This window comes from Trichocoleus sp. AS-A1, assembly GCF_039962015.1.
In the GTDB taxonomy this organism is placed as follows: domain Bacteria; phylum Cyanobacteriota; class Cyanobacteriia; order Cyanobacteriales; family FACHB-T130; genus FACHB-T130.
Genome location: NZ_JAMPKG010000027.1, coordinates 1 through 56,474 on the forward strand (window position 1 = coordinate 1; position 56,474 = coordinate 56,474).

The window sequence follows — 56,474 nt, forward strand, 5'->3', positions numbered from 1 at the left end:
GATCACTTTCTGACGAAAGTCGTAACTGTAAGGTTTAGGCACGGCAGAGCAAACGGTAACAAGTCACAATTACACCTTCATTCTACGTCCTAACCATCTTGGCGGTTGCTATAACAGCTCAACGGTGAAAAAACCTTGAGGGATGGCAATCAGCGCTGCAATTATCACCGAAATTGGCAGGTGCAAGAATACGCGCGGGTCGAGCGTTCCCGGAGCATAATGCAGGGGAAGTAGAAATACGGGAATGCACAACAGCCAACCGATTCCCGCCAGAAGCATTCCCCACCACGGCAGATTAATCGCTAGTTGTCTCGCTTTAATCAGATGCTCGGCTCTCAAGGGTTGGTGGTGCAGAATCTGCTGTAAAGGGTGCTGTAGCGACAGCACAATCTGCACCCACAGGAACAGCGCGACTGGGTAGACGACAACGTTGTAAACCAACAGAGTATTGACAAAGACTCTATTCTGCGCGGGAGTCAGCAGCGATTGAATCTGGGTCAGGTTGTACCAGATATTAAATGCACTGCCAATCAACTCGGCAGCGAGTGGCGCACAGGCAATCATCCCTAGACGATAAAGAATGAGCCAGTTTAATTGACTCCTATCAACCAATCCATAACGGGATGCCATGTCCGCCTCCTTGATGGGGAAAGCCAATCGTTGTTGGCATGGTTTTACAGCGATCACTTCCCGGCTTCTGGTTTTACCGATTCCTACGGCAGTGTGTCTTACTCATCATTGTGCGAAAAAGATAAGTATTTCAGTGATTTCTTACCACTATGCTTTACAAATTGAGCTGTTTCCGGGGCATTTTCAGATGAACTGACAAACTCAGCCAATTTTTTAGTCGGGGAGGAATTATTACCCAATGCCTCGCCTCTATGAGATGCCAAGATGAGCCAGATGCATTGCCATGTCCCAATGGCAATGCCGTGTCCCTACGCTCATTGGGATGAATCGCAATTTCACAAAAAAGCCTTCTATAAAGAAGGCAGAATCTCACTGATGAGTAAGCAGTTCTTGAGTGGTAGATAGATTTATGTATAGCGATTGTTCAAGGTGGGTTTCCAGTCGCTTTTTTGAGCGAACCTTATTTGAGGTAGCTCAAATGAGTGACATTCACTTACGCGATCGCTTAGTAAAAAAAATGCCCTCTCATCTCTTCCGCTGAAAGGGCATCGTCTAACTGATGGGTGTGAGAAGGGTTTTCACCATGCTTCTTAAAAACAAGCATAAGTCGGCAATGTGACAGGGGTATGACAAGTAAATAGCAATGCTGCGATCGCTGTTGCTCGTCTTGCCCTCGTTCCTCTAAAACAACCAAACCGTGTTATTTACAAACTCAACGATGGACAACCAGAACCGAGCAGGGGGCATGATGGAGGACGTAATTGCTGACGCTACCGAGAACTAACTCACCAATTGCAGAACGACCCCGACGCCCCATTACGATGAGATCGGCACCCCAAGTTTGGGCTAAGTCACAGATGTTTTCACCCCGACTGCCAAGGCTTTGGGTGAATTCGGTACTAATTCCTGCCTTCGTTGCTTCATCTGCACGCGATCGCAGTAGCGCCAAGTATTGACTTTCAAATGCATCCCACTGCTGTCGATAGTCGCTTGGGACATCATCGCGTCGCCAAGGATAGTAATCCAGACCCGGCATTCCTGGAATCCCCGGACTGCCCTCTTCATTCGCAGATAGGACGTGCAATAGCATCAGACTGGCATGGAACGCTTTCGCTAAGGATACGGCTTCATCAAAGACTTGCTTGCCGATTTCAGAGCTATCCATTGCCACGAGAATTTTGTAAAACATACACCAGTCCCAACCTGTTTTTGTTGCCAGAATGCAGCACTTCTTGACCAGCGAAGCCTGGATGTTTAGCTCTCCTTGCGGTTCGGGCTATGACTACCAGTTCCTCCATTATCAGAGGTGCAGATGATACTCTTCGACCAAATTAGTCGAGACTGGGCAGGAATGCCAAAGAGCAACTGGTCTAGCGCTTTGCTTGTTTGGTAGCCGAGGACTAGCTTTCCCAACCCGGGTATCGTTGCCAATCCCAGTCGCGATCGCTATCCATAAAAAAATGCCCTCTCATTCCTTCTGCTGAGAGGACATCGTTCTTTAACTGATGGATATGTCAGAAGCAATTACCCTATGCCTACATAAAGTTTACTCATGCAAATGTGACATCAGGGTGACAACTACATAGCAATGCTGCGATCGCCAATTACCTACCGTGAAGATTGTTTAATTTGATACCGTTTTTCCCCGGAAAAGCTTGTGAAATCAGCGTCCCGCAACGATCCTCTACCTTTCCTTTAGTTGATCCCAGCCCCACTGGTAGGGTTAAACACACTTTACTAGAATTAGCAACACTAGCAGTAGTGGAGTGAAGGGGCTACACTCAAACTAGCATTGCTCGTGGCAGCACTCTTCGCGCCGAGGTCTGAAAATGGTGAACACTAGCGCGGTCGCTCTCAAACCCTGCATCTCACCCAAACTGGTTGAGCAGTTTCCGGTTGGGTGTCGAGTCAGGCGCTTGGACTTTTGTACGGAAGGGGTAGTGGTGAAATACGAGGCGGGCGATCGCATAGGCTACACAACGGATGATGGGTGGTATGACTTTCCTCATCATTCCCAGCTCCAACGGATTGATGCGGATGAGGTGGATTGGTAAATAGCACAGACTTGTCAGGGGTAGGCGAACGCCTCGCTTTGAAGACACGCGATCGCGTCTACCCAAAAGAGTCGCTCATAGCGTTTTTGCCGCCACTTTAATGGCTGAGAAATTGCTGGATGTAGCTAGCCAAACTTTGTTGTAATTGCCAGTCAGTGCTAGGAATCGGAGTTAAATAAAATCGCTGTCCTGATAAAAGCGTCAGAGTAAGCCGGTAAAAGCGAATTCCTCCTAAGTTAGATTCTTCTACTTGAACGTCCGTAATCTTGTCAATTGAATAACCCGTTACTTGAGTTCCCAGCCAACCTTTTTGTTTGAGAATTACTCGATTGAGATGTTTATCAAACCGGCAAGTCTTCACCGGACTTCCAAACATCATCAAGTTAGCGCAAAAAATGCAGAACAATCCAAAAAAATCAATCGGCCAATTGGAAGAGATAAAAACGAGAAGCCCTAAAACAGCGGTAAAACTACTCAGTATCCAAATGCCAACTGGGCGTTCTCGCAGGGTGAGTAATGTAAAAGTTTGCTGAATTACCTTCATCGGTTTAGCTGTGGATGCGATCGCACCTCAAGAGCAGATTTGCTCTTGCTACTGTCATAGGTCACGCCTGACAAGAATAACCAAAACTGCTGCCACGAATCATAAAAAGCAAAAATCCCACTTCCCAACTCGACGCAAGTCGATGTCTTGACGCGCCATAAACCCATCATAAGACTGCCAACTTAAGTTGGGACAAACCTTCTCGACCAAGCTGTCTCTGGTTCCTGGGAGCGAATCAAGGAGCCACTCAGTAGTTTTTACCACCTCCTGCTAATGGGTGACCAACAAGCGGGATATTGAAATATCCAGTTGCATGAACTGAGCGTGCGAGGTGGAAGGGAGAACGCTTTGGTTAGTTTGGAATAGTCAAACACAGGAATTCCAAGAGACTTAAGCCATGCTTGCTAAAGAATCAACTCAAATATCAGTCAAACCAGCTCAACTCAATAAGCCCGTACTGCAAATAGGGAACTCTGGAGCCGCAGTAAAAGAATTACAACAACTATTAACTAAAAGGTTTGCTTATAACGGAGCTATCAACGGAAACTTTAATGAAGAAGTCGAATTTGCCGTTCTTGTTTTTCAAAATTGGATGTTTCTCAAAGAAGATGGCGTCGTGGGTCAAATGACCTGGCAAGCTCTCTACAGCGGCGCTCCCGTAAATATGCCAGTGCTGAAACGAGGCGCTAAAGGTGAGATAGTCATCACGCTTCAGAGTGTACTGTCTTTATCTGGTGATTTTGATGAAGAAGTGAATGGAATCTTCGGACCCCACACTGAAGCTGCTGTGAGATCCTTTCAACTGCGTAGTGGTCTATTAGCAGACGGAATTGTGGGCGAAAAAACCTGGTACGGGTTGAGTAAGGTGCGTCAACAAATCGGGGGGTGTTGAGCCGGTTGCGTGGATACACTTTTCAATACTTGCACGTTTCAAGCGATCGCTAGCCGTAGATTTTGACCTGGCGACGCCACCCGCTGAATTCTCCCAAACCGCTCTCCTGCTTGCGAATGTGATGCACCTCACACTCACCATCCGAGGTGCATCACGAGGGGTTCCAAAGTTCTGTCACCTAAATCTTTTTAAACAATCACTTTTGCTTGCGGGTTGAATCACGATTCGCCATAGTATTTTCACCGATATTTAGGGCATTAAGTTCCCGTGCCCTAATGATGATCCCACCGAGTCAACCCCAACCCTCAGTAACATCCAACATCCTTGATACTGACGTTAAAGAAGTTCCCAGCCAATATAAAGGCTGGTCAATTAGCACAAAAGTGATTGATGGAAAGCTATGGTTGCGTTGGCAACATCCCCAAGAATCCTTCCCCCGGTTTGGGTGTCCTGTAAACGAAGCTAGCCTTGCTTCAACCATTGGTCATGTGCGATTCCTCATCGATCTCGCCATCAAGTTGGAGTCAGGAGTGCCCGCGAGAAAGCCTTTGACATCAAATGACTCAAATTTCTCCGACCGGATAGAGCGATCGCTTTTTCGGGTTGATTATATGGATGGAGATTCACCACTTGCATTTGTAGGCTGAATTTCACTGACGATTTCATAGAAAGCAGTGGTCGGCGCTTCCTCAAACAAAGGATTCATCTGATTTAAGATGGCTTGGTATGCCTCGCTTTGATTGGCTTGCATATCTTCGATACTCTCCCAAAGAATAATAGCGATTCCTCGGTCAGTCCCCGGTTCTTGCAGTAAGTACGACCCCTTAAAGCCGTGCGTGTACGTTGAGACAGCTTTTTCATAGAGTTGCTCAGCCTCATCAAATTTGCCAGGTTTGAATTCTCCAATCGCAACATAGGCAAATTTGTGCTTTAAAAAATCTTGAAACTCTGTCATGGTTTCCTCCTAGAAGCTGGGGTTATCGCGGTTTTGTCGGGGCTAAGCCTACGGTACGCTAATGGGTTGAAGGGAGAACCGCTTGATTGATGCGATCTGCTGAAAGCAGCAGCGCTTCGCTATCGCGCCCTTCATCCTCGATCATTGATCGGGAATTTGCTTGATGTAGGCTTCGGTATAAAGGGTTAAACTACCCTCTTGTACATCCATCTCCTTAATGCGGATTGCCATCCCCTGGAGGTCAAAATAGGGCAAGTTTGCCAGTTCTCCTAACTTCTCCATCAAGGCGATCGTGAGTTCCAGTGAAATGCCTTGTCCAGGATTACAGCTAAACCCCTCCAACAAGATTGGCGTTGAAGAAGTACGCGGACGCACTACGGCGGCGAAACCGACTTGTCGAGCCTTATCCACGTCATGCAGTAGCATTTTTCCACTGAATTCCATCTTGCCCTCACCCGGCAGATGCATTTCCAGTTCTTGCGGTTCCAAGGTCACGATTTGACCATCCGCATTCAACTCCATGCTTTGAAACTTGCTGCGGATGTAGTCTGAGTTTAAAGCGCGGTTGATATCTTGTTCGGTGAGGACAACACGGGCAGTCGCGTCTAGCGGATGGTTCAGCTTAATCTGCCCGAAAATCGCGTCAAAGAGATTGATCGCAATATTATCGGCGTGCAATTCCATTTCCTGCACGCGAATATCTTTCTGAATCGCCAGACCCCGACCTTCAACCGAAACTGAATTAGCCTTTCCTTGAGCCATCTTCAGCAAATCGGTTCGGACATCTACATTGATGTTCTCTACGCTATCCATCTGGCTAGATAACCCCATTTCGACAGCCTGGGAGAGGGCCTGCTCCTCTAGGCGTGGCTCGTCTGTCATAGTGCTTAATCTCAAGAAGTGTGCTGATACTGGTTACTCTAGACGCTCATCACTCAGCAGCGTATCTGCATCTCGGAATAAACAAAATGTAATAAATCATCTAGTCCAATATTTTTTGGCTCTGACAAACCTAACCCCCAACCCGTTCCCATGCAGGGAACGGGAGCCAGAGCCATTTTCACAGTTCCTCTGGGGATTGGAGAGGGTTTGGGAAGAGGTAAAACGCTCCATCCATTCCCGATCTCAAAGTATTGCCTACCTGCTTATCAGTCTAAATGTGTCGTTTCTGGAGACAAGATAAGCCATGAATCTGGGCTGTAGTTCGTTGTTGAAGGATTTTGACAGATATGAAAAAGCGCCTGGGAGTCTTGCCGTGTTTCGACCCCAGACGCTTTTTCTTCTAAACTTGCTCCTCACACAACTAAAGAATATCGCTTGTTCAATCGAGCCAATACTCTAATACGTGACACTTGATCAACTGACACGCGCTAGATAAAAATCTTTACATTATGGTTGATGAGCGCCCAGACGGAGGAAAATCGCTCGGCGGCTACAATATTAAGCTGGTCTCTGGGAGCTGGTCTCTGGGCGATCGCTCTTTTGTAACGTGACACACCCAACACATTCCAGGTTTCCGAAGCGTCGGTCATCTTTACAATCCCCGATCGGGATTCATCTAGAACAACCGACGCCATCCCTGAGTATCAGACCCGATTTAGGAATTTTAGGTGTATTCAATTTGAAGGAAAACCGCGAGAACTCCGAGAATTGCCACCCCAACAATGGTTTCCCGTTGCTCATCCCAAAGACGGCGCAAGCCATAAAAAACATAGGTAAAGGCTGCACGGCGTTCTCGTCCGAGTTCAGCCATCAGCAATTGAACTTTAGCATCTACCTCTTCAATCGAGACTTCGCCCTTTTCATAGGCAGCTTCTAACTGATCTAATTTGCGCCAATATTCTTTGGTTGCTTCAAACAGGTTAGGCATCATAACTTAAAGGTGTATTCTTTTATTGTTAACTTATGTGAATTAAGCTAACGCGCCTGTCTGGGTGGTTGTGTCTATAAAGGGGTAGAACCCGATTGTCTATAAATAGGTAGAACCCTGGTTGCGTGAGTCTTCAAATCCCTAAATGGGAGAGTCCTTCGGCGGGAAGCGATCGCTTCTCTTATCGGCTGACCAGATGCAGCTTCTGGCGATCTGAGATCGCGGTAAACTCAGATGTTGCACCCGATTCCTTTTTTCTAACTTCCGGAGTTAATTACCTTGGGCATAGAACTACGCAGTTACGTATTTCTAGACAGCTTGCAGCCTCAGCACGCAGCTTACATGGGGACGGTAGCACTAGGGTTCTTGCCATTGCCAGGAGATACGTCGCTGTGGATTGAAATCTCACCGGGCATTGAAATTAACCGGATTACTGATGTCGCCCTCAAAGCTGCCTCTGTACGTCCAGGGGTGCAGGTGGTCGAACGACTATACGGGCTACTAGAAGTGCATTCCAGCCGCCAAGGGGAGACGCGGGCGGCGGGTAAAGCCATTTTGGAGGCGCTGGGAGTGCATCGAAATGAATGTCTCAAGCCGCACGTCGTTTCTAGCCAGATTATCCGCAACATTGATGCTCACCAAACGCAGCTAATCAATCGCACGCGGCGAGGACAGCTACTTCTGGCAGGGCAAACGCTTTATGTATTAGAAGTTCAACCTGCTGCTTATGCAGCACTGGCGGCGAATGCGGCGGAGAAAGCGGCGGCAATTAACATCTTGGAAGTGCAAGCTGTGGGAAGCTTCGGACGCCTCTATTTGGGCGGAGCAGAACAGGATATTCTGGCGGGTTCTGCGGCGGCGTTGGTGGCGCTAGAAGGCGTGCCTGGTCGTGAAAATCCTGCTAGTTGGCGTCAAGAATAGCGAAAGGATGGGGATGACGAGGGAGAGAAGGGGAATGCGATCGCTCTTTACAAATGGGCGATCGCTTGCTTTCAAAGAAAGCCACTTCAGATTAAAGTCAATGCGTTAGCACTGGTGGGTTAAGCAAAGGAAATCCAAATGGCAAATCTAGAGCATCTTGCACTACTTCAGAACGGTGCAGTGAAATGGATTGAGTGGAGAAGAAAAAACCGACAAATAGAACCTGATTTGAGCGAAGCCAACCTCAGAGGGGTCAACCTCAGAGGCGCAATCCTCACAGGCGCTAACCTGAGAAGGGCGGATCTGGGCAATAGTTTACTCATCGCCGCTAACCTCAGCCATGCTACCCTCAGCGATGCAAATCTCCACTCCGCTTCCCTAATGGAGGCAAACCTGAGTGAAGCGAACCTCAGCATTGCGAACCTCAGCAAAGCCAACCTCAGCGATGCCGATCTGGGCGATGCGAACCTGATCGGGGCTGACCTCAGAGGAGCTAACCTAAGAAGAGCGAATCTAACTAACGCGAACCTGATCGGCACCGATCTCAGAAGCGCTAATCTTCACAAAGCCGATCTCGGTGCAGCAAAGCTGGCTAGAACGAACCTCAGCGAAGCTAACTTGATGGCAGCGAACCTAATAGCCGTCGATCTCAGTAATGCTAATCTTTACGACGCTGAACTACTAGGAGCTTACCTTTACAAAGCTGACCTACACAAAGCAAACTTAATCGAGGCTCACTTCAACGGTGCTTATCTCTTTAGGTCTAACCTGAGCGAAGCGAACCTGACACAGGCTGATTTCAGGTGGACTAACCTCAGCAAATCGAACCTCTCCGGCGCTAATTTGAACAAAGCGAACTTGAGGGGTGCTAATCTCACCGGCGCTAACCTCACTGCGGCGAATCTTACCGGCGCTAACCTCACCAGCGTTAACCTGACGCGGACGATACTCCAAAAAGCAATCATGCCTGATGGCACAATTCACCCTTAGCTGGCAATTAAATTTTGGGTTGTAGAAATGCGATTCATGGCTTCTTCCCGCCAGACCCTTCAAAAATCCCAAATCTAAAATCCTAAATTAGTCTAACTCATGAAAAAACTGATTGTAATTATAGGGGTAAGTCGGGGTCTCGGTCTTGCCATGACTGAAAAATTTATTGAGCAAGGTCATACAGTTTGTGGGTGCGCCCGTTCCACAGAAGCAACACAGAAGCTTGAGCGAAAAATTGGAACGCCCCATCATTTTTCCAGCGTAGATGTTGCGGACGAACATCAAGTGAAAGCCTGGGCTGAGCAACTTTTAAATAAATACTCATCCCCTGATTTATTAATTAATAATGCCGCATTAATCAATCAACCCGCCCCGCTTTGGAAAGTTGATAGCACGGAATTTTCTCGACTCATTGATGTCAATATTAAAGGAGTCGTGAATGTAATCCGCTCCTTTGTTCCAGCTATGATTAAAAAGAACAATGGCATCATTGTCAACTTGAGTTCAACTTGGGGTCGCTCCACCTCGCCTGAATTTGCACCTTACTGTGCTTCCAAGTGGGCAATTGAAGGATTAACTCAGTCGTTGGCTCAAGAATTACCTTCGGGAATGGCGGCGATTCCCCTCAACCCAGGCATTATTCATACCGATATGTTAGAGACTTGTTTTGGAGAAGAAGCGGCTGCTTACACAGCAGTAAAAGATTGGGTTAAAAAAGCGGTTCCGTTTTTATTGCAAATAACACCAAAAGACAATGGTGTGTCGCTGACAGTTCCTTCATAACCTTTCTATGCGGTTAATCTATGAACGAGAATTAAAGACAGAAATAAGGAACCTCACCCCCAACCCCTCTCCGTGAACGGAGAGGGGCTTTGAGCATGGCTCTCATTTCTTCATAGTTCTTGTTAGGTCTGGGAGCGCTTTGATGAGCAAAACAAGTCACTTGTGTGTAGACCGTAGCTCTTTAAAGGAAAGAGGGTGGGGAGGAGGTTCTCTGTGAGGAAACAAATCAACTCAAGCCGTCTGTAATTCAAGGCTTGGATAGTCGATATATCCCTTCTCATCGCCACCATAAAAGGTGGAGCGATCAGGCTTATTTAGGGAAGCATTGAGTGCAAAACGTTCTGGCAAATCTGGATTGGCAATATACAGTCTGCCATAAGCCACCAAATCTGCATTACCAGAAGCCAAAACAGCATTCCCTAAGTCGCGGTCATATCCTCCTGCGGCGATTAAAGTCCCTTTGAAGATAGGACGGAAGTATTCGGTAAACAAGCCTCCTGTAGAGTTATCGAGGCTAGTATTGCCATCGGTTCTTGGCTCAACGATGTGGAGATAAGCGAGGTTGAAACGGTTGAGTGAATCAGCTACATAACTGAACAAAGCAGATGGATTGGAGTCAGACATACTGTTGAAAGTGCCGCTTGGGGAGAGGCGAATTCCTACCCGTTGTCCACCCCAAACACTGACGACCGCTTCAGTCACTTCCATCAAAAGTCGGGCACGGTTCTCAATTGAACCGCCATATTGGTCGGTTCGTTTGTTCGTCCCATCCTCAAGAAACTGGTCAAGGAGATAACCGTTGGCACTATGAATTTCCACCCCGTCAAATCCAGCAGCTAAGGCATTTTCTGCCCCTTTGCGGTATTGTTCGACGATTCCTGGAATTTCTTCAGTTTCTAGGGCACGAGGTGTGACGAAGGGTTTTGGCCCTTCATTCGTCATTGCTTCACCTTCGGGTGCGATCGCGCTGGGCGCTACTGGCAGTTCTCCTCCTGGTTGCAGTAATGGGTGAGAAATCCGCCCAACGTGCCACAACTGTAAGAAAATCCGCCCCCCACGAGCATGAACTGCATCTGTCACCAGTTGCCATCCTGCCACCTGTTCTGCTGAGTGAATGCCTGGGGTATTCGCATATCCCTGTCCTTGAGGCGATACTTGAGTGGCTTCTGCGATAATTAACCCCGCCGATGCCCGTTGTGCATAATAAGTCGCATTCATCGCTCTAGGAACATTTCCCGCTCCCGCACGCATCCGGGTTAAGGGAGCCATCACGATTCGATTGGGAAGTTCTAAAGAACCCAGCTGAACAGTTGAGAAAAGATTGATATTCTCGCTCATTGACTTAATCTCCATTGGAATGACATTACAGTTTTGATTGCACAACGCAGACATCAGGAACTCTAGCTAGCTAGTGTATGAGCAGTGCGGATAAGAGTTACCCGCACCGCCAACAAACTAGATAGTTAGTTAATCGCTACTGGCTTTGTGGTTAAGTTGTTCTGTGGAAGTAAAGCTTGAAGCTTGTCAGACAGCACTTCCAAAGGAGCTACGCCAGTGGTTCGATCCACCACCACACCATCTTTGAAGAACAGCAGCGTTGGCACGGCTTGGATGTTGTATTGTGTAGCGATGTGTCCATAGGCGTCAATATTCAGCTTGCCAACCTTAGCAATTCCTTCAAAATTGGCAGCTAATTCTGCAACTAATGGGTTGAGCATCCGGCAAGGACCACACCAAGCCGCCCAGAAATCTACCACAACTGGAACTGAACTTGCGAGGACTTCGGTTTCAAAGTTGTCTTCGGTCAAGGTGACATATTTCGCGTTGTCTGACATGGTTTCCAGCCTCCTTCAGGCTGTAGATCAAGGTGAGGAGAGTATCAGCAGCTGTTGCAGAAAGCGCATTGCATCATTTCATGCGATCGCATCCACTCAACTCGCTGCTAAAAGTTACCAATCTGGTTTCAATCCCCTAAAGGGTTTAGTAGTTAAACAACCATTTGACTAAATACTAGAACAATCTTTCCCCAATAGTCAAGTGGTTGTTTAACTATTTCAATACTGAGCGCCAAGACGTAAAATAGAAGTAAGACGGTGAGTTTTCGCCAACGGCATACATCCACGTCAGACACGCCTATACCGTCGTTCAACCTTCTTTTAGCGTTGACATCAGGAGTAATGCAGAGTCTTGTTGGGGCTTTCTCGTGGCTTCTTTTAGTAACCCCTACTTCCCATGATCGATAACAACCATAGCGTTCAACTGCCCTCTGCGTCTCAAGCTGCCGTTCAAGACATAGAACTTCGGGCTAAAATCTTTGCAGCTCTCTCCGATCCAACACGTTTGAGGATTGTGGAGATGTTAGCTTCTTGCGAGGAAATGAGTGGCAGCGAAATAGCCAATTATTTAGGGATTAGTTTAGCTCTCTTCTGTCACCACTCCAAGACACTGGCGGAAGCGGGGTTAATCCAGATCCGAAAAGAAGGTCAAACCAAGTACAACTCGCTGAAACGGGAGTTACTGTTTGATTGCTTCGCCAGTTTTACACCTAAACAGCTAGAAACAACCACAGTTGAAAATAATTTTAGATCCAACTAACCACTGTATGTTGATGATTTTGCAAGGAATATAGGTTTTCCTTGCGTACTTAAGCGTAGTCGTGAACTTTTCCGTCAGGCATTCTGGCTTCAGTTAAGACAGCTTCACTGAGGTTGGTTTCAATTAAACTTGCTTGCGTTAAATTTGCCCTGAGTAAAATAGCTTTACTTAGGTTTGTTCCTAGTAAAATTGCCCCAGTAAGGATGGCACCCATTAGCTTGGCTTTAGATAAGTTGGCGTATCTCAGGTTTGTTTGGTTCAGGTTTGCCTCACCTAACACGGCTTCTTCCAAATTTGCCCCTTTCAAATTTGCTCTGGTTAGATTTGCTCCCCGAAGATTTACCTTACTTAAATTCGCTGCCCCCAAGTTAGCTTCAGTGAGGTCTGCTTGACGTAAGTTTGCCCCTGTTAAGTCTGCTTCGCTGAAATTGACTCCGCGCAAATCTGACCCTCTCAAGTTCGCCAAACATAGATTCGCTTTGCTAAAATTTGCTTCATTTAAGCAGACAAAAGCTAATTTTGCCTTATATAAATCTGCTTTTCTAAAGTTCCTTTTTCCGGCTGTATATAGCTGTACAATGTTTTTGAAATTCATCGTGAATACCTCCTATTTTCTTATAACCAAGACTCGCCAAAGGCGGGATAATGCGTCAACCCACCGTCAAAAAACCGAGTTTGGCTTGTGATGTAAGTAGCTTCGTCAGATGCCAAAAATGCCACCGATGCTGCCATTTATTCCGGCGGACTTGCCCGAAACCTTGGGATATAAACTTTCTACCTCAGCCTTTGCTTCTAAGTCATGTAGATGCGCGTAACTGTGGCACCCAGCCCCATAGCATTGACCCCAATACCTTTAGTATTTCGGCGCGATCGCATAAAATTTTCTATGCCGCCTTTCTAACAGTAAAACCAACCTATTCTGGCTTAAGGATAATTTCGTGAACGCTGGAAATGGTGAGAATAACAGCACTCCTATTCTGTTTTAGAAAGTGTTTAATCGCTTAGGGGCGCTTATCGGTGCGCCCCTAAATAAGCGCCCCTAAGATTAATTTTTTGGAATTCGCCAACAGCATCTTAAAAGGGAGGCTAACTTCTCCCTTTTAAGATGCTGTTAGGGGAGCTGTTGCAGATTATTGGTGAAATAGTATCAGCAAGATTAGTTCGGCTGGATGGAACTTGCAACAGGATATCCCGGTTATTTCAAATTATCCGGGACAGTTTCAGGCACAACCCAGGAGTAAATAGTATGCTGGCGACCGGGGCTACTTTCTACCTGCACTACTTTCTCAGGTTTCCATTCACCCATGTCGTAGTTGTGCGAAACAATGCGAGTGCCTGGTTTAAGTTCCTTGAGTAGCTTCGGTCGCAGCCGCAAGTTCACCTCAGGAAGCAAGTAAAGTGTCACCACCGTGGCATCGCTGAGGTCAGTGGCAAATAGGTCTTGTTGTAAAAACCGCACGCGATCGCTTACACCGGCTTTTTGGGCATTTTCTCGACTTTCCTGAACCAGCTGCGGATTAATATCTACACCAGTGCCGCGAGTGCCGAATTGTTTTGCAGCGGTAATCACGATTCGTCCATCGCCACTACCGAGGTCGTAGAGTACATCGTTCCCTTTTACCTGCCCCTGTTTGAGCATTTCGGCGACGACGACTTCGGGGGTTGGTACAAAGGGCACATCCGCTGGCTGTTGTTGGGTTTGAACGTCGGTTGCGGGTGCTTCGACTTGAACACTCGGTGCGGTCGGTGCGGTGGGCGCTTGGGCTTGAAGATCGGGTTGAGTTTGTGCCTCAAACTGGCGTTGTTGGGTGCAGCCTGCGAACAAGAAGCTACCCGCACTCAAACTAGCAACCAGCAACAGCTTAATTTGTTGTAATTGCATTGCATCTTCTCCTTTTGAGTTGTTAACGTTTTGTTCAAATTTGCCGACGACGAGATAACAGCAATAGCGGTGCGCCAGCGATCGCGACAGCCACTCCGACAAGCGCCCCAACCCCTGTATAGGCAACGCTGGAGTAGAGTAAATAAGCACAGATTGCACAAAAAAGTAGGGGCGTTAGAGGATAGAGAGGGACGCGGAAGGGTCGCACTACTTGCGGTTCTCGAACTCGTAACACTAACAGCGAGATACCCGATAGCAGGAAGAAGAACCAGAACACCGGCGCAGTGTAGTCCACCATCGTTTTAAAGCCTTCGCGGGTGAGAGTTCCCAGAAACACGAGGGCTAACGCGATCGCACCCTGCACTAGCAAGGCATTGGCTGGCGTACTGGCGCGATGGTGCCAGCGTCCGAGGAAGCTGAACAAGGAAAAATCTTGTCCGAGGGCGTAATTGGTACGTGCGCCGGTGAAAATCGTGGCGTTGATCGCACCCAAGGTAGAAATGGCAATCAGGAAGCTGATAAACCAAGCACCGGGTTCGCCAACTGCACGACGCATCAAATCCGCTGCTACGGCTTCTGAGGCTGCCATATTCGCCAATCCTAAACCGTGGATGTACGCGAAGTTTATCGCTAAGTAAATTGCCGTGATGATGCCGATACTCACTAGCAGCGATCGCACCATGTTTCGGTTGACGTTGCGTAACTCGGCTGAGATATAAGCCGCTTCATTCCAGCCGCCATAGGACAACAGCACGAAAAGCATTGCCATCCCAAAGTTTGTTTGGGATGTTGCTGGTGCAGCAGGCACCTCCGGGAGACTGGGAACGGCAAAGGCTAAACCCCCAATTACCACCAACAGCAAGCCACCCACTTTGGCGACTGTTAGCCAATTCTGCGCCCACTTTCCTTGCTGAACGCCGATGATATTTAAACCTGTCAACAGGGCGATCGCAATCCCAGCGTAAAGTGAGGATGAATAATTCCCAAGGCGCAGTAATTGCGAGGCATAGTCTCCGAATACGAACGCCAACAGGGCAATCGAACCTGTTTGAATCACCGTCATTCGCGCCCAAGCAAAAAAGAAGGCGGTGTTTTTGCCGAAAGCACGCATCAAGTAATAGTAATTCCCCCCAGCGTGGGGATATGCTGTTGCCAATTCTGCGTAGCACAATGCGCCGACTAAGGACATCCCGCCACCCAGAATCCACAGGGAAAGTGCAACCGCTTCACTCCCAGAAGCAGCAGCGACTAGGGACGGTGTCTCGAAAATTCCGGCACCAATCACGATGCCAACAATTAGGGCGATCGCGTCTATGAAAGCCAGCGCTGGCTTGGGTGCTGCTGTTTTGCTTACCGCGAAGACTTGATTTGGGAGACTGTCGTTTACCCGTCTGCTCATTCTGGCACCTTCACCGTTGCGATCGTAATTTCTTTGAGTTGCGATGTGAAAAGATTAAAGCAAAGTCGGTTTAAAGTCCTGAGAAAGTGTAACCAACTCCGATTAATAATCCCACCTCTGTTTCATCAACAAAACCGACATTCACGCCAGCGGTTGCGGTGAATTGGGATGATAATGGAACATCGACCCCGCCCGTAATCAGTGCGCCAATAGTGCTATCGTCACCCGTTGAAATCGCCACTCCGCCTCCAATATAAGGGGCTACACGGTATCTGATTTGTTCCACTCCTTGAGAGGGGAAATCGTAAGTAAGTGGAACCAGAAAAACTGTATTATCGCCAAATAAAGCAGCGGGTCGCACAGATAAATTTCTGGTGAGTCCAATTTTGCTAATGACTGCAAAGGCACCTTCACTTAAAGTCGTATCGCCACCTAATCCAATGTTGCCTGCAACCCCGATATAACTTGGGCCAGAGCGAGTGGCTCTACCAGGTATTACATCCACTTGAGCGATTTCCGGCGCTGTGGTTTCAGTCGTCGCTGCTTCTGGGAGTTGAGGTGTTGAAGGTTCAACAGTCAAAGCCGACGCAGACGTTTTCACCCTTTTGTCTACAATCTGCTCTGGGTTTACCGCATCGGAGGTTGCGATCGCTGTTTTCTCAGGAATTTCCTGCTTTGTCTCGCTAGAAAGGTTAGATGGAGATTGATTCGCCCCGGCTGATGCAGTGGCAGTTGGCAATTTTATTTCTGAAAAATCTTGCTCTTGAATTGTTGATTCTGTCAGTACCTTTACAACAGAATCAGGTGAACCTGAATTCGCTACATTCACTTGTTCTTGTACAAAGAAAGTTGTAACTTGGTCAGATTGAATTGGAGTCTTATTTGATTCAAAATTATGATTAGGTACTCTGGCAAACGCATCTGTCTTAGGGGTGAAGTCGTCAGTTTCAGCTTGAGCTGATAAACCACTACAAACAACAGCCAGAGCGGCAAGGCAGAGTAGAGAAGAAGTACCTCTGAACAACATCGGATTTACACTAACTCCATGAAAAAAAGTGTTGAAAACAAACTAAAGAAAAATGATTTAGGAGTGATAACCTTCTGCTCCTGCTATCTTCAGTGTTGGCAACAAATGTGACTAGAAAGTGACAGTGGGAGCATCCCGTATTTGCAAATCCCCCACAGACTGGAAGTCTGGGGCTACACAAACAAAGCCTGCCTCCGCAGGCTGAATTGATTCCGCGCAGGCGGACTTGGTTGAATAGAAGCGAAGCAACTTATGTCCCCTCTTCTTCTTGAAGGGGGGTAAGGGGGGTTGGCGTAGCCGCGATTTCCAATCGCCAGGTTATTTTTGCTACTGGAGTGGCAGCTCAATTTGAAAAGTTGATCCTTGACCGACTACACTGGTGACTTCGATCCCACCTCCATGAGCTTTGACGATTTGCTCAGCGATCGCTAATCCCAAACCAAAACCCCCTGTAGTGCGAGAGCGATCGCGATTCACCCGATAAAACCGTTCAAAAATATGGGGCAAATCAGTCGCCGCAATCCCCATCCCAGTGTCTGAAACTTGAATAATAGCCAGATGCGATCGCGTAAACAATCGCAGTTGAACTTCACCGCCCTCCAGGGTATATTTGCAAGCATTACTCAGCAGGTTCATCACCGCCAGACGGAGCAACTCTGGATCGGCCTTCACCTCCAAGCTCTCAGTCGGCAGATTACTAACAAAATTTAGATTTTTGGTGGCTGCTTGCGTTGCATAATTCTCTGCTAGCTCCTGTAGCAAAAGAGTTAGATTAATCTTTCTCAAAGATTCAGGAGATAATGACCCATCATTCCGAGCCAAAAACAGCAGATTACTCACCAGCGAATTCATTGACTTAGCAACATTCACAATCTTGTCTAGCCGAAGCCGTTGCTGTGAATGATCGTCAGACAGCAACCCGACTTGTGCATTGCTAAGAATCGCCGCCAATGGTGTCCGCAATTCATGGGAAGCATCTGCGGTGAAGCGATGCAGTTGCTCGTAAGCATGACGAATCGGTTGCATCGCTAGCCCCCCCAAAAACCACCCAGTCAGGCTAATTACCCCCAAGGTGACTGGCACCAAGAGCGTCAGAACCAGCCGCAATTCAGACAAAGCCTCTTGAGTGGATGTCAGGGAAGTCGCAACCTGGAGATAACCAATTAATACACTCTTCTCGTAGACAGGCAGCGTTACCTGACGCAGCCAACGTGCAGAGCCATTGGCAGTTTTGATGGTTTGAAATCCATCTGTCACCGTCAGCTTCTCTGGGGGAAGCGTACCAAAAAATTGCACCAATTGCCCTTTGGCATCGTACCAACGCCCATACGCCAGCCCACTATCCAACGGCTGTGGGTTATTTCCCAAAAGTGGCACATTGTCCAGCTCTACCTGCCACTGACCATTGCGACGCTCATAATTCACGCTCGCTGCCATTACCTTGGTTTGTTGGTAGAGTAATCGATCCAATGCTAAGAGCGCGTCTGCAACTTCTACGTAGTAGACGACTCCTGCAAAAATCACCAAAATACTTCCCATTGATAGGGTGAACCAGCGAGCCAGATTGCGACGGCTACGACCAAACATGGAAAAAAGCAAAGTTAAAAAGCGCCCCAAATTCGGGTGTATCTTTGCTTCCCCGAATCTTGGAGCAAGACAGGCAAAAAGCAAAAGAAAGATTTATTCTGTCATTTTGATTCATTTCTCTTTTGAATTTCTTCTCTTTTTACTTTTGACTTCCCGAAGGATTGAGGCGATATCCCATGCCATAGACTGTTTCAATCCAATCTGCCGCACCGACTAACTGCAAACGCTGCCGCAGCCTCCGGACAAGGGTAGTTACGGCATTGCTCTCTGGTTCTGCACCCCACTCCCACAAGGCTTGTTCAATTTGATCGCGGGTTAAGACCTGATGAGGGTGGCGCAGGAAGTATTCTAATAGCTGAAACTCGCGGGCGGACAATTGGATAGTTGTCTGTTCCCGTTCAACAGTCAAGCTATTCAAGTGTAGTTGTAAATCTTCTATGCGGAGGATATCTCCCTGCCATAGAGGCGATCGCCTTCCCAATGCCCGCACCCGTGCCAAAAGTTCGATAATATCAGTCGGTTTAACCAGATAATCATCAGCACCGGCATCCAAACTCGTAACTTTATCCACAGTCGTGTCTTTGGCAGTCAGCATCAACACCGGCGAGGTTTTCCCTGCTTGTCGATACTGGCGACAAAGGCTCAACCCGCTGACTGTCGGCAACATCCAGTCTAAAATTAACAAGTCATAGTCTTTTTGAGAGATCAGCCATTGGGCAGTTTCCCCATCCTCAATGCCATCGACAATATGTCCGGCTTGCAACAAAGCTGCGTTTAGTGGCTCTAATTGTTCGGGGTCGTCTTCTACCAGTAAAATTCTCATAAGACGCTTTAGTGAAACCTCTTTTCCGGAGAATCGTCGATCGCGCTGCTCATAGTAGAGAAGCCTAAAGCGATCGCACGTCTTCCACCAGTCAGTTTTTTATCGAGTACCGAAGAAAATCAAGAGTCAAAAGTGAATCTTCTCTTTTTTTATCTTTTAAATTTTGACTTTTGATGTCGAATTTGATTGTTTTTTTCCCTTAAACTCAATTAGCTGTGAAGCTAAAATTCCTTACCTCTCCCTATGTCCTCTCCCCGTTGGTTACAAAGATTACATTTTTTAGGGCTAGAATTTTGGCTACCTCTACCCCTGCTAGGAATTATTTTTTGGGTTGGGGGTGGACTGGTAACAGACCAAGCATTAAGTCGCTCCTACGATACGGTTGATAAGCTTCAAGCTGATACACAGTTGGAAGTGCAACTTTCAGTCACCTTGCTAGTCATCAAAGCAGAAATTGACAAAGAGCAGGGATTTACCAAAGTACAGGTCAAAACGACAGATTCGACACTCAAAAAGTTAGAATTTGAGTTTCCAGTAACAGAATTCAGTCAGGTGGAAGCTGCGATCGCGCAAGAATTAGGACTGTCTGCTGAAAATGTTAGGACGCTAGTGCGTTACCAATTGAAAAACCGATCCTTCTAGACAGTTACTCTCACTCAATCCGAACTGTCTGAACCCTCTACTTCCGGTTTTCTTTCCCCGCTCAGAACAAACCTGCGCTTACAATCTGAGCGATGCTAGCAGATGGAAAAGTAAAGAATTAACAATACTCAGTGCTAATGAGCCAAGCAAAGCACTCCAAAAACCCCACCGTAACCGAAATCCTGTCACTAACCAAGCGGCTAAACCGAAAATAACTGCATTTAAGACAAACAGGAATAAACCAAATGACAAAAGAATGAATGGAAAGGTGAAGAACCCTAAGATGGGTTTTAACAGAGCATTCAAAATTCCAAAAACTGCTGCGGAAATTGCGGCTTTTCCAAAAGTGTCGATTTCTACGCCAATCGGCAGCCGGGAAATAATTAAAAAACTGATAGTAGTGACTAACCAGGTGATGAGGATTCCAACCATAACCAAAACTCCTTATCATCAATCGTTTTGTTACAGGGTCGGGTAAGTTTCCATCTTCAGGGTCATCAATAAATGTGACCAGAAAGTGACAGTAACCTTGGAATTCAGAATTAGCTGAATAACCAGCCTTGGAAACAAGCAAATCTCGCCGGGAAAAACCGAATTAATTGGGTTCTCCATTCCGGGAGTCCCGAACCCAATCCAAACCGTCGCGAAGAAAAACTCCTCCTTATCTTCCCCCGCTTGCGCTTGAAGTGAGAGAGTTTTAAGTAAATTTTTGTAATTGAGACGATTTGAATTTTTTGCCGGAGAAGATTCGTTTGGCGGTGGGAATTCAGGGGAGCGGTGGGTGAGCAGGGAGCTTGCGATCGCATCCTCAACTCCGGTAAACCTGGAAATCTCGCTTGTGGAGCCGCTTTTTTCTACGGAACATCCACAGTTTTTCCGCCGTTTACATTGCTGTTGCGATCTCAATTTAAAGTTTTCTGCGAGCGCACATCTCAACCCAAGTGGTTGAAAGCATGACACAAATTACCGCTCCAGCTTGCGATCGCGGTCATCTCCTGCGAATTTACCTGTCAAACTGATTGATGCTGAGTCATTGCGAGGAACGGTTCGGTAATATTCTAGATACCGCTGATTCGTCCAGTTAAATTGGCAATTACTGCAATTAATTCAGCAGGTTGAACGGGTTTGGCAATATGGGATTGAAAGCCTGCTAAAAGCGCAGCCGTGCGGTCTTGAGTTCTAGCATAGGCGGTCAGGGCGATCGCGGAAATTCTGCCTTTATTGTTTGACTCCAAAGCTCTGACGCGACGCAACAAAGCATAACCGTCTTCATCTGGCATCCCAATATCACTGATTAATATATCCATCGGTGGTGAAGATTGGGTCAGTGCTGAGATTGCTTCGTCTGCTGAAGCGGCGGCGATGACTTCTGCCCCACAAACTTCCAGCGTGTAGGCGAGCAAATCCCGCATATCCGGGTCATCATCCACGATCAGTATCTTCAATCCCTCTAGTTGAGAGGAGCAGTCAAATGGGACACTGTCTCCCACGGTTGGATGCACCCGTTCTGGTTCAATCGCTGTTGGCCCAACGGCAAGCAGGGGTAGTTTGACGGTAAATGTTGCACCTTGTCCTTCTCCAGGGCTTTGAGCATGCACCGTTCCGCCATGCAGTTCTACCAATTGGCGAACGATCGCTAAACCCAGCCCCAATCCGCCAAAGGAACGAGTGATGGAACCATCTGCCTGACGAAAGCGCTCAAAGACGTAGGGGAGGAATTCTGCACTGATGCCTTGACCCGTATCTGCCACCACAATCTCAATATGAGAATTAATCCGTTGCAGACCAATCTGAACCCGCCCCTGTTTCGGTGTGAACTTGATCGCATTGCTGAGCAAATTCCAGACAATCTGTTGTAATCGCTCGGAGTCTCCTAAAACAGGGCCTGCTGCTGGATCGAGCACCGACTGCAAGCGAATGTTCTTGGCATCAGCGGCAGGACGCACCGTATCGATTGCTGCCTGAATCGCGGGCAATAGGTCAACTGTTTGCACATTGAGGCGAATCTTGCCTGTAATGATGCGGGAAATATCCAGGAGATCGTCAACCAACTGTGCCTGGGATCTGGCATTGCGCTCTATCGTTTCCAGCGCCCGATGCATCTTGGCTGCGTCTACCTTGCTAGTTCTCAGGATATTAGACCAGCCAAGGATGGCATTGAGAGGGGTTCGCAGTTCGTGGGATACGGTAGATAGAAATTCATCCTTCAATCGATTCAGCTTCTCAGCTTCTACTCGTGCTTTCTGTTCCTGCACCAGAAGTTTAGCTCGCTCTTCTTCCGCTCGTTGACGCTGCCGAATCTCTTTGGCTAATTCATCGATCTTCTTGTTCAGCAGGGTGAATCGGCTACTGGCAGATTCCTTGTTTTTCAAGCGTAAGAGAATAAGTGCCGGGGATTCAGGCGATCGCGGTCGGATGACCGCTCCTTCACAGCGACACAAGCAAGTCTCTCCATTGTTGGCATTGAAGGTTAATGAGCCAATCACCATTTCTCGACTGCTGGAACAAGCACGCAGATACTGTTTAACCTTATCAGCAGGATCGACGACCATCTCAAAGAGCATTTTCTCTTGCAGGAGCTGACGGGGTAGCCCCAGCATCTTGGAAAATGGCGGATTGGCAGCCAGAAGCTGACCATTTCCGGCAATTAGGAGCATGGGTTCGGGTAAAGGTCTAGCGAATTCGAGAAACTGTTCGGGCGTCACCCCTCGTTATCTCCCTCACTCTCTCCTTTGAAGTATTCTCTGCCGTGACTTTCTTCTGCCTCTGGGGTGGGTTTCAAATAAACAACCACACGGCATCCAGGCGCACCCATTGCGATCGTCTCTTGCAGTTCTACTTTGGCGTACCCCAGATTGTCCGCTGCAATGGAGCCAAAAACATTGGAGGTCATCATACACATAGCGGGGCGATCGATGACTTTTTCGGCAAACGGGCACGCCCGGTTCCCTAAGACAATCTTTTCATCCGTTTGTTCAATAATATAAAAGTCACCTTGGATTCGCTTCTTCAAATCTACCAAAACATCAGCAACTTGCTCTCGCGTTAGATGGGATACCTCTAGAGCCGCTTTATAGTCCCGGTCGATTTGCCTCCCCATGTTTTGACCCACGACACTAATAAACCCGGAGGCTTCCTCTAAGCCCACGACATCCTGTAATGTACCTGCCAACTCTCGAATTAAGGTACGTAAAAATATATCCCGCTCTAAAGGAATTTCGAGTCCCTTCATGGATGTTTCAGACTTAAGAGAACTATTCATAGCAATATCTCGTGAATGGGGATCGGCAGCCCTTACTCAAGGCTATAATGCCACCCGGCGAAGTGGCACTTTAATACATCTAAAGATAGATGTCTATACTGATACTACATGGTCAGACGAGCGCTCTGTGGCGAGAGGGCGATCGCTCGTCAGCTAGTAATGGACTACTACCAATCTTCATCCTCATAACGGCTTGCGCTTCACAGGCGGCAAGTAAAATATAATTCAGCATAAGTATATACCGACCGTCCGGTGCAAGCGTTTTTTTAGGTATTCAAAGGACTGGAATTGCTCGGTTTCATCACTCAATCTAGTCTACGAGGTGACAGAAAAGGACTAAAAGGAGAATGGCGATGAAAAAAGTAGCAGTATTTGGCAATGCTGGAGGCGGTAAATCAACTCTAAGCAAGAGACTATCCGAAATCACGGGTTTGCCACTTCACGTCTTGGACAAGATTCAATATCAAGCGGGGGGCACGCCAGTTCCCCATGAAGTCTATAAGCACGCCCATCAGCAAATTTTAGTTACTGACCGATGGATTATTGACGGTTTTGGTTGCAAGGAAACCGTCTGGCTGCGACTTGATGAAGCGGATACTTTGGTTTTTGTGGATCTACCAATCTATGTGCATTTTTGGTGGGTAACTAAACGAATGATCGCAGGTTTTTTTAAACCCCCAGAAGGCTGGCCCGAAAAAAGTCCAATATTAAAGAGTTCGCTGAATAGCTACCGCGTGCTTTGGTTATGTTACAAATATTTGACCCCCAAATATCGTGGGTATATCGAGCAGGCGCAAAATACTAAAAGGGTTTATCACATCAGATATACCGAACAAATTTCGCAATTTTATGAATTGATTGAAAATGAAACCATCTTGGAAGATGGTACACCAGCTTAAGCCTTATTAGACTGAAAGCTTCTGCCTAATACTCTCGCATCAGATTGATAGATTGCTGCATTCCTGGTATCAGACCAAATCAGATGAATCGGTAGAAATATTCCGGGTCGGATGCTAGTTCAGGGAGATAGACAGAAACTTCCTCGCAACCTAGCTTCGCTCCGCTTGGTTGGCTTCTTGCACATCTCAATCCAAGTGGTTGAAAGCACCAAACAAATTACCGTTCCATCTTGCGATCGCAGTCATCACCTGCGAATTAACTTTTCAAACCAGTTGATGCTGAAGCTCTGCGAGGAACGGTTTGGGAATTGAGAGGCTATCACCTTTACTCCACAGAGCGCTCATTCCTTGGTTAGCAATGAGCTACTACCAATATTCGTCATCATAACGGCTAAGATGAACGGCGGTAAACAACTTCTACATTCCCCGCCAAGCTTTTTCGTTCTGCCCACTCTATCGTATTGTTAGCCCTCTTCGCTAATAACCAAACAGGAATAGCCCTCGAACATTTGTGTAGTTTTCTTCAAGATCGAAGAACGGCCTAAGCCTTCGATTAACAGTCTCAAACTCGCGTCGAACTGTTGCAGATTCCTTCTGACGAAGTTCTTGTGGTACGAGTAAGAATAGATAATGAGCATGTTCGCAGATATGGCATTTCCAAAAGTCGAGAATATCCATATTATTCATGGTTGTCTTGCCCCGTTCAACTTCTAGCAAAATGCCTGTGTTAAGTGTTTCACCTAAGGATAAGTAGTAGTCAGGCCGTAAACCTGCGGTTAAATAATTATTGAATAATCCTCGTGCCTCACTACGAAAGCCAAGCTTTTTAGTAGCGAACTCATTAAAGGTACTTTGTACCTTAGCACTACTTGCACCTGGTTGGTTGGCATTTTCTATTGCTTGTTGTACCTCATTCAAATTAAGATACATCAACAACTTTTCTGCAATTTCTACCACGTGCTGCTGTTCTTTGGCCGCCACGGTTTTTTGTACATGTTGCTTGAGTACGACTGACATGAACTACTCCAATGATGGACGCTGAACAAAACATATATAGAAGTTAGGTTTTTAACACACAAGGCAGGTAAGGTTAAAGGGCACTAGCAGAAATGGCTAACTATAGCCCCTGCAAACCAGGCTACAAAACGAAGAATATGGAACGACTTAAACCAAAGCTATGCCATAAAGTTCTATGAACACTTGTGAAATAACCAGTCTAGCCATTAACTTCACTGCTCTCTCCGCGTGAGGGGTTAGTAACCCCTCACTGTACCGATCCATCGGGCATGATTGCTCCCTGCAACTCTGCATCCGTCAGCACAGCGCCTGTCAAATCAGCATCTCTCAAATTTGCCTTGTGTAAAATTGCTCCTGTGAGATCGGCATAACTCAAGTCAGCTCCTCGCAAGTTGGCTGCGCTCAAATCGGTTGATTTCATTCCTTGTTGTGGCGTTCGATTTAAATGAGCGCGGCAAAGCTTTGCACCATTTAGATTTGCCCTATATAAAACAGCTCCACTTAAATTGGCGTAGCATAGGTCTGCATCGCTTAAAATCGCATGACTCAGATCCGTCGCTTGGTCGGACGTAGGACGCAAATTGGCGTCAAACAAATTGGCACGAAATAATCTGGCGCGGACTAAATTCGCACCTCCTAAGGTTGCTTTACTCAAGTTCGCTCGCTCCAGATTGGCGTAACTCAGCTCGGCACCACTCAAGTCTGCCTCTCGTAGAATGGCTCGCTCCAAATCAGCTTCGCTCAAATCAGTTCCGCACAAGAGCGCTTCGCTGAGGTCTGCCTCCCGGAAGCTGGCTCGGCTAAAGTCCGTTTTACCCAATCGCGCTTGCCGTAAATCTGCCTGATTGAAGTTCACACCATGAAAGTGAGCATTCTGCAAATCAACCTCTCGCAGGTTGACCCTTTGAAAGCTTCGTTTGCCTTCGGCATACCGATTCAGGATCTCTTCAATAGTCATCTCTGTTGCCTTTAAGTGTTGCAACTGTAGGGGGTTCTCTTGAAAAGAGGTTCGCTCAGCCATCACCGTTCAAGCTAGGTATTATTCCCCAGTCTCATTATAGAAACGCAGTTTGAGGAACTTGTCAGGAAATGCGATCGCTAAAAGAGATCCCGCCACAGGCAGGTACGCACCCGATTCGATCTCAACACGTTCCGGTTAACTCCGCCATCACCTCAGCGACAGACATAATTCGGTCTGCGCGTCCGGCGTATGCTCCGAAAAAGATTAAGCCGTTCTCTATATCTCTATCCGCTGCCTTGGCGAGTGCCTGAATGATGCAATAGGTTTTTCGGCTAACCCGACACAGGCAGCTTTCTAAACACTTAGCCATGCATTGTCGTTCTAAATCTGGGAATGCAGCGGCAGCGATGCCTCTTCTAATTGATGGATGGCAGCCAATGCTGATGGTGTAAGAAATGTCATCGGATAGTCACCAAAACGTCACATTCGCTGACTAGGCTGATAGTAAGAACTGCAAAGTTCTACTCCTCACACCATAAAATACAGCCCTCTCGTTCAACAGCAAGAGGGCTTTTTCTTTAATGACAGCAGTTCCAGATCGTCGTCAAGCAATTGTCATCACAATTACTTGAATAAATCTTTGGGTGAAAATTGCGATCGCAAGAATAACTGCGTAATGTAACAAGTGTTTCCTTGCCGCCAAACTCCGATACCCGTCTCGGCGTATTCGGCTTGCAAAATATTTGCACGATGTCCGGGACTATTCATCCATCCCTCAACAGCTAACGGTACGGGTTGGGGAGCATTCACACTTTTAAACAAATTCTCCCCAACCATCCAGTAGGAGATTCCCCCCGCACGAACCCGTTTAGTCAAAGTGCTGCCATCTGGACTATCGTGGCTGAAGAAGTTCTCACGAGCCATCTTCTGACTGTAATTGCGAGCAACCCGTGCTAATTTTTCGTTGTTTTGAAGTGGATTTAAGCCATTCTTTTGGCGGACTTCATTGATCCGCTGACGGACAGAAGCTTCCATCTGGGCACTGGTGGGGGATTGAGCGGCGCTGTTAGGCAATTTCGGCGCTTCGGGTACATCCTGTCCAGGCAATTGCCGCAATAACTCTGCGGCAGGTTCGCACCCTACCAATCCTAGAGCCATCGGTATCCAGAATATCCAAGCTATCCTTGGTCGTCGCTGACGCCTGATGGTTGCCTTTAAATTTTGCGCGGGTATGCTTCTGCTGGTTGCTGTTTTAGTTTGTTGAATTTGAATCAATCGAAAAATCCTTTTGTGATTCATCGCTGCTGGCATCAGCCATCATGTTGAGCTAGTATTCTCAGCTTAGCGAGAACCGAGATGGCTGTGCTGGACGACAATCGGCACATTCGACTTTGTTTGCGATCGCTGTCACTTTCTAGTCACATTTGTTACTAACACTAAAGAAAACAGAATCTATGCAAGAAACTCATACTTTTTGGTTTTTTGTCTGCAACAGATAGACTTCTTGCCTCTAGAGGAGCCAACAAAATGACAGCAACAGCGAAAGAGAAATCAGTGGGAAATCAGTGGCATCATCTACCTGTGGGAGAAGTTGCTCAGAATTTAGACAGCAACATAGAAACAGGTTTGACATCTGCTGAAGTAACAAAGCGACAGGAACGTTTTGGAGCGAACGAACTCAAGGGTAAAGCCGGAAAAAGTCCCTTAGTGCGATTTCTCCAGCAATTTAATCAACCGCTCCTGTATATTTTGTTAATTGCTGGTGCAGTCAAGGCATTTCTAGGGGAATGGGTGAATGCGTGGGTAATTTGGGGCGTGACGCTAATTAACGCCATTATCGGATTTGTCCAAGAATCAAAAGCCGAAAGCGCGATCGCTGCCTTAGCTTCTTCTGTCCAAACAGATGCAAATGTACTGCGCGAGGGTCAAAAAGTACAAGTTCCTTCGACTGAGTTAGTACCGGGCGATCTCGTACTCCTCACTTCTGGAGACAAAGTACCTGCCGATTTGCGACTGGTGAAGGTGCGTAACTTGCAAGTGAACGAATCTGCACTCACCGGCGAGTCGGTTGCAGTACAAAAAGAGGCGGAAACAGAAGCCCCGCTTTTGCACCTAGACGCACCCTTGGCGGAGCGAACCAATATGGCTTATGCTGGCAGCTTCGTGACATTTGGTACTGCCAGGGGCGTTGTCGTCGCAATTGGGGAAGCGACTGAAACCGGGCGAATCTCCCAGTTAATGGATCGGGGAAGCAGCCTGACAACCCCCTTAACTCGCAAATTTGACAAATTCAGTCGAAAGTTGCTGTACGTCATTCTAGGAGTCGCCGCGCTGACGTTTGCAGTGGGATGGGGGTACGGCAATTCCTGGGTAAAAATGTTTGAAGCTGCCGTAGCCTTAGCAGTGAGTGCGATTCCCGAAGGATTACCCGCCGTTGTGACGGTGACGTTGGCGATTGGCGTTTCCCGCATGGCTCGTCGTCATGCTATTGTCCGCAAGTTGCCAGCCGTTGAAACTCTGGGTGGTGCCACAGTCATTTGTTCTGACAAAACCGGCACCTTGACTGAAAACCAGATGACGGTACAAGCCATTTATGCCGGAGGTCAGCACTATACAGCCAGCGGTAGCGGCTACAATCCGGCAGGGGAAATCCTGTTAGAAGAAAAGCCGATTAACCTGAACAATTTCCCCGTTCTTCTAGAGTGTTTAAAAGCCGGATTGTTATGCAATGACTCCCATCTAGAAGTCAAGGACGAGCAATGGGTTGTGATTGGCGATCCGACAGAGGGAGCTTTAATTGCTGTTGCCAATAAAGTGGGATTAAAGCAGTCAAACTTAGAGCGAGAAATGCCTAGGTTGGATGTTATTCCGTTTGAGTCTGAATTTCAGTACATGGCAGCGTTGCATGAAGGTAAAAGCGATGGGGACGGGCGGGGAAACCCCGGTACGACGATTTACGTGAAGGGTTCGGTAGAGGCAATTCTCCAGCGCTGTCAGCAGATGCTAGATGCTGATGGGAGTTTGATCCCTGTGGATGGACAAACGGTGCATCGGGAAGTCGATGCAATGGCAGAACAGGGGCTACGGGTGTTGGCGTTGGCGAAGAAGCCCGTGTCAGCCGAGCAACAATCAGTAGATCATGGTGATATTGCAAAGAATCTGATTTTCATCGGATTGCAGGGGATGATCGATCCGCCGCGAAAAGAAGCGATCGCTGCCGTGCAAGCCTGTCAGGAAGCGGGGATTCAAGTCAAAATGATTACGGGCGATCATGCTGTCACCGCCGCAGCGATCGCTTCTCGCATGGAATTGAAAAGGCATGGGGAAGTTCTGGCCTTTACCGGGCAAGAACTTGCTCAAATGAATGAACAAGAACTGGCAACAGCGGTAGAAGATGGAGTCGTGTTTGCCCGTGTTGCACCGGAACAGAAACTCCGTCTTGTCGAAGCTTTACAACTTAAAGGCGAAGTTGTCGCGATGACGGGGGATGGGGTGAACGATGCGCCTGCACTCAAGCAAGCAGATATTGGGATTGCAATGGGAGGTGCGGGTACTGAGGTGGCAAAAGAAGCCGCCGATATGATTTTGACCGATGATAACTTTGCCTCGATAGAAGCGGCTGTTGAGGAAGGTCGTACCGTTTACCGAAATCTCCTGAAAGCGATCGCCTTCATTCTCCCCGTTAATGGTGGCGAATCGATGACGATTTTGATTAGCGTGTTACTCGCTAGAGAATTGCCCATCTTATCTTTACAAGTTCTCTGGCTCAATATGGTTAATTCTATTGCCATGACCGTCCCCTTAGCCTTTGAGCCTAAATCTCAGCAGGTGATGCAACAGCCTCCACGCAACCCGAATGAACCCTTGCTTTCTGGCAGTCTGTTAAAGCGGATCTTAGTAATTTCTGCTTTTAACTGGATTGTAATTTTTGGCGTATTTGAATGGATGAAACAAACAACCGGGAATATTGATTTAGCCCGCACAATGGCAATCCAGGCTTTAGTGGTCGGGAGAATCTTTTATCTTTTAAGCATTAGCCACTTTGGAAATGCTGTCATCGCCAAAATTCGTGGCATCGGACGCATTCGCAATTCCCCAGCCCTGGCAATTGGGATTGCCTGCACTTTGCTTTTGCAAGTAATCTTCAGTCAGTGGAGCCTAATGAATGGCTTATTCTCCACAACACCACTGAACTTAAATCAATGGCTCATTTGCCTGTTGGTGGGGTTGCCAATGATTGCAGTAGCCGCCTTCGTCAATCGCTTTGATCCACAACACTAATCCCATTTTAGATTTTGAGTTGTAGAAGGCTTGCGGTTATCGCATCTGTTGTCAGTAGCTATCCGATTCTGGCTGCAAGGCTGAAGACATGGCTTGTTGTTTAAGCGCGTAGACCCGTCCAAATTCTGTGCTTCTGGTTGCTGATTCCAAACAACCCAAACTTACTTACAGTTTCTATGCAGCTTAACGTCTTCTTGAAGATACATTTTGTCAGCACTCAGCGCTTTGGATTTCACTGGAAAATAGGGCTGTCAGGATGGAGTCTCCTCGCCCATGCGGGTACTGACTCTTTTGATGCGATCGCGCACCGTTATCCTCGGTTAAGTGGAGAGAAGGGGAGAGAACTGCCGATCCAAGTATGCGAGCGCCTCTTGCCCCTACATCATCCTCAATATTGCGTTTTGTAATACTTTTATGGCTCTTTTCCAGATCAAATCCTAAAATGCTATCATCGCAAATGAGAGTTGATTCGGTTGCAAGGTTTTGTTTTTATTGACTGGCTTTTTCGTCTTGGTCTTAACAGACTCCTCTCCGAAATCTAAATCTCCACGTTCCTATGATTTTGGAGTCGATCTATGTCTATTTATGTAGGTAATTTGTCTTACGACGTTACCGAAGCCGATTTAACCGGCGTTTTTGCAGAATATGGTTCTGTAAAGCGGGTTCAGCTACCCACTGACCGCGAAACAGGTCGTCCGCGCGGCTTTGGTTTTGTGGAAATGTCTACCGAGGCTGAAGAAACAGCTGCCATTGAAGCCCTGGATGGTGCTGAATGGATGGGTCGTGACATGAAAGTGAATAAAGCCAAGCCCCGCGAAGACAGAAGTTCGTCCGATGGTGGCGGTCGCAGAAACAACAGTTTCTCTCGTCGCTACTAAAACATAAAGAAGAAGCCCCCATTTCTGGGGGCTTTTTTATTGGTCGCTGGAGTGCGATCGCGCTCCCTTCGCGCCCCCTTCGCACTCCAGACAGGTGGAGAGTTTAAGGTCTGGGGGGATTACCACACTGCGGGCTAGGATTATTTAAACATAGCCAAATTCCTGGCATGAGGTCGGTGTTGTTGTTGTTCATAGTACTTGTGGTTGAAGGACTAGCTGCGGGGCTAGCTTCAGGACTGGCTTCAGGACTAGCTTCAGGACTGGCTTCAGGGCTAGCTTCGGGACTGGCTTCAGGACTGGCTTCGGGACTATCTTCGGGACTATCTTCGGGGCTGGCTGGCGCATCTTGAGCTAATAACTCTTGGCTACTCACAGTTAAATCAGCTTGCTCGGAGCCACTACCAGCATTGGAGTGATTATTAGGACTATTAATTAGTGCAGTAGCTGGAAAACTCAGCAAAATTCCAGCACTCACAACCAACATCATGCCAATTCGCGTTTTAATTTGAGTTTTAAGATCTTTATTCATCGGTATCTACTTGGTTTCTCCTAAAATCGGGATGCACTTGATTAAAACTCATTCCTCTGTAATCGTCTTCCTACTTCCGATAGAAGTAGAAGTAAAGTATACTCAATGCTTAAGTAGTGGGCACTCCTTAATAAGATTTGACGAGAGCTAAACCACCAAAATTAGTATTTGTTGTTTTTTTTGCTGCTAAAGTTAAGCTAAAATTATTATTTTTCAACGAGCAGTATTGGGGCAGTCCCTACGGTAAAAAAATTCTTTTTCGAGAGTTGGTATCGCGGTTTTCGCTAAGTGTGCGCTCCACATTGAACCTCAAACCCCACTCGGCTTTCGGAGAGAAGCCGGAGGGAGTTTAAACTATACTGCATCCAAACGAAAATTGCTATATAGTTTTCTATGCAAGTAGGGAATCAGAAAGTTACGTAGAAGCGAGAAAATATTTAAAAGTAGATTAACTGGATTTCGGTAGCGTTGATAACAAATTGCCAAAACAAATTGCCAAAGTGAGCTGTCATGATGAGCATAGCGACGAAGGCACTCTTGTGAAAGCGAGTAGAGATTAATCCATTGCCGCTAGCACCGCCTTGGGTGCTAATTTATCTTTAAACCAAACAATTCTTGCCGGTACATCGTTCAATTTAACACCGGCTTTCTCCAAATTTAGCCGCTCAGAAATCGCTAAAATTAAGTTCTCGCATTCAGCGCGACGCACCTGAGAAAACTTCTTTTGCAAGTATTCGGGACGCCAGTAGCCGACAATTTCGAGTAAGAACGTGCGACCATCGGGATGCACGAGGCGAAAGTCAGGAATCATGACACTGCCTGGAATGGGGATAAGGTCAACTTCTCTTTCTAATACCCATTCACTTTTCAGCGCGTCCCAGCGGTCGGCAAAAGACGCCTCTAACATACTGTCATAAGGCTTGCCAGGTGGATAGTGGGACACTAAACCACATTCAGAATTCAGCGTAAAGCGTCCGGTTTTCCAGTTGCCAGTGAAGGCATCGCGGTTTTGCAGCGTGGCGCTGAGACTCCATTTAGTGACGTGGAGTAAAGCTGGGAGGAGTTTAGCGATCGCTAACCCATAGCGCGTACTCGGCTTAAATAAACTGGTAGGGCCATCCACTGTTATCGTGAAGCCATGATCCGCATCGCCTTCAATATATGCCATCAATTGAAATAATTTGAGATAGCGGAATAACAGCTTATATTCGCCCGGAACGTTGCGGTGAGCATTCAGAGTAATTTGACTCGCCCGATAGAAGACACCCTGCACCTGGGATAAATTGTAGCGGTGCAACAAATTTTCGGGAGTCGGAGTGTCAAACTGGGTGAGGATGCGATTTTCGGCTAAATCTGCGTAAAGTCCCATGCGGATTTGACTTGCCAGCACTTCTCGATCGAGTTCCTGGCTGAGTTTGTCCGCTAATAAGCTTAGTGTCTGCGCCGAGGCTTGAGGGCTGGGAACAGATTGAGCCGCCAGCGCAAAGACTCGTTCCCGCAATTCTTGCGGTTCTAAGGGACTAACGATTTCAAACGTACACAAACTGCTTTTGAGAATGTGGGCAAGCCCCCGCTTCAGGCGATAATCTGGGCTATCTCCTTCTAATTCCAGCAACTGGCGATCGAGTTCTCCCTGCGTACAACCAAGCGCTTCCTGAAAACAGGTAATCAGATCGGATGCAATCTCTAGATGCTTATCATCTATATTTAAGCGCTTCGGGACTATTGTTTCGCCATTTTGACGATGGATTAAAAGGTCGGTAGGTAACATTTGGATTTAGATAATTGCTAATTGCTAATTGCTAATCGCTAATGGGTGGTTCATCCTCCTCTCCCCATTTTGCCGGTGACTCCGCTGCTCGCTTAGCGACATTAGAATTTACCCCATAAATCGGTTTCGACGGCAAAATCTCCAATTGTTTACCTTTCTTCTCCTCTCTTTCTTCGCGTTCTCTGCGCCTTGGCGGTTCGTTTTTCTTATCTCCCCGCCGCCGCTGGGACGTACCTTCCTCACTCGTATTTTCCGCCACCACCTCATAGAGAATGGCACGTTTATTTTTATCCTGACTTTTTCGCAAAACCCGTCCCATCCGCTGAATAAACTCACGCTGGGAACCCGTGCCCGATAAGATAATTGCCACACTAGCGGCGGGGACATCCACCCCTTCATTCAGGACGTGGGAAGCGATCAGAGTTTTGTATTCTCCCTCCCGAAACCGAGTTAATATCTCGTGGCGTTCCTTCACCGGCGTTTGATGGGTAATCGCTGGGATTAAGAAATCTTGGGAAATGCGATAAACGGTCGCGTTATCAGCCGTAAAAATCAGAATTCGTTCTGGGTGATGTTCGGCAATCAAATTGGCGAGAATTCGCAGTTTGCCGTCTGTACCCAAGGCGATATCTTTCGCTTCCCGATGGGCTAGCATCGCCCGACGTCCTGCTGGCGAACCGGCACTTCTCATCACAAACTGCTGCCAGCCTTGTATGCTGCCGAGAGAAATATTGGACTCTCGCAAAAAGTTGTTGCGGAGTTGAATTAACTCGTTGTAGCGATCGCGCTCTAGTTGCGATAACTTGACTTTAATCTGGACGATCTCATGCTCAGCGAGTGCCGAACCCGAAAGTTCCTCTGCCGTTTTGCGGTAAACTTCGGAACCAATGAGAAGATTTAGATCGGCGTGTTTGCCGTCAGAACGCTCTGGAGTGGCACTCAGTCCCAGTCGGTAGGGCGCGATCGCATATTCGGCAATCACCCGATTAAAATCAGTCGGTAAGTGGTGACACTCATCAAACACGAGCATGGCATAGCGATTGCCCAAGTTTTCGGCATGAATTGCCGCACTGTCGTAAGTGGCAACCAGAATTGCTGTTCTATCCCGCGAACCCCCTCCCAGCAACCCCACCTCTGCATCCGGAAAAGCCGCCGTCAAGTGAGCATACCACTGGTGCATCAAATCCAGTGTCGGCACCACAATCAACGTACTGCGCGGCGTCGCCTGCATCGCCAATTGAGCCAGATACGTCTTCCCAGCCGCTGTAGGCAGCACCACCACTCCCTGACGTCCCGCTTGCTTCCAAGCCATTAGCGCCTCGGTTTGATGCGGGTAGGGTTCCATTTCCATGCTGGCGACGAGTTCCAGCGCTTGAAAACCCTTCGCCTCATCGATAAAATTTGTTTCTTCCGCTTGTAGTGCTTCTACCAGTTGACGATAGTGCATCGCCGGAATGCGGAACTTTTCCACGCGATCGTCCCAAGTCGCATATTCCACCCAAGCTTTGCCCCTAGGAGGCGGATGCAATATTAAAGTGCCACGATCAAAAGATAAAGTAGGGCTACGAGCCATTATTTTTTTAAATTCTTAATCCCCCGATAATTTTAGGAGACTTAATGCACAATGCGATTGAACCCTTGCAGTAATTGGAGCTTTCCCTAATTAAGGGATGAATGCATCGGGGGTAGCAAAGAGATGCTCCTAACCTTACAACCCAACCTCACAAAATTGTTACAGTATGGTGCAATATTGTGCAACAGCGTAGTTGGAGCCGATTTTTGTGTTTAACACTGGCATCATCAGTATTTTGCAATATAGAGGCGCTAGACCTTGACATCTGGCTATGATACGGATCGAGGAGCCATTAGGGTAGATGTGCGAACCAGCGAACTGACAAGTCAGCGCAACGCGATCGCGCTGGCGCGGGAGATTCGTTTTTCATTTTTTACATTAAGAATCGGTGTTGGCATTAGTGCGAAGCGCTCCAAATGCCGAACCCGCCAGGAGAACAGAATATGTTAAAAAAAATCAACCCTCGATTACGGCGCTACGGTGTTGCTGTACTCGCCGTTGCTAGTGCTGGGGTACTGACGCTGTGGTTATTGCCGCACATTCAGCCGCACATTTCCCCACTTTTTTTTGCTGCCGTGATGTTGAGTTCCTGGTACGGCGGCTCGAAACCGGGACTGTTAGCTACTGTTTTGTCTACTTTAACGATTTCTTATTTTTTTATCCCGCCGTTCCATTCAGTTTTGTTTGGTGGAGGGGACATCCTGCGAGTGGCGGTGTTTGGGTTGGTGGCATTATTTATTAGTTGGCTCAGCGCGGAATTAAAAGCTGCCAAGCATCGATCCGAGAAGAACATATTAAAAGTACGAGCCAGCGAGGAGCGGTATCGTAGCATCGTCGAGACGGCTAACGAGGGCATCTGGTTATTGGATGCCCAACTGCGGATAGAGTATGTCAATCAACGGTTAGCCGAGATGTTCGGTTACGGTGTAGAAGAGATGCTCGGTCGTCCAATTTTTGACTTCATGGATGAAGAGGCTCGTATTCAGTTAGAGCAATCTTTGGAGCGAGGAAAACAGGGTATCAACGAGCAGTTTGACTTCCGTTACCGCCGCAAAGACGGTTCGACGCTTTGGGCAATTGTCTCCACAAATCTTATTTTTCATGAAGGCGGTGTCAGCGACGCGAAAGGTGAAGCGATGCCGAAAGCGATCGCGATGTTAACTGATGTCACCGAGCGCAAAGCCGCTGAGGAAGAATTAAAACGATATCAACTTCTTTCTCAACACAGTCGTGACATTGTTTTATATATTCAGCTTGATGGTCAAATTATTGAAGCAAACCAAGCTGCTGTTAAGGCTTATGGTTACTCTAAATCAGAGTTGATTTCCCTAAAGATTAACGATTTACGAGCGCCACAAACTCGGGATTTAATCGCTCAGCAAATTGAACAAGCAGACAAAGAAGGGATTTTGTTTGAAACCATTCACTACCGCAAAGACGGGAGTTCCTTTCCGGTAGAAGTGAGTGCCCAAAGCCTAGTAATTGGCAATAAAAAAATAGTTTTAAGTATTATTCGAGACATTACTGAGCGCAAGCAAGCTGAAGCCTTGTTGCGGAACAGCGAAGAACGCTACCGCGCTTTTATTGAGCGGAGTTCAGAGGGAATTTGGCGATTTGAACTTGAGCAGCCGATTCCCATAGAAGTGACAGAAGATGAGCAGATTCAGCGTTTTTACCAACATGGATACTTAGCTGAATGCAATCGGGTCATGGCTCAAATGTATGGTTTTAGTAGTGTAGAAGAAATTATTGGAGTAAGATTAGAAGATTTTTTAATTCCCTCGGAGCCACATAATATTGAATATTTGCGGGCGTTTATTCAGTCTGGCTACCGACTCAGCGATGCAGAATCCTATGAGGTGGATAAAGAAGGAAATCCCAAATATTTCTTAAATAACCTCGTAGGAATTGTGGAAAATGGTTTTTTAGTACGAGCGTGGGGAACTCAACAGGACATTAGCGAAAGCCTGCGGCACGCTACGCTACGCAAACAAGCGGAAGAAAAATCTCGGCAACTTGCAAACGAGCTTCAAGAACAAGCCAGTACGCTGGATGCAATTCTTTCGGCATCTGTCGATCACATTTACATCTTCGATCGTGAAGGCCGCTACCAATATGTAAGCGCTGGCGGTGCCCAAGTGGTGGGATTCCAGCCAAGCGAGCTGGTAGGCAAAACTTGGCGAGATATCGGCTTGCCAGAAGAAATTATGAGCCGATTTGATGCTCACAGACAAGAAGTCATCTCTACCGGAGAACCGATCAGAAATGAGAACGAGTTCTTAGGTGCTAGCGGCTTGCAACACTACGAATATATCGTCGCCCCCCTGCACAATCAGGATAAAAGCATCAAGGGGATCGTGGTCATTTCCCGCGACATCACCCAGCGCAAGCAAGCTGAAGAGGCTCTGCGAGAAAGTGAAGCACGGGCGAGACGCTTGATTGAGTCAAATATTATCGGGGTCATCATTGCGGACTTTTCTGGCAATATCCTGGAGGCAAACGATGTCTTTTGTAACATCGTCGGTTATACACAGGAGGAAGTGCTATCCGGAAAAGCGAACTGGGCGGAAATGACGCCGCCAGAATATCGGCATTTAGATGTGCAGGCGATGGAGGAGATGCAGCAGACAGGCACCCATACGCCTTTCGAGAAAGAATACATCCGCAAAGACGGCACCAGGGTTCCCGTCCTAGTGGGGACAGGCTATCTGGGCGGAGCGAACAAAATCGGCGTGGGTTTTGCGATTGACTTAAGCGAAAGCCTGCGGCACGCTACGCTACGCAAACGCGCTGAGCAGGAATTGCGAATATCAGAAGCTCGCTTCCGAGCTTTGGTAGATCAGTCTCCATTGAGTACGCAAATTATGGCTCTCGACGGTCGGATTCTTCAGGTCAACCAGGCTTGGGAGAAACTTTGGGGAATCACGCTTGACCAACTTTCGGAATACAACCTGTTGCAGGATGAGCAATTAGTCGCTAAAGGCATCATGCCATACATTCAAAAGGCATTTGCTGGCGAGGCGACAGCCATGCCACCCATCATCTACTATGTTTCGGAGCTAGGAGATTTCCACAAGCAAGAACGCTGGACGCAGGCTTTCATCTATCCCGTAAAAGATGAAACCGGAAATATTCGCGAAGTGGTTTTGGTACACGAAGATATTACAGAGCGCGTCCGAGCCGAGGAAGCACTTCGAGAAAGCGAAGAACGATTCCGGAAATTTTTTGAAGAGGCACCCATTGGCATCTCCGTGGTTGACATAAACGGTCGCTTGGTCAAAATGAATAAAACCTACTGTGAGATGTTGGGATACCCAGAGCAAGAACTCAGTCAATTGACCTTTACAGAGATTACCCACCCCGAAGATGTTGAAAAAGATTGGCGCTATACAGAGCAATTATTCACAGGTGAACTAACTCGCTATCAAGTAGAAAAACGTTATATCAAGAAAAATGGGGAAATTTTATGGATTAATCTTACAGCTACGGCAATTTACGATCGAGAAGGGAACCCCTGCTATGGATTGGGCATGGTTGAAGACATCAGCGAACGGAAGCGAGCTGAGGAAGCGCTGCAAGCAACGAACCAAACTCTTGACAGCCTGATTCAAGCTTGTCCCCTGGGGATTACAGTTCTCAGTATTGATGATGGAACGGTAAAACTGTGGAATCCAGCAGATGAGCGGATCTTCGGCTGGAGCGAACAAGAGGTAGTCGGCTGTTTTCTTCCTAGCATCCTAGAAGATAAACGAGACGAGTTTATAGCACAACTTGATGCTATCGAGCAAGGCGGAACATTAACGGCTATAGAAACACGTCGCCGAAAGAAGGACGGTTCACTGGTTGATATCAGTGTCTGGGCGTGTCCGGTGCGTGACGCTCAGGGAAATCTTAGCTGTATGTCCATTGTTGCCGATATTAGCGATCGCAAGCAGTTAGAGCAAGAACGCAACCAACTTTTGCTCAACGAACAACAACGGGCGACCCAACTTCGAGGCTTGGCGGATGCTGCTTTAGCCATCAACTCTACACTCTCGATTGATGAGCGGTTGCAAGCGATCGCTGACCAAGCGCGTACCATCATCGGTGCCCACCAGTCACACGCCAAACTAAGTTTTAATCAAGACTGGGCGCAGTCTCTCAACGCCATCTCTGTGTCAGACAAATATGCAGCCAGGCGCGAATCCCCTGAAGAACTTGATGTGACGACGAGCATCTACTCGCTTGTCTGGCAGAGGAACCGCCCGATGCGGATGACGCAAGCTGAGCTGGAGGCACATCCGGCTTGGAAAGAATTTGACAAAACTGTTGATAATCTACCAATGCGAGGCTGGCTAGCTGCACCCCTGACGGGACACAACGGGAAAAATATCGGTTTGATTCAACTGTCGGATAAATACGAGGGTGAGTTCACCGAACAAGATGAAGCCATCTTCGTCCAACTGGCACAGATGGCTTCCGTCGCGGTTGAGAATGCACGCCTTTACCGGGAAGCCCAAGAAGCAAACCGCACCAAAGATGAGTTTTTAGCGACCCTTTCCCACGAACTGCGAACGCCGCTCAACGCCATGCTGGGATGGACTCAACTCCTGCGTACCCGGAAGTTTGACGCCGCCACTGCCGCCCGCGCCCTGGAAACCATCGACCGCAATACCAGGTCACTGTCTCAATTGATTGAGGATGTTCTAGATGTCTCGCGGATTATTACCGGCAAGTTGCGCCTAAATGTGCGTCCCATCGAACTTGTACCCGTGATTGAGGCGGCTATCGATACGGTGCTACCCGCAGCAGAAGCGAAAAACATTCAAATTGACTCTAGATGCGATCGCTCAGTCGGACTCATTTTGGGCGATTCCGCTCGTTTGCAGCAAGTCGTCTGGAATCTGCTTTCTAACGCCGTCAAGTTCACCCCCAAGGGAGGGCGGATCGAGGTACAACTTTCTGTAGGCAGGGGGAATGGGAACGAACAATTCCCGATTCCCAACTATGCCGAAATCAGAGTAACTGACACGGGACAAGGGATTAGTGCCGACTTTCTCCCTTATGTATTTGAACGCTTCCGTCAAGCCGATGGTACAACGACGCGATCGCATGGCGGACTCGGACTTGGACTTGCGATCGTGCGCCACCTCGTAGAATTGCAAGGGGGAACCGTCCGCGCCCAAAGCCCCGGACTTGGCTTAGGCGCAACCTTTATTGTGAATTTACCGCTCCGGAGGGAGGAAGCAGAAAACCGGAAAGATGAATTAGATTCTCACCTTCCTCCTTCCTCCGCCGACTTCGCTTCCTGTGCCGTAACGCTGGATGGCTTGCGAGTGCTAATTGTGGATGATGAACCCGACGCCCGCGAAGTGCTAACTGCCATCTTGGAGCAATACCACGCCCAAGTCACCGCTGTGACGAGTGCCCGCGAAGCACTGGAAGCCCTCCACCGCTTGCAGCCGGATATCTTGGTGAGCGATATTGGGATGCCGGAAGAAGATGGCTACGACCTGATTCGTCAAGTCAGGGCGCTGGATATACAAGGTAGAACAATTCCGGCTGTAGCGCTGACTGCCTACGCCAGAGCTGAAGACCGTATCAAGGCGCTCCAAGCAGGTTTCCAGGTACACATTTCTAAGCCAGTCAACCCCGTGGAGATAGCGACAGCGATCGCTAACCTCACCGGACGCACCCATTCTTAAATGGTGGTCAGGAAAAGGGATTGGTTTAAGAAAAAAAACAATCATCGCCAGTAGTAAGTGATATGTTAGGGGGCAATCGCGATCGCTCTGTTGCGCCACAATAATGCCTATTTCTCTAAGGTCTAAGCGTTTTTCCCTGGCACTGGTGACAGTTCTTGTCTCTGTCTCCGTGTCTTGGTGCGACAAAGCACCCGCAGCATTTGTACAGCCCCTCCGAAGCAAACGGGGGATGGTTGTCTCCGCCCACCGACTGGCAAGTGATGCCGGGTTGAGTATGTTACGCAAGGGAGGCAATGCAGTCGATGCAGCCGTGGCAACTGCTTTTGCCATTTCCGTTGTCGAGCCTTTTTCGGCTGGGATCGGCGGCGGGGGTTTTGCCCTGGTACGCTTGGAGAAAACTGGCGAAATCAAAGCGCTTGACTTCCGCGAACGCGCCCCCCTGAAGGCAACGCGGGATATGTACCTGGATGCAGCGGGGAAAGTGCGTCCCAATGCCAGTGTCAATGGATATTTGTCAGTAGCAGTGCCCGGAACGGTGGCGGGACTGTACGAACTCCATCGCCAGTATGGCAAACTTCCCTGGAAAGAAACGATCGCACCGGCGATTCGTTTTGCCAACGAAGGCTCTACGATCAACCCTACCTCGCGTTTTGCCCAAGTTGCGGGAAACCGCAAGGATGCCATTCTCAATAATCCCGCAGCCCGACAAATTTTTGCGCCGAACGGCACTTTGTTTGCACCGGGAGAGAAGCTGGTACAAAAAGATTTAGCCAAAACCTTACAAGCGATCGCCCTCAATCCTCAAGACTTCTATACTGGCGAGATTGCCCGCGCGATCGCGAGCGATATGGCAAAAAATGGGGGTTTGATTTCCCTTGAAGATTTAAAATCTTACAAAACGACTTGGCGTGCCCCCGTCTGCGGCAATTTCCGCGCTGCTCGGATTTGCTCGATGCCGCCGCCTTCGTCGGGAGGCGTTCACCTGCTGCAAATCTTAAATATTATTGGGGAAACTGACTTAAAATCCAAAGGATGGCACCACCCAGACTCCCTGCATCTAATGGTGGAAGCAATGCGGATCGCTTATGCAGATCGAGCCGTACATTTGGGCGATCCGGCTTTTGTGAAAGTCCCGGTTAATGCCTTGATTAATCCGGCATACGCCGCCAAAAGACGCCAGGAAATTAGTCTAGAACGGGCGCGATCTTCTACTGAGGTAAAGGCAGGGAATCAGGAGACGCTACAGGGCTTTGGCAAGCCCAAAGAATCGCAAGATACGTCTCATTTAACAGTAGTCGATGAGGATCGCAATACCGTCAGCCTCACGTTCACGATTAACTACGGGTTTGGATCGGGTGTGGTGGTGCCGGGAACGGGGATTCTGCTAAACGACGAGATGGACGATTTTGCCGCTGCACCGGGAGTCCCCAACGTTTTTGGCTTAGTGGGCGGTGAAGCGAATGCGATCGCTCCCGGCAAAATTCCCCTCTCCAGTATGACCCCAACGATCGTCACCGAAAATGGCAAGCTGCGGATGGCTGTCGGTGCGCCTGGGGGTAGCACGATCATTACTACCGTGATGCAAGTTGTCCTCAACGTCCTGGAATACGGCAGGGATGCTGGTGCCGCCGTTTCCGCCCCCCGTATCCATCATCAATGGCTTCCGGACAAGCTCAACGTGGAACCTTACGGCTTAGACGCCGCCACGCTTGCAGAACTGAGCCGTCGAGGGCACAAAATCGAAGAGCGATCGCCTTGGGGAAATGCGAACGCGATCGTCGTCACCCCTGAAGGCTTATTAGAAGGGGCTGCCGATCCTCGCGGGGAAGGTGCCCCAAGCGGTTATTAGAGAGGACTGAGGACTGAGGGCTGAGGGCTGAGGGCTGAGGGCTGAGGGCTGAGGACTGAGGACTGAGAGAAAAAGAGTGAGGGCTGAGGAGTCAGGGAAGAGGGCTGAGGGAAGAGGATTGATTTCAACCACCCTCAGCCAGATGTAAGAAGCTTTCCTTAAAGAGCGGCAGTGTCAATTGTTATTGCCCAAAAATTGCACTAAAGGTTGAAAAGTTGGGACGAGTTCGGGACGACTCACGACTAAAGTGGGGAAAGAAATACTGCCATAATTCACTCCTTTTTGCAAAGGAAACACAGGTTTTGAATTCAGCGGTATCCAAACCCCACCCGCCGCCTGCAAAATTGCCCAAACTGCTGCAATATCCCAAACTTTGGGGGTAGATTCAACCCCGCCCAAGCTGGTACCGGAAGCAACTGCCAGGAAATTGTAGGTGGTGACGCCTAGCATCCGGATTTTGCAGGGGAAAGGTTTCTGCAAAATAGAGGTACTTCTGGCACACACGCAGAAGAAGTGACTATTACTCGGAGCATCTGGACTAGTGTGAATCGGGCGATTATTTAAAAAAGCACCATTTTCACCGCCTTCACCGTGCCAAAAGCCGTGAAAAGATTGTCTGGTGGGGGGAAAATACACGTACCCGAATACCGGAGTGCCTTGATAAAGCAACCCCATTGAAATTCCCCAGATTGGAATTCCCCGCGTGAAATTGGTGGTGCCATCAACCGGATCGATCACCCAGCACCATTCGGAACCGAAAAAGGTATGTTCTGCCTCTTCACTCAAAACATCGTGGCTGGGGAATGTGCGCGCGATCGCTTCTCGAATTTCTCGATCCGCCCACTTATCTGCCTGCGTTACCAAACTCCCATCTGCTTTATGTTCTGCCTGGATCTGTCCAAAATCTTGCAGCAGTTGCTCACCGAGTCTAACAGTCGTCTCTTGTGCAAAGCTGAGAACCTTCTCCCAAAAATCTGTCATCTGCGTTCGTGGTTCGGGGTTGATGGCTAATGGCAATACAATTCACCATTAGCGATGATCTATTCGCAATTCGTTAGTCTAATTCACCTTCCAGGACAGTTGCGATCGCTTTCTTGGCATCTGTGCGAAATTCTGCCACATTTACTCGACTGAGGAACCAAACCGCTAGCACCATCCCCACGGATTGCAGCGCAAAGACCAATCCATAAGAAAGTACCGGGTTTGCAAATAGCTTTTTCCCCACATCCAAAACAGCACCCCCCGTTACGGTTGCTAGTGCCCGTGCCATTGCCTGCGCCAATCCCCAAGCACCGATAAACGTACCTGCCGTTTCCGCTGCTGTCAGATCCAGCATTAAGCTAATCGCGCCAGTGGTTGTGACACCAGAGGCAAGACCAAACAAGAATAACGCACCCTGCAATAACTTTTGATTTTGGCTAAATCCTGACAGGATAATCAACACAAAACAAGCGGCTACTAACAAACAGCCTAGCTTAGCGGTTTTTTGCTTACCTAGGCGCGGCACAATCAAAAAACCAGTGCTGCTAATTCCAATCAGGGTGCCCAGTCCCCAGTAAGCATTCAGCTTGGTTGTTTCCGAAACTGGCATTCGGAAAACCTCGCCCCCATAAGGTTCTAAGACTGCTTCCTGCATAAACAAACTAATCGTCATCACCAGCAAAAACGTAAAAAAGATTCCCGTTTGCCGGTTAGCGGTTAACACTCGCAATGCCTTACCCAAGGTAATGCTATCTTCTCGCTCTACTAAAGTGGAACGAGAGGTATAGCGGGAATATTTTTTCTCGACGCCCACCGTCGCCAGCAATGCCAGACCCACCACGGTCGCCGGTACAATCATAAACAAGCGGTCGATCGAGGCTTGCAATGCTGATAGGGGTGCGTCTGTGCCGACTTGCTTGAGCAAACTGCTGCCGAGAATTGCCCCGATAACAATTCCCACCATCAACATAGACCAGACAATCCCGACGAGTTTAGAACGATTATCTTCATCGGAAACATCCACCAACATCGCGGCAAAGGGAGTCGAACTCATACTCAGCGCCACGCCATAAAACACGAAGACAAGTGCCAGCAAACCAGTCCAGCCGTAGGTTTGGGTTGTCCACGACCAACCCCCGGCAGCTTGCACCACATTGCCCAGCCGCCACATTACTTGTACGGCGAGGAAGGATGCGATCGCAAACAGTGTTGCACCTATCCACACATAACCCGTGCGGTGATACCCCAATATCGGCTTTGCATCCGACATTTGCCCAAACCACACTCGCACTGGGGCAACAAACTGGTGCATCGCCAAGGCACCCGCTGCAATTGTGGCAGGAATTGCTAACTCCCCAATCATGACTCTGTTGAGGATGCCCAGCGCCAAAACGGACATCATCCCCAATCCCATCTGAAATAAGCCGAGTCGGAACATGGTGAATAAATTCACCTTGGGAGGAAATGACTCGCGGGGTTTCGAGTCTTCTGGTTGCAAATTTGATATATCACCTGTTGCCATCTTTTTTTAAAAGCAAATGAAAGCATCTTTTGCTGTTTTCATTTCACCATACTCATCTGCGACTGTCTGCGACGTTAAACTGAAAAATATAAAGTTTTGTAAAGAGTAGAAATTTTGAGCCTACAAACGATTACTTTAGGACGCGATGGTCCCACAGTCACCCAACTCGGTATCGGCACTTGGGCTTGGGGGGACAAGCTGTTTTGGAATTATGGCAGCGATTACGGGGAAGCCCAACTACGAGAAGCCTTTGAAGCCACGCTAAATTCCGGCATTACCTTTTTTGACACTGCTGAGATTTACGGGTTCGGAGAGTCAGAGTCACTTTTGGGAAAATTCATGCAAGAAACTGGGTGTCCTGCCCAAATTGCTACCAAATACGGCCCTGCCCCTTGGCGATTCACGGCTCAATCTGTCTCAGATGCTTTAACAGAAAGTTTAAAACGTCTGCGGGTCGAGCAAGTCGCCCTTTATCAAGTGCATTGGCCTTTTACCTTCTTAATGAGTCAAGAGACGCTGATGAATGCTCTAGCCGATGAGGTGAAGCGAGGCAGAATTGCGACAGTCGGCGTCAGCAATTATTCAGCCGAACAAATGAAAGAAGCCCACCAACTGCTGGCAGCCAGGGGTGTGCCTTTAGCGGTGAACCAAGTACGCTATTCTCTGCTAACGCGACAAATCGAAACCAACGGCATTCTAGACACAGCGCGGCAACTGGGGGTGACAATCCTGGCTTACAGCCCTCTTGCACAAGGGTTACTCACTGGTAAGTACACCGTTGAGAAGTACCAGGAACCGACGGGTGCCCGCCGATTTGACTCTCGCTTCAGCCGCAGTGGCTTGGAGAAAATCTCCCCGGTGACATCCTTGCTGAGTCAGTTAGGGGAAAAGTATCAAAAAACCCCCGCTCAGGTTGCCCTCAATTGGTTAATCGCTCAGAACGATGTGATTGCGATTCCAGGCGCAAAGACAGCCGAACAGGCGCGGCAGAATGCCGGGGCGCTCGGTTGGGAATTGAGCAGCGAGGAAGTTGCCCAATTGGAACAGGTGAGTCGTCCTTGGCGAAATTAAACCGATTTTAAATTTGGTTCGCAATCGAGGCGGTGCCTCGATTGTGTCCATTATTGAAGGAACGACGCGAGCCGTATTCGACCCGTAGGCGCAGCCTGCGTCCGCCAGAGCGACAAAGGTAGCAGTACCGACCTAACTTCTACAGAACACAGCATTTTTTTAGCCAATTAGAAAAGCGACACATAAAATTTAACTTAGTTACCACTTCAGGCTAAAATTACTGGATGGTGTGAGTACACAGAAATATCTGTTTAGCTGATGTCCACTCGTTCATCTACACTGACCCGTCCGCAAGACTCTGTTGGCAATTCCGAGCCGCTGAGCAATCTTTTGACAGCCCCAACTGGTGACAAGCATCTGAAGCCTGTGACCAAAGCTGTCTATCAAGCCGACCAGCAAGTTAAGTTCCTGCATTTGCAGGCGGAAGTTGAAATTCTCTTGCAACAGCTGCAAACAATCAAACAGCAGCGGTTAGCATCGGATCGCGAGATGGCGGCGACACCCAGCACCGCTAACCCGTAAGGTTCGTAGGAAGAGGCTTTTATCCCTAGAAATGCTGTTTGTAACTCTATCGGCAACTCTTCGGTGCTAGCTTCGTTTGCCCGAAGTTATAAATCATTCGCCGATCAAAAATACTGCCTGCCACAAATCTGTATCGGGCAGTATTTTTGTGCGCGTATAAACGCACTGCACTCAACGAAAACCACGAGAACTTGAATCTCTGCATGACATCGACCATCCCAGCAACGCTCCCGAACTCGGATGCAACCACTGACAGCCTGCACCTAAGAGACATTTTGAGAAGTCTACCGCGTGAGGTTTTTACCAAGAATCGCCGCAAAGCTTGGCTCACAGCGCTGATTAACGTTTTAATGGTTGGCTTGGGCTACTGGGGTTTAGCGATCGCTCCCTGGTTTCTTTTACCTCCCCTCTGGATTTTTATTGGCACTGCGTTGACTGGTTTTTTTGTCATTGCCCATGACTGCGGACATCGCTCCTTTGCCAATCGGCGCTGGGTGAACAATTTGGTAGGACAGTTATTCATGCTGCCGCTAATTTACCCTTTCCACAGTTGGCGGATTCTGCACAATTACCATCATGCCCACACCAATAAACTCAATGAAGACAATGCTTGGGAACCCTTTCAACCAGAGTTTTATAACAGTTTAGAAAGCTTGGGACAGTGGGGCTATCGCTTACTGCGGGGTCGATTTTGGTGGGTGGCTTCGATTGTCCACTGGGGTGCTATGCATTTTAGTTGGTGGCAATTTAAAGGTAAAGACCGCCAGAAAGTGAAATTATCGGCGCTAGTCGTGTTGGGATTTGCCAGTGTAGCCTTCCCCTTATTAATTACCACACTCGGCATCTGGGGGTTTGTCAAATTTTGGCTTCTACCCTGGCTGGTGTACCACTTCTGGATGAGTACCTTTACCTTGGTTCACCACACAGCGCCGGAAATTCCCTTCACTCCTGCTGAGCAATGGAATGAAGCTCAAGCGCAACTGTTTGGAACCGTCCATTGCGATTATCCGCGCTGGGTAGAATTTCTCTGCCACGACATCAACGTTCACATTCCCCACCATATTTCTACCGCAATTCCCTCCTATAACTTGCGACTAGCTCATCGCAGTATCCAAGAAAAGTGGGGAGACTCAATTCGTGAATGTCGCTTCTCTTGGTCTTTGATGAAGCAGATTACAGATGAATGTCACCTGTACAATCCCGAAGACTCTTACTATCAGTCTTTTAAGGACTATCACGCTCAATAATCAGTAGGGGCGGGTTTTAAATCCGCTCTTACTGATATGAGAATTTATTGACCCATACAATAGACCTCCTGCATGAATCATGAAGGGTGTGCCAGTTCATAGTTGAGTAGCCCAGCAATTAGGTTTAAGCGCAGGCCAAACCGTTTTCTGCGGTTGCGATACCGACCTGAGAAAATGCGGAATATCTTGAAGCGACGAATCACATGCTCCACTTTGACTCGTAGCCGAGCTAAAGCCCGATTATGCTGCTTTTCCTCTTCAACTAAAGGTTGCTGGCGTCGCTTCTTGGCGGGGGTACAAGCGCCAGCATGACGTCTGGCAAATCCTTGGTATCCTCGGTCAGCTAAACACAACTGGGATGAGACAAACGGCAAGCGACTGCGCTTGAGCAGCTTGAAGTCATGGGTTCTACCCGTATCGACAGCCGTACAAATGATTTGTTCGCTTTCAAACTCCACTACCAACTGTGCTTTTAGCGTATGGCAATGCTGCTTACCGCTGTAGTAGCGTTTCTGTTTTTTTGGGGACGTTCAATCTCTACCTCGCCGACATCGACCACCATTACCTTCCACTCCCATCCGGGCTGATACAACTGACGCTGACTCGGAAGGCGAAACTTGCCGCTCTTAACCAGCAGGTCTTCCACTTTTCTCACAATTCGTCCGACTGTGGTTTCGTGCAATCCCCAACTCACGCCGATGTGAAACTGACTACGATACTCTCGCCAGTATGCCAAGGCCACTAATACGTGGTCTTCGACACTTAGTTTCGCTTGCCCACCCCGTCGTCCTTGCCGATCTAAGTGCGGACGTACCACCTCGACCATCTCGCGGAAAGTCCCCCGGCTCACTCCACACCAGCGCTTGAACTCAGTCTTTGATAGATGCTCTAACTCCCGATATTGCATTGCTGCAACTGAATATTTGTTCCTATCCAAAATCTAGCGTGCTTTGCTTCCCTACGATCATCAACTGTCACACGCTTTCCTATTCATGCAGGAGGTCTAATACAGGCTTAATCTATTTAGAACTATCAAAAGTAAATATTAAAATTATTTGATGTTTAATTTTGGATTATTCAGACTAGCACCAGTGTGACCAGTAAAAATCCAAAACAGCGCCCGTCCAAAGTCGCGGAGGATGTGGAGCCAGGATTCGGGGGGTTGATTGGAGGGAATGGAGACAGGGGTGAAAGCAATACCTCGACTACCCAGAACGAGGGTAGCGATCGCAATAGCGCGACGCATATGAAAGTCAGAAGTAATCAAATAGAGATGCTGAATATTTAAACTTTTAAAGTCAGCCACCAGAGAGGTAAAGTTAGTTACCGTATCAACCGCACGCCGGTCGAGATGTACTCGTTCATCTGGAATGCCAGCGTCTCGAAAAAACTCACGAGCTTTGTCAGGGCGCGTACCGGAAGAAACCCAGATTTCCAGGGAAGAATGAGTTTGGGCAAATTGGGCAGTGAACTTTTCTCTGGCTGGACCACCGCCGAGGGTGAAGATAGCCTGAGGTATCGGTGTTTGAGAGAAAGCGATCGCTATTCGCACGGGAATAATCCCAATCGGCAGGACGATCAGCGCTGAGATTGCTAAACACAAAAAACGGTACTTTTTACGTTTGTGCTGAAATAGCGGTATACTTTCAGCTAAGAGCCGATCGCTTCTTTTGTTCTTCATAAATTTTGGCATCGACTAAGAAGCGATACCAAAAGCCTTGTAAAAAATGGAAGATTAAACCTTCTACGCCATCTAGAAAACCTAAGCCGATAATGTATCGCATGAAGAAGTAGACAAAGGCGCGGAGGAAAAGAGGCGATCGCGTGTAGAGGTTTTTTTTGATCCAGCGTCGCCCAATAGCTTGAGAATATTGACTGCTTTTTAACAAATCGTCTTCTTTTTCTGCTACTAAGCTCACCATATCTTTCACTTCCCGATCTGCATAGCGGTTGTGCTTGTCTATCCAGAAGCTCAAGCCTTTTTTGTTTTCGTCAATGATATCGTCCTTAAATTTAGCAATTTTCCCCTGTTTAAGAACAATATGTTCATCCATCCATCGCTGTTCGCAAACGCCAAAATCTGTGCGCCAAATTCGCAGTAACCAAGTCGGATAATAACCGCCATGACGTATCCAACGCCCCATGAAAAACACGCGGCGTTTCACTTGATAGCCAGTTATTTTCTCCTCTGTATAAGGTAAGATTTGTTTTAATTCTTCAACTAACTCTGGCGTTAATCGCTCATCAGCATCGAGGCGCATAATCCAGGGAGTTTTGATAGGTAAATTCTCTATAGCCCAGTTGATTTGAGCTGCATGATTCTCAAAAGGATGCTCGAAGACTTGACAACCTGATTCTCTAGCGATTTCCACTGTGCGATCGCTACTTCCAGCATCAACTACAAAAACTTCTGCACCTAGATTTTGCAGACTAGCCAAACACTTAGGGAGGTTTGCCTCTTCATCCTTTGTTAAGATAATTACAGAAAGCAGCATCAAGTTTCTTGCCGCATCGGAGAACAGGAACACAACATTGATTTCCAAACGTAGGGAAATCTACCAGCAAACTTGAAATGAATATCTGTATACCCTTCTGACTTCAATAATTCAGTCAAAGTTTTTACGGAAAAAAATTTAATATGACCCCCATCCCAAAGAACATGAAAGTGCTTATCCATTCTGCCTGAAAGAGAAAGCACAATATTTTTTATATAGCCGTGATAAGGTGTAGTCAAAATTAAAGTTCCATTGGGTTTAAGACATTTGTTAGCTGCTTTTACTAACTCTCTAGGGTATAGAAGATGCTCAATTACTTCCACCGATATAACTATATCAAAAGAATTTTCTAATTCAGCATAAGGTAAATCGTAAATACTAGCTTGGATAAAATGACAATCTGAAAAGTTATGTTGAGCTATGGAAAAGCCCTGCTCGGATTCCTCGACCCCCACAACTTCATACCCTTTCTGGGCGATCGCATGACTGAGGCTTCCATTTCCTGCACCTAAATCCAGAATCCGAAGCTTTTTTTTATCATCAGTATTCTTATTATTTTGAATTATTGATAGCAGTGGAGGCATCAAAAAGCCATGGGCATTAGTTAAATTACTATCTTGATAAGGATATTGATAGCGTTGTAAAATTGTTGCCATAAATTTATTAGAACTACTCATTGAAGGAAAGAGATTGGCTGCTTACTTAAGAATAGAGGTGTAAATTTCAATCATCTTGGTCGCTACAGGACTCCACGTGTACTGCTCAAGAACCAGTTTTCGGGCACGTTGACCCATTTGTTGAGCTTCTTGTGGATGGTGCAGGCAGTGTTCAATAGCAGACGCGATCGCTTCCACATCCAGTTCTGCTACATAACCAAGTTGATACTGTTCTACTACAGAAGCGAGAGCAACGCCAGAGGTGGCGAGAACTGGCTTCCCCGCTGCCATTGCTTCTAAAACCGCAATGCCAAAATTTTCCGAGTAGGAAGTCAGCGCAAATAAATCCGCGCCTTGCAGCAACAAGTCTTTTATTTCACCGGAGACGAAGCCAGCGCGATAAGTGCGATCGCAAATGCCAGCCGTGGCTAAGAGATCATCAATAGTATGCTCGTACTCAGGAGAACCGCTTCCTGCCAATACGAAGGTAAAGCGTTGATCTGCCAGTTGCCCCAAGGCGGGAATAAGATAGTCTAAACCCTTCTTGGCGTGGAGACGAGACAAGAACAAGATGACTGGTTCATCCTCCGGAACCTGAAGCAATTGCCGCAGTCGATAGTGAGCTTCTGGAATGGGATCTGCTGTGAACAAGCCATTGTGCAGAACAAAACTGGGTGCCTTCAGACTCAGTTTAGAGGTTTCTTGCTCCTCCTGCTGGGAAGTAAAATGAAGGGTTTTGCTGTCATTAAGGTTAGCCCACTGTATCAAGGTAAGGAAAATTTGTTTTTTGAAGGCACCCTGTTGCAAAGGCCATTCACAAAGTTGACCCTGAGGTTGAAAAATGTAGGGAATGCCTTTAATGCGAGCTATCACCATTGCCACCGTAGATGGATATGAAAAAGTGCCACGGATGTGCAAAATATCGTATGAAGAAATATGCCGCCAAAGCCAAGCAGTTAGTTGACTGGAAAACGCAAATTCCCTTACAGCATTAATAGGTGGAGAAAACCTAGGGAAAAACCAAACCGGAACTTGTTCGTACTCAACGGACTCCCCTAATGGGACATCTAATAACGCACAGCCGTTGTCATTTGTCGTAACAATCTCAGTCTCTACTCCATGCTCTCGCAATGCCTTAACCAGTTCCAAAACTACCAGACTAGCTCCACCTCGCACTGGAGCGATTGAGGGAATGATATGGAGAACTTTCACTTTTCTCAACTCCAGGCAAAAGCTTTTAAAGTGGAATATTATACTACATACAATTTAGTACGTGGAAGCTAATTATGCACTAGCGCAGATTCAACAGCTTGCATCAAACTTTCTGCAAAATAGATTGGAGAAAAGTTTTGAATATGTTCAAACGATGCTGCTCCCATTACTTTTAAATCTACTGTTTTTGAACTTATTTTTCTCATTAGCTCAGTCAGTTGCTCCGGCTTTTCAGGGGCAAACCCAAAACCGTTCTTACCCTCAATAACTAAATCCTCAAAACAACCGCAGCGCTTGGAAACTAAGACCGGCAACCCTGCTGCCATTGCTTCGTTTACGACAAGTCCCCAAGTATCCTTAATACTGGCATGAACAAAGCAGCTGGCATGGGCTAAGTAAGGAAGCAATTCATTCTGCTGAAGAAAGCCTGGTAAATGGACAACGTTTTGTAAAGCTAATTCAGCAATATACTGTTCAATTTGGCAGCGAAGTTGACCGTCCCCACACAGGACTAAATCCCAGGCACGAGAATCGGCTTTCTGGTAATAGGCTGCATAAGATGAGATCAATCCAAAAATATTTTTCTCAGGTATAAAACGATTGACGGCCAGAAAATAAGGTTTTTCAACAGGTCTCGGAAGACATTTAATCTTTTGAGGAGAAAATATTTCATTAGCTACTACGTCATACCCCAAGAAAATAGTATTGGGAGCCATGCCTAATTTAACTAAGTAACTCTTGTGTGTTTGTCCAGCTACTAATGCCGCTTTATACCCTTTAAGTATCCAGCTTTTAAGTGTTTCCCGCCACCAACTACGAGGTGCATCATCTTCCTTAGAGTCAGATAGCAAGATAGCGATTTTTCCATGCCAGAGGCACCACAGTAAAGCTAAAAGCATAGTAGGTCTGGCGTACCCTGCGATTGCTAAAGCATCAGGAGAAACCTCTGATAGAACCGTAAAAAATCGTTGTATAAGCCGAACAAACTTAATTTGCTCAAGTTGTTGGTCCGGAAATATAGAGACAACATTAGTTTTATTTTCAGGTCTCCAAGCATAAGCAGCCTGGGAACACGCTAATTCTAAGCCAACTACATTCCAGTTTGATTGCCTATAGACTTGTTGACAGCCTTCCAGGCGAGCTACATGGTAGGGGCCATAGTTAGTGAAAAGTATAGCTAAAGTAGGCATTTTATTTTCCTTCTTCGGTATGTTTTCTCCCAACCAGGCAGATAGCACTAGAAAATAAAGGTGGGTATATATTATGAAAACGCCCTAGTCTTCCAAAACCCAAAGATTCAGTTGGCTCTATATCGTATCGTCGATACAACTTAGCCAAAGACGAAAACGTGAAATAGTGCAAATGACCTCCATCAAAAAGGTCTTTAGGCTTTACATTCAAACCTTCATCAGTGCCTCCAGTGGATGGAAATCGACCTATTAACAAGAGTAATCGGCGACGTAGTTCCGCAATATTGGGAGTACAGGTTACTAGCCTTCCATTAGTAGCCAGTAATCTTTTTATTTCAGCCATTGCTGACCATAAATCTACAATATGCTCTATGACATCTGCCCATACTATAACATCGAAGAAACCTTCTGAGAATTCTAATTTATCCTCAATGTTGCCAACAAGTATATTGTCTTTTAAGCCATTTCTCATCAATTCTTTTTTGACTTTTTCAGCCCGAATTGGCGAAATTTCTAATCCATAAAGTTCATCAAAACGATTTTTAAGATTATAAAGAACATTTCCTCCACCACATCCTATTTCTAAAACTCGATGACCGGAACCGGCTAAACTTACCAGTGCCTCATTTCTATGTCGAGGAAAACGTTTTGGCATATCCGAGAAAGATAGTTTTTCATCAGCATAAACATTATTATTTGCATTGACAACTGTATTTATGTTCATTGATTTTCCCTATCAACAACTTCGATTATATCTATATATATTTAGCTTTTTAAACTATTTTGAGGTTCAACTGGAACAGGCAAACTCTTATAAGTAGAATATTGAGTCCAAGACATCGGTGTGCGGTCTTTCCAATAGATTGCTACAGAAATTATTCCATTTATCCAACCTAGAGTAGTGTGCAAAATCAACTTTGGATACCGTAAATTTTTCGTTACTAAAAGTGGATAGATGGCAATTGCATTCCTAACCCCAACTAGAAACGGCTTGTTTAAAAGATTGTATAAAACAATATTTCTAACTTGGTAAAAAGCTATTTTATCAGGCAATCGAGATGTAGAAGTGCGGCGATGATGCACAACTATACTAGGAAATGTATGGATTTCATACCCTTTTCGCCAAGCTCGTTGGCAAAAATCACTTTCTTCGGCCATTTGGAAGAAATACTCGCGATAACCACCTAGCTCAAGGAAGGTAGAGCAGCGTAGGATATGTCCGCATCCTGTATAGGTTTTTACTATATGAATTTCTGGTTTTATATTTTGAGCCTTTGGTTGATTAATTTCAATATTTGCAAACTCTAACGCTACTACAAGTGGATACCGTTCTAGATACTTAATAGAATTTTCTAAAGGTGGCTCATCTGCAAAACAAGAGTCGTCATCAAGGCTGATTAAGTATGCAGTTTTAGCCATTTCAATTATCCGATTTCGGTTAACAACCAATCCCTTACTTTGCTTATTCCTAATAAGTGTCAACTTTTTAAATTGACTTAAAGTTTTTGCTAATGTATCAACAGGCTCATCAGAAGCATCATCAAAAATAATTATGGGTAACTCATTTAACTTAAACGCCACTAACCTATTAAGAGTTTCATCAAGTTCGCAACTTCGATTTTTTGTAGTTATTCCAATGGTTACTGAATCAGCTAGATTCATTTCTTCGTTTATTCCACCTTATAAATTAATTAAATTTAAACTTGCTTTTTTCTCTGGTATTTACTAAAGCTCGATCATCGGCAATTTTTACCTGCTTATACTCGGGGATACTACCAAAACCATATATACAGCAACTAATAGCTACAGGGGTGACAAACAGAAGAGCTGGCTGTAAATGGGCAACAGATAAGCCCTGTACAATAGATTCAATAAATAATAGACCAGCAAAATTTTGAAACCCTAAATACTGGTTCTTTTGGAAGAAGAATAACTGACCCATTTTCCATAAACCTACTACATATGTAGTAATGCTCCAAATTCCTCCTAGCATAAGTATTGATAGATATTCATTATGAAAGTAACTTAAGTTTAATTCTCTAGTTCCTGAATAAAAAGGGAGTTCGGAAATAAAACCTGTTAATATTTCAGGATGTTCATTTAAAGTTTTAAAAGATTCTATATATCTAATAATACGAGAATCAAGAGTTTCTGCTGATGAACCTTTAGAGGTAATTATGTCACGCATACCTACTGGAATATATTTAAATGCATCAGAAGAGGTAAATACAAAAAAAACGGCTCCTGCCGTAATTAATGAAACCACTAAAGCTGTAATGCGAGATGAAAAAGACCCCCTACTTAAGATAACTAATAATACTATAAATACAACAGATACCAAAGCTGTTTTTGAACCTGTTAAAAAAATTATTAAAATGCCAGAAATACCACTGATTAAACGTAAAAAAGGGGGGAATTCTGCTTTTGGATTTTTGGTTATGGACAAAGCTACAGCCAGACCTCCTAAAATACCTAAGGAGCCTCTAAACATTCCAAGAACAATAAACTTCTGATTAAGATCATTTTCATAGCGAATGTAATTTGGATCGGTAACGGCTCTAATAGCTTCTAAAACATTACTGTTGACATATTCTTGCCCTTGAAGAAACATTGCCAGGATAATAACTAAACATCCCCATACAAATCCAGTCATTATCCATGTTTGTTTGATTGGTCGATTTGGTCGGATAGCACTGAAATAGACTAATAAGGACATGGCTCCTATAAGCCGGTACATATTGATAAGAGCTAGCAAAAATGTAACTTGCTGCGTTGCGTAGCCTATGGCTGTAAACACAGGCATAAATCCTGCCGAAAAGAACAAAAGTCCACTGACCACTCGAATATTTTGAGGTACAAACTTCCATCTTTCTATAGCAAAATACAAAGCGAAAGGGACTGCAAAATCGAACAGATATACAACGCTATTTGAACCTTTAACGGCATAAAATAGGGGAGCCGGAAACCAAGCTATTGCCAGTAGAAGGCTCTCTATAAATGTAAGCCTGCTTTTCTTGGAAAAGAAAAATATTCCCCCTGCCATAAGCGAAGAAAGCACCCATGCAGCCTGCCAGGTATTCATTGTGATTGTCCCCTCTGAATCGTCCGCTGATAAACTTCCGTCATCTGATTCGCAATGCCAGTTGGGGAATATTTATTAAGAACGTGTTGACGAGCTGTTTCACTAATAGTTCTTCTTAGAGCTGAATTTTTTAACAATTTCACTAAGCCTTTCGCAATATTCTCTCCTGTACGCGAAGTGTTCAAACAACTCACACCA

General features: G+C 46.9%; 60 protein-coding genes (1 of these 60 running past the window's edge). 20 read left to right on the forward strand and 40 right to left on the reverse strand.

Going from position 1 to position 56,474, the window contains the following annotated elements; genetic code table 11:
• Positions 1–108: 108 nt before the first annotated feature.
• Both NC994_RS19410 and NC994_RS19415 read right to left on the reverse strand, forming a co-directional pair.
• Positions 109–630, reverse strand: a complete 522-nt coding sequence (locus tag NC994_RS19410; RefSeq protein ID WP_190434740.1) for a hypothetical protein — start codon at positions 628–630, stop codon at positions 109–111.
• Between the two features lie 712 nt (positions 631–1,342).
• Positions 1,343–1,819, reverse strand: a complete 477-nt coding sequence (locus NC994_RS19415) for a universal stress protein (protein WP_190430150.1) — start codon at positions 1,817–1,819, stop codon at positions 1,343–1,345.
• A gap of 640 nt (positions 1,820–2,459) precedes the next feature.
• Between NC994_RS19415 and NC994_RS19420 the strand changes: the two genes are divergently transcribed.
• The gene (locus NC994_RS19420; RefSeq protein ID WP_190414545.1) at positions 2,460–2,684 is read left to right on the forward strand and encodes a hypothetical protein; all 225 of its coding nucleotides are present in this window, start codon (positions 2,460–2,462) and stop codon (positions 2,682–2,684) included.
• 97 nt (positions 2,685–2,781) lie between these two features.
• On the opposite strand, the gene NC994_RS19425 is transcribed toward NC994_RS19420, so the two are convergent.
• Both NC994_RS19425 and NC994_RS19430 read right to left on the reverse strand, forming a co-directional pair.
• Entirely contained in the window at positions 2,782–3,228 is a 447-nt protein-coding gene (locus tag NC994_RS19425; RefSeq protein WP_190434744.1) for a hypothetical protein, read from the reverse strand.
• A complete protein-coding gene (locus NC994_RS19430; RefSeq protein WP_190414547.1) occupies positions 3,225–3,398 on the reverse strand; it encodes a hypothetical protein in 174 nt (57 codons plus the stop codon). Before NC994_RS19430 ends, NC994_RS19425 begins: the two co-directional genes overlap by 4 nt.
• Before the next feature lie 227 nt (positions 3,399–3,625).
• On the opposite strand from NC994_RS19430, the gene NC994_RS19435 reads away from it, so the two are divergent.
• Both NC994_RS19435 and NC994_RS19440 read left to right on the forward strand, forming a co-directional pair.
• Complete coding sequence (locus tag NC994_RS19435; RefSeq protein ID WP_190434747.1) at positions 3,626–4,120, forward strand: peptidoglycan-binding protein; 495 nt, start codon at positions 3,626–3,628, stop codon at positions 4,118–4,120.
• Between the two features lie 275 nt (positions 4,121–4,395).
• Positions 4,396–4,767, forward strand: coding sequence for a hypothetical protein (locus NC994_RS19440; RefSeq protein WP_190434750.1), 372 nt, complete (start codon positions 4,396–4,398; stop codon positions 4,765–4,767).
• Here the strand turns inward: NC994_RS19440 and NC994_RS19445 are convergent.
• The 5 genes from NC994_RS19445 to NC994_RS19465 form a co-directional block, all read right to left on the reverse strand.
• Positions 4,728–5,075, reverse strand: a complete 348-nt coding sequence (locus NC994_RS19445) for an antibiotic biosynthesis monooxygenase (protein WP_190430564.1) — start codon at positions 5,073–5,075, stop codon at positions 4,728–4,730. The genes NC994_RS19440 and NC994_RS19445 overlap by 40 nt on opposite strands.
• Positions 5,076–5,216: 141 nt before the next feature.
• Entirely contained in the window at positions 5,217–5,957 is a 741-nt protein-coding gene (locus tag NC994_RS19450; protein ID WP_190434754.1) for a DUF2993 domain-containing protein, read from the reverse strand.
• A 53-nt stretch (positions 5,958–6,010) separates the two neighbouring features.
• Positions 6,011–6,133 (reverse strand): hypothetical protein, encoded by a 123-nt coding sequence (locus NC994_RS19455; RefSeq protein ID WP_277878744.1) that lies wholly within the window; start codon positions 6,131–6,133, stop codon positions 6,011–6,013.
• 312 nt (positions 6,134–6,445) lie between these two features.
• Positions 6,446–6,607 carry a hypothetical protein gene (locus NC994_RS19460; RefSeq protein ID WP_190434759.1) on the reverse strand — a complete coding sequence of 54 codons (162 nt, stop codon included), beginning with the start codon at positions 6,605–6,607 and terminating at the stop codon, positions 6,446–6,448.
• A 74-nt stretch (positions 6,608–6,681) separates the two neighbouring features.
• Positions 6,682–6,948 carry a hypothetical protein gene (locus tag NC994_RS19465; RefSeq protein WP_190414553.1) on the reverse strand — a complete coding sequence of 89 codons (267 nt, stop codon included), beginning with the start codon at positions 6,946–6,948 and terminating at the stop codon, positions 6,682–6,684.
• 276 nt (positions 6,949–7,224) lie between these two features.
• On the opposite strand from NC994_RS19465, the gene NC994_RS19470 reads away from it, so the two are divergent.
• From NC994_RS19470 to NC994_RS19480, 3 genes are all read left to right on the forward strand, one after another.
• Complete coding sequence (locus NC994_RS19470; protein ID WP_190414554.1) at positions 7,225–7,866, forward strand: hypothetical protein; 642 nt, start codon at positions 7,225–7,227, stop codon at positions 7,864–7,866.
• 138 nt (positions 7,867–8,004) lie between these two features.
• Complete coding sequence (locus NC994_RS19475) at positions 8,005–8,856, forward strand: pentapeptide repeat-containing protein (protein WP_190434761.1); 852 nt, start codon at positions 8,005–8,007, stop codon at positions 8,854–8,856.
• A gap of 99 nt (positions 8,857–8,955) precedes the next feature.
• Positions 8,956–9,639: an SDR family oxidoreductase gene (locus tag NC994_RS19480; RefSeq protein WP_190434766.1), complete on the forward strand. Its 684-nt coding sequence runs from the start codon at positions 8,956–8,958 to the stop codon at positions 9,637–9,639.
• 231 nt (positions 9,640–9,870) lie between these two features.
• On the opposite strand, the gene NC994_RS19485 is transcribed toward NC994_RS19480, so the two are convergent.
• Together NC994_RS19485 and trxA are read right to left on the reverse strand one after the other, a co-directional pair.
• Positions 9,871–10,977, reverse strand: a complete 1,107-nt coding sequence (locus tag NC994_RS19485; RefSeq protein ID WP_190434768.1) for an alkene reductase — start codon at positions 10,975–10,977, stop codon at positions 9,871–9,873.
• Positions 10,978–11,102: 125 nt separating this feature from the next.
• Complete coding sequence (gene trxA, locus NC994_RS19490) at positions 11,103–11,474, reverse strand: thioredoxin (RefSeq protein ID WP_190414557.1); 372 nt, start codon at positions 11,472–11,474, stop codon at positions 11,103–11,105.
• Positions 11,475–11,871: 397 nt separating this feature from the next.
• Between trxA and NC994_RS19495 the strand changes: the two genes are divergently transcribed.
• Entirely contained in the window at positions 11,872–12,234 is a 363-nt protein-coding gene (locus tag NC994_RS19495) for a metalloregulator ArsR/SmtB family transcription factor (protein WP_190434771.1), read from the forward strand.
• A gap of 49 nt (positions 12,235–12,283) precedes the next feature.
• Here NC994_RS19495 and NC994_RS19500 read toward each other — a convergent pair whose 3' ends face one another.
• The 6 genes from NC994_RS19500 to rppA form a co-directional block, all read right to left on the reverse strand.
• Positions 12,284–12,829 (reverse strand): pentapeptide repeat-containing protein, encoded by a 546-nt coding sequence (locus tag NC994_RS19500; protein ID WP_190414559.1) that lies wholly within the window; start codon positions 12,827–12,829, stop codon positions 12,284–12,286.
• A 600-nt stretch (positions 12,830–13,429) separates the two neighbouring features.
• Positions 13,430–14,116 (reverse strand): class I SAM-dependent methyltransferase, encoded by a 687-nt coding sequence (locus NC994_RS19505; RefSeq protein WP_190434773.1) that lies wholly within the window; start codon positions 14,114–14,116, stop codon positions 13,430–13,432.
• A 34-nt stretch (positions 14,117–14,150) separates the two neighbouring features.
• Positions 14,151–15,515, reverse strand: a complete 1,365-nt coding sequence (locus NC994_RS19510; protein WP_190434777.1) for an amino acid permease — start codon at positions 15,513–15,515, stop codon at positions 14,151–14,153.
• Positions 15,516–15,585: 70 nt separating this feature from the next.
• A complete protein-coding gene (locus NC994_RS19515) occupies positions 15,586–16,164 on the reverse strand; it encodes a hypothetical protein (RefSeq protein ID WP_347275833.1) in 579 nt (192 codons plus the stop codon).
• 705 nt (positions 16,165–16,869) lie between these two features.
• A complete protein-coding gene (locus NC994_RS19520; RefSeq protein ID WP_190430572.1) occupies positions 16,870–18,129 on the reverse strand; it encodes an ATP-binding protein in 1,260 nt (419 codons plus the stop codon).
• 139 nt (positions 18,130–18,268) lie between these two features.
• On the reverse strand, positions 18,269–18,952 hold the full coding sequence (gene rppA, locus NC994_RS19525; RefSeq protein ID WP_190434779.1) for a two-component system response regulator RppA: 684 nt from the start codon (positions 18,950–18,952) through the stop codon (positions 18,269–18,271).
• A gap of 243 nt (positions 18,953–19,195) precedes the next feature.
• Here rppA and NC994_RS19530 point away from each other — a divergent pair, with 243 nt between their 5' ends.
• On the forward strand, positions 19,196–19,594 hold the full coding sequence (locus tag NC994_RS19530) for a hypothetical protein (protein ID WP_190434782.1): 399 nt from the start codon (positions 19,196–19,198) through the stop codon (positions 19,592–19,594).
• Between the two features lie 78 nt (positions 19,595–19,672).
• Here NC994_RS19530 and NC994_RS19535 read toward each other — a convergent pair whose 3' ends face one another.
• Complete coding sequence (locus NC994_RS19535) at positions 19,673–20,026, reverse strand: phage holin family protein (RefSeq protein WP_190434785.1); 354 nt, start codon at positions 20,024–20,026, stop codon at positions 19,673–19,675.
• A 345-nt stretch (positions 20,027–20,371) separates the two neighbouring features.
• On the opposite strand from NC994_RS19535, the gene NC994_RS19540 reads away from it, so the two are divergent.
• Positions 20,372–20,551, forward strand: a complete 180-nt coding sequence (locus NC994_RS19540) for a hypothetical protein (protein ID WP_190434789.1) — start codon at positions 20,372–20,374, stop codon at positions 20,549–20,551.
• 101 nt (positions 20,552–20,652) lie between these two features.
• Here NC994_RS19540 and NC994_RS19545 read toward each other — a convergent pair whose 3' ends face one another.
• Together NC994_RS19545 and NC994_RS19550 are read right to left on the reverse strand one after the other, a co-directional pair.
• Positions 20,653–22,299, reverse strand: a complete 1,647-nt coding sequence (locus tag NC994_RS19545) for an ATP-binding protein (protein WP_190434791.1) — start codon at positions 22,297–22,299, stop codon at positions 20,653–20,655.
• Complete coding sequence (locus NC994_RS19550; RefSeq protein ID WP_190430577.1) at positions 22,296–22,856, reverse strand: methanogen output domain 1-containing protein; 561 nt, start codon at positions 22,854–22,856, stop codon at positions 22,296–22,298. The genes NC994_RS19545 and NC994_RS19550 overlap by 4 nt, the downstream gene beginning before the upstream one ends.
• Positions 22,857–23,209: 353 nt before the next feature.
• On the opposite strand from NC994_RS19550, the gene NC994_RS19555 reads away from it, so the two are divergent.
• Both NC994_RS19555 and NC994_RS19560 read left to right on the forward strand, forming a co-directional pair.
• Positions 23,210–23,755, forward strand: coding sequence for an adenylate kinase (locus tag NC994_RS19555; RefSeq protein WP_190434794.1), 546 nt, complete (start codon positions 23,210–23,212; stop codon positions 23,753–23,755).
• Between the two features lie 111 nt (positions 23,756–23,866).
• Entirely contained in the window at positions 23,867–24,067 is a 201-nt protein-coding gene (locus tag NC994_RS19560; RefSeq protein WP_190434797.1) for a hypothetical protein, read from the forward strand.
• Positions 24,068–24,232: 165 nt separating this feature from the next.
• On the opposite strand, the gene NC994_RS19565 is transcribed toward NC994_RS19560, so the two are convergent.
• From NC994_RS19565 to NC994_RS19580, 4 genes are all read right to left on the reverse strand, one after another.
• Positions 24,233–24,772, reverse strand: coding sequence for a hypothetical protein (locus tag NC994_RS19565; protein WP_190434800.1), 540 nt, complete (start codon positions 24,770–24,772; stop codon positions 24,233–24,235).
• A gap of 247 nt (positions 24,773–25,019) precedes the next feature.
• Positions 25,020–25,730, reverse strand: a complete 711-nt coding sequence (locus NC994_RS19570; RefSeq protein ID WP_190434909.1) for a pentapeptide repeat-containing protein — start codon at positions 25,728–25,730, stop codon at positions 25,020–25,022.
• Between the two features lie 184 nt (positions 25,731–25,914).
• Complete coding sequence (locus tag NC994_RS19575) at positions 25,915–26,103, reverse strand: hypothetical protein (RefSeq protein WP_190416070.1); 189 nt, start codon at positions 26,101–26,103, stop codon at positions 25,915–25,917.
• A 254-nt stretch (positions 26,104–26,357) separates the two neighbouring features.
• Positions 26,358–27,008 carry a CAP domain-containing protein gene (locus NC994_RS19580; protein ID WP_242031267.1) on the reverse strand — a complete coding sequence of 217 codons (651 nt, stop codon included), beginning with the start codon at positions 27,006–27,008 and terminating at the stop codon, positions 26,358–26,360.
• Positions 27,009–27,260: 252 nt separating this feature from the next.
• On the opposite strand from NC994_RS19580, the gene NC994_RS19585 reads away from it, so the two are divergent.
• The 3 genes from NC994_RS19585 to NC994_RS19595 all read left to right on the forward strand — a co-directional run bounded on the left by NC994_RS19585 (position 27,261) and on the right by NC994_RS19595 (position 30,892).
• A complete protein-coding gene (locus NC994_RS19585; protein ID WP_190434803.1) occupies positions 27,261–30,014 on the forward strand; it encodes a cation-transporting P-type ATPase in 2,754 nt (917 codons plus the stop codon).
• A 176-nt stretch (positions 30,015–30,190) separates the two neighbouring features.
• Positions 30,191–30,421: a hypothetical protein gene (locus NC994_RS19590; protein WP_190416072.1), complete on the forward strand. Its 231-nt coding sequence runs from the start codon at positions 30,191–30,193 to the stop codon at positions 30,419–30,421.
• Positions 30,422–30,589: 168 nt separating this feature from the next.
• Positions 30,590–30,892, forward strand: coding sequence for an RNA-binding protein (locus tag NC994_RS19595; RefSeq protein WP_190416073.1), 303 nt, complete (start codon positions 30,590–30,592; stop codon positions 30,890–30,892).
• 103 nt (positions 30,893–30,995) lie between these two features.
• On the opposite strand, the gene NC994_RS19600 is transcribed toward NC994_RS19595, so the two are convergent.
• The 3 genes from NC994_RS19600 to NC994_RS19610 form a co-directional block, all read right to left on the reverse strand.
• Positions 30,996–31,421 carry a hypothetical protein gene (locus NC994_RS19600; protein ID WP_190434806.1) on the reverse strand — a complete coding sequence of 142 codons (426 nt, stop codon included), beginning with the start codon at positions 31,419–31,421 and terminating at the stop codon, positions 30,996–30,998.
• Between the two features lie 556 nt (positions 31,422–31,977).
• The gene (locus NC994_RS19605; protein ID WP_190434810.1) at positions 31,978–33,192 is read right to left on the reverse strand and encodes a DUF790 family protein; all 1,215 of its coding nucleotides are present in this window, start codon (positions 33,190–33,192) and stop codon (positions 31,978–31,980) included.
• A gap of 31 nt (positions 33,193–33,223) precedes the next feature.
• Positions 33,224–34,765: a DEAD/DEAH box helicase family protein gene (locus NC994_RS19610; RefSeq protein WP_190434814.1), complete on the reverse strand. Its 1,542-nt coding sequence runs from the start codon at positions 34,763–34,765 to the stop codon at positions 33,224–33,226.
• Between the two features lie 258 nt (positions 34,766–35,023).
• On the opposite strand from NC994_RS19610, the gene NC994_RS19615 reads away from it, so the two are divergent.
• From NC994_RS19615 to ggt, 3 genes are all read left to right on the forward strand, one after another.
• Complete coding sequence (locus NC994_RS19615; protein ID WP_190434817.1) at positions 35,024–35,215, forward strand: hypothetical protein; 192 nt, start codon at positions 35,024–35,026, stop codon at positions 35,213–35,215.
• Positions 35,209–40,449, forward strand: a complete 5,241-nt coding sequence (locus NC994_RS19620) for a PAS domain S-box protein (protein WP_190434820.1) — start codon at positions 35,209–35,211, stop codon at positions 40,447–40,449. Before NC994_RS19615 ends, NC994_RS19620 begins: the two co-directional genes overlap by 7 nt.
• 103 nt (positions 40,450–40,552) lie before the next feature.
• Positions 40,553–42,298, forward strand: a complete 1,746-nt coding sequence (ggt, locus tag NC994_RS19625; protein ID WP_190434822.1) for a gamma-glutamyltransferase — start codon at positions 40,553–40,555, stop codon at positions 42,296–42,298.
• 174 nt (positions 42,299–42,472) lie between these two features.
• Here the strand turns inward: ggt and NC994_RS19630 are convergent, their stop codons facing one another.
• Both NC994_RS19630 and NC994_RS19635 read right to left on the reverse strand, forming a co-directional pair.
• Positions 42,473–43,279 carry an inositol monophosphatase family protein gene (locus tag NC994_RS19630; RefSeq protein ID WP_190434825.1) on the reverse strand — a complete coding sequence of 269 codons (807 nt, stop codon included), beginning with the start codon at positions 43,277–43,279 and terminating at the stop codon, positions 42,473–42,475.
• A 73-nt stretch (positions 43,280–43,352) separates the two neighbouring features.
• Positions 43,353–44,801: a BCD family MFS transporter gene (locus tag NC994_RS19635; RefSeq protein ID WP_190434828.1), complete on the reverse strand. Its 1,449-nt coding sequence runs from the start codon at positions 44,799–44,801 to the stop codon at positions 43,353–43,355.
• 114 nt (positions 44,802–44,915) lie between these two features.
• Here NC994_RS19635 and NC994_RS19640 point away from each other — a divergent pair, with 114 nt between their 5' ends.
• From NC994_RS19640 to NC994_RS19650, 3 genes are all read left to right on the forward strand, one after another.
• Positions 44,916–45,872: an aldo/keto reductase gene (locus NC994_RS19640; RefSeq protein WP_190416082.1), complete on the forward strand. Its 957-nt coding sequence runs from the start codon at positions 44,916–44,918 to the stop codon at positions 45,870–45,872.
• Between the two features lie 258 nt (positions 45,873–46,130).
• Positions 46,131–46,394 carry a hypothetical protein gene (locus NC994_RS19645; protein WP_190434831.1) on the forward strand — a complete coding sequence of 88 codons (264 nt, stop codon included), beginning with the start codon at positions 46,131–46,133 and terminating at the stop codon, positions 46,392–46,394.
• 203 nt (positions 46,395–46,597) lie between these two features.
• The gene (locus tag NC994_RS19650) at positions 46,598–47,641 is read left to right on the forward strand and encodes a fatty acid desaturase (RefSeq protein WP_190434834.1); all 1,044 of its coding nucleotides are present in this window, start codon (positions 46,598–46,600) and stop codon (positions 47,639–47,641) included.
• A 77-nt stretch (positions 47,642–47,718) separates the two neighbouring features.
• Here NC994_RS19650 and NC994_RS19655 read toward each other — a convergent pair whose 3' ends face one another.
• The 11 genes from NC994_RS19655 to NC994_RS19705 all read right to left on the reverse strand — a co-directional run.
• Complete coding sequence (locus tag NC994_RS19655) at positions 47,719–48,105, reverse strand: transposase family protein (RefSeq protein ID WP_242030595.1); 387 nt, start codon at positions 48,103–48,105, stop codon at positions 47,719–47,721.
• An 8-nt stretch (positions 48,106–48,113) separates the two neighbouring features.
• Entirely contained in the window at positions 48,114–48,548 is a 435-nt protein-coding gene (locus tag NC994_RS19660; protein WP_199299577.1) for a transposase family protein, read from the reverse strand.
• Between the two features lie 144 nt (positions 48,549–48,692).
• Positions 48,693–49,322 (reverse strand): YdcF family protein, encoded by a 630-nt coding sequence (locus NC994_RS19665; protein WP_190434840.1) that lies wholly within the window; start codon positions 49,320–49,322, stop codon positions 48,693–48,695.
• A complete protein-coding gene (locus NC994_RS19670; protein WP_199299578.1) occupies positions 49,288–50,169 on the reverse strand; it encodes a glycosyltransferase family 2 protein in 882 nt (293 codons plus the stop codon). The genes NC994_RS19665 and NC994_RS19670 overlap by 35 nt, the downstream gene beginning before the upstream one ends.
• Positions 50,136–50,792, reverse strand: a complete 657-nt coding sequence (locus NC994_RS19675; protein ID WP_190434843.1) for a class I SAM-dependent methyltransferase — start codon at positions 50,790–50,792, stop codon at positions 50,136–50,138. Before NC994_RS19675 ends, NC994_RS19670 begins: the two co-directional genes overlap by 34 nt.
• Positions 50,793–50,834: 42 nt before the next feature.
• Entirely contained in the window at positions 50,835–52,004 is a 1,170-nt protein-coding gene (locus NC994_RS19680) for a glycosyltransferase (RefSeq protein WP_190434846.1), read from the reverse strand.
• Between the two features lie 68 nt (positions 52,005–52,072).
• The gene (locus tag NC994_RS19685; protein ID WP_190434849.1) at positions 52,073–53,194 is read right to left on the reverse strand and encodes a glycosyltransferase; all 1,122 of its coding nucleotides are present in this window, start codon (positions 53,192–53,194) and stop codon (positions 52,073–52,075) included.
• A 1-nt stretch (position 53,195) separates the two neighbouring features.
• Positions 53,196–53,918: a class I SAM-dependent methyltransferase gene (locus tag NC994_RS19690; RefSeq protein WP_190434852.1), complete on the reverse strand. Its 723-nt coding sequence runs from the start codon at positions 53,916–53,918 to the stop codon at positions 53,196–53,198.
• A gap of 41 nt (positions 53,919–53,959) precedes the next feature.
• The gene (locus NC994_RS19695) at positions 53,960–54,856 is read right to left on the reverse strand and encodes a glycosyltransferase (protein ID WP_190434855.1); all 897 of its coding nucleotides are present in this window, start codon (positions 54,854–54,856) and stop codon (positions 53,960–53,962) included.
• Between the two features lie 25 nt (positions 54,857–54,881).
• Complete coding sequence (locus NC994_RS19700) at positions 54,882–56,276, reverse strand: O-antigen ligase family protein (protein ID WP_190434860.1); 1,395 nt, start codon at positions 56,274–56,276, stop codon at positions 54,882–54,884.
• Positions 56,273–56,474, reverse strand: the 3' end of a protein-coding gene (locus NC994_RS19705; protein ID WP_190434863.1) for a glycosyltransferase family 4 protein. It continues 989 nt past the right edge of the window; 202 of the gene's 1,191 nt are visible here — the last part of the coding sequence; the start codon falls outside the window, past its right edge; its stop codon occupies positions 56,273–56,275. Before NC994_RS19705 ends, NC994_RS19700 begins: the two co-directional genes overlap by 4 nt.

What these genes read in the sequence shown, in the direction of transcription:
- NC994_RS19410 (WP_190434740.1), bottom strand. Translation starts at nt 630, where the DNA reads ATGGCATCCCGTTATGGATTGGTTGATAGGAGTCAATTAAACTGGCTC.
- NC994_RS19415 (WP_190430150.1), bottom strand. Translation starts at nt 1,819, where the DNA reads ATGTTTTACAAAATTCTCGTGGCAATGGATAGCTCTGAAATCGGCAAG.
- NC994_RS19420 (WP_190414545.1), top strand. Translation starts at nt 2,460, where the DNA reads ATGGTGAACACTAGCGCGGTCGCTCTCAAACCCTGCATCTCACCCAAA.
- NC994_RS19425 (WP_190434744.1), bottom strand. Translation starts at nt 3,228, where the DNA reads ATGAAGGTAATTCAGCAAACTTTTACATTACTCACCCTGCGAGAACGC.
- NC994_RS19430 (WP_190414547.1), bottom strand. Translation starts at nt 3,398, where the DNA reads ATGATGGGTTTATGGCGCGTCAAGACATCGACTTGCGTCGAGTTGGGA.
- NC994_RS19435 (WP_190434747.1), top strand. Translation starts at nt 3,626, where the DNA reads ATGCTTGCTAAAGAATCAACTCAAATATCAGTCAAACCAGCTCAACTC.
- NC994_RS19440 (WP_190434750.1), top strand. Translation starts at nt 4,396, where the DNA reads ATGATGATCCCACCGAGTCAACCCCAACCCTCAGTAACATCCAACATC.
- NC994_RS19445 (WP_190430564.1), bottom strand. Translation starts at nt 5,075, where the DNA reads ATGACAGAGTTTCAAGATTTTTTAAAGCACAAATTTGCCTATGTTGCG.
- NC994_RS19450 (WP_190434754.1), bottom strand. Translation starts at nt 5,957, where the DNA reads ATGACAGACGAGCCACGCCTAGAGGAGCAGGCCCTCTCCCAGGCTGTC.
- NC994_RS19455 (WP_277878744.1), bottom strand. Translation starts at nt 6,133, where the DNA reads ATGGCTCTGGCTCCCGTTCCCTGCATGGGAACGGGTTGGGGGTTAGGT.
- NC994_RS19460 (WP_190434759.1), bottom strand. Translation starts at nt 6,607, where the DNA reads ATGACCGACGCTTCGGAAACCTGGAATGTGTTGGGTGTGTCACGTTAC.
- NC994_RS19465 (WP_190414553.1), bottom strand. Translation starts at nt 6,948, where the DNA reads ATGATGCCTAACCTGTTTGAAGCAACCAAAGAATATTGGCGCAAATTA.
- NC994_RS19475 (WP_190434761.1), top strand. Translation starts at nt 8,005, where the DNA reads ATGGCAAATCTAGAGCATCTTGCACTACTTCAGAACGGTGCAGTGAAA.
- NC994_RS19480 (WP_190434766.1), top strand. Translation starts at nt 8,956, where the DNA reads ATGAAAAAACTGATTGTAATTATAGGGGTAAGTCGGGGTCTCGGTCTT.
- NC994_RS19485 (WP_190434768.1), bottom strand. Translation starts at nt 10,977, where the DNA reads ATGAGCGAGAATATCAATCTTTTCTCAACTGTTCAGCTGGGTTCTTTA.
- trxA (WP_190414557.1), bottom strand. Translation starts at nt 11,474, where the DNA reads ATGTCAGACAACGCGAAATATGTCACCTTGACCGAAGACAACTTTGAA.
- NC994_RS19495 (WP_190434771.1), top strand. Translation starts at nt 11,872, where the DNA reads ATGATCGATAACAACCATAGCGTTCAACTGCCCTCTGCGTCTCAAGCT.
- NC994_RS19500 (WP_190414559.1), bottom strand. Translation starts at nt 12,829, where the DNA reads ATGAATTTCAAAAACATTGTACAGCTATATACAGCCGGAAAAAGGAAC.
- NC994_RS19505 (WP_190434773.1), bottom strand. Translation starts at nt 14,116, where the DNA reads ATGCAATTACAACAAATTAAGCTGTTGCTGGTTGCTAGTTTGAGTGCG.
- NC994_RS19510 (WP_190434777.1), bottom strand. Translation starts at nt 15,515, where the DNA reads ATGAGCAGACGGGTAAACGACAGTCTCCCAAATCAAGTCTTCGCGGTA.
- NC994_RS19520 (WP_190430572.1), bottom strand. Translation starts at nt 18,129, where the DNA reads ATGTTTGGTCGTAGCCGTCGCAATCTGGCTCGCTGGTTCACCCTATCA.
- rppA (WP_190434779.1), bottom strand. Translation starts at nt 18,952, where the DNA reads ATGAGAATTTTACTGGTAGAAGACGACCCCGAACAATTAGAGCCACTA.
- NC994_RS19530 (WP_190434782.1), top strand. Translation starts at nt 19,196, where the DNA reads ATGTCCTCTCCCCGTTGGTTACAAAGATTACATTTTTTAGGGCTAGAA.
- NC994_RS19535 (WP_190434785.1), bottom strand. Translation starts at nt 20,026, where the DNA reads ATGGTTGGAATCCTCATCACCTGGTTAGTCACTACTATCAGTTTTTTA.
- NC994_RS19550 (WP_190430577.1), bottom strand. Translation starts at nt 22,856, where the DNA reads ATGAATAGTTCTCTTAAGTCTGAAACATCCATGAAGGGACTCGAAATT.
- NC994_RS19555 (WP_190434794.1), top strand. Translation starts at nt 23,210, where the DNA reads ATGAAAAAAGTAGCAGTATTTGGCAATGCTGGAGGCGGTAAATCAACT.
- NC994_RS19560 (WP_190434797.1), top strand. Translation starts at nt 23,867, where the DNA reads ATGCTAGTTCAGGGAGATAGACAGAAACTTCCTCGCAACCTAGCTTCG.
- NC994_RS19565 (WP_190434800.1), bottom strand. Translation starts at nt 24,772, where the DNA reads ATGTCAGTCGTACTCAAGCAACATGTACAAAAAACCGTGGCGGCCAAA.
- NC994_RS19570 (WP_190434909.1), bottom strand. Translation starts at nt 25,730, where the DNA reads ATGACTATTGAAGAGATCCTGAATCGGTATGCCGAAGGCAAACGAAGC.
- NC994_RS19575 (WP_190416070.1), bottom strand. Translation starts at nt 26,103, where the DNA reads ATGGCTAAGTGTTTAGAAAGCTGCCTGTGTCGGGTTAGCCGAAAAACC.
- NC994_RS19585 (WP_190434803.1), top strand. Translation starts at nt 27,261, where the DNA reads ATGACAGCAACAGCGAAAGAGAAATCAGTGGGAAATCAGTGGCATCAT.
- NC994_RS19590 (WP_190416072.1), top strand. Translation starts at nt 30,191, where the DNA reads ATGCAGCTTAACGTCTTCTTGAAGATACATTTTGTCAGCACTCAGCGC.
- NC994_RS19595 (WP_190416073.1), top strand. Translation starts at nt 30,590, where the DNA reads ATGTCTATTTATGTAGGTAATTTGTCTTACGACGTTACCGAAGCCGAT.
- NC994_RS19600 (WP_190434806.1), bottom strand. Translation starts at nt 31,421, where the DNA reads ATGAATAAAGATCTTAAAACTCAAATTAAAACGCGAATTGGCATGATG.
- NC994_RS19605 (WP_190434810.1), bottom strand. Translation starts at nt 33,192, where the DNA reads ATGTTACCTACCGACCTTTTAATCCATCGTCAAAATGGCGAAACAATA.
- NC994_RS19610 (WP_190434814.1), bottom strand. Translation starts at nt 34,765, where the DNA reads ATGGCTCGTAGCCCTACTTTATCTTTTGATCGTGGCACTTTAATATTG.
- NC994_RS19620 (WP_190434820.1), top strand. Translation starts at nt 35,209, where the DNA reads ATGTTAAAAAAAATCAACCCTCGATTACGGCGCTACGGTGTTGCTGTA.
- ggt (WP_190434822.1), top strand. Translation starts at nt 40,553, where the DNA reads ATGCCTATTTCTCTAAGGTCTAAGCGTTTTTCCCTGGCACTGGTGACA.
- NC994_RS19630 (WP_190434825.1), bottom strand. Translation starts at nt 43,279, where the DNA reads ATGACAGATTTTTGGGAGAAGGTTCTCAGCTTTGCACAAGAGACGACT.
- NC994_RS19635 (WP_190434828.1), bottom strand. Translation starts at nt 44,801, where the DNA reads ATGGCAACAGGTGATATATCAAATTTGCAACCAGAAGACTCGAAACCC.
- NC994_RS19645 (WP_190434831.1), top strand. Translation starts at nt 46,131, where the DNA reads ATGTCCACTCGTTCATCTACACTGACCCGTCCGCAAGACTCTGTTGGC.
- NC994_RS19650 (WP_190434834.1), top strand. Translation starts at nt 46,598, where the DNA reads ATGACATCGACCATCCCAGCAACGCTCCCGAACTCGGATGCAACCACT.
- NC994_RS19660 (WP_199299577.1), bottom strand. Translation starts at nt 48,548, where the DNA reads ATGCAATATCGGGAGTTAGAGCATCTATCAAAGACTGAGTTCAAGCGC.
- NC994_RS19665 (WP_190434840.1), bottom strand. Translation starts at nt 49,322, where the DNA reads ATGAAGAACAAAAGAAGCGATCGGCTCTTAGCTGAAAGTATACCGCTA.
- NC994_RS19675 (WP_190434843.1), bottom strand. Translation starts at nt 50,792, where the DNA reads ATGGCAACAATTTTACAACGCTATCAATATCCTTATCAAGATAGTAAT.
- NC994_RS19685 (WP_190434849.1), bottom strand. Translation starts at nt 53,194, where the DNA reads ATGCCTACTTTAGCTATACTTTTCACTAACTATGGCCCCTACCATGTA.
- NC994_RS19690 (WP_190434852.1), bottom strand. Translation starts at nt 53,918, where the DNA reads ATGAACATAAATACAGTTGTCAATGCAAATAATAATGTTTATGCTGAT.
- NC994_RS19695 (WP_190434855.1), bottom strand. Translation starts at nt 54,856, where the DNA reads ATGAATCTAGCTGATTCAGTAACCATTGGAATAACTACAAAAAATCGA.
- NC994_RS19700 (WP_190434860.1), bottom strand. Translation starts at nt 56,276, where the DNA reads ATGAATACCTGGCAGGCTGCATGGGTGCTTTCTTCGCTTATGGCAGGG.